Raw genomic sequence first — 55,802 nt, forward strand, 5'->3', positions numbered from 1 at the left:
CGCAGCGTTTTAACCCGGCGGTGGAGATTATCCACCGTAAACCGCTGAATCTATCCAACGGATGTTTGAGAGCGCCGGTGTGCTGCCGGCGGTCTTTTGCGTTCGGGAGGCGGGCGTGCCTGCGGTTGGAGCCGCAGCGTTTTAACCCGGCGGTGGAGATTACCCGCCGTAAACCGAATATCGTGACTGGAGACCGCCGGTGTGCTGCCGGCGGTCTTTTGCGTTCGGGAGGCGGGCGTGCCTGCGGTTGGAGCCGCAGCGTTTTAACCCGGCGGCGGAGATTATCCACCGTAAACCGCTGATGTGGTGTTCTTAGCCGTGAGCGCAATGCTCCTCCGCGGTGCTGTAGCGTACGCCTTCTGCTTGTCCAGAGCTTAAAGACACGTCCAGAAAGCGCCGCGGGTTCGGCGGTGCTGGCTCGGAACTGATAATCTATATTCTGTGTTTGGTATTAGTGGCACCGAGTTGATTATTTTGGCCATCATCACGTTTGTGGTGATTGGCCCCGAACGCATGCCCGAATACGCCCGCCAGATTCGTGAATTCGTCAAGACTGTGCGCCGCATGGCGTTCGACGCGAAGGACGACTTCAAGGAAGCCCTGGGCGAGACGGGTCTGGAAGATATTAACTGGCGCCAGTACGACCCCCGCCAGTACGATCCGCGCGTGATTGTGAAGCAGGCATTCGCTGAGGATGACGCCGAGCGTGAGCGTGAGGCGAAGGAACGTGAAGAGGCGCTGCTGAAGGAGAAGGAAAAGTCGGAGAGCCGTGCTCTTCCGCGAGGCGCATACGCCCCCTTCGACGTGGACGCAACCTAAGATTTTGAATAGATAAGAACCCCGCACCGTGATGGTGCGGGGTTCTTTCTATTCTCAGCTGTTTGGCCGTCAGCTTCTAGACGCTCAATCTCTAAACGAAGAGCGGCAGGTTCTGACCCGCCCTCGACTCGCCCGACTGCAGCAGCTGCGAGGCGATGGACTGGATTTCTTCTGCGGTGGCGGAGTCGGGGTAACCCCACACGACAGGCATGCCATCGTCACCGCCGGTACGCAGGTTCACATCCAGCGGGACGGAACCGAGCAGCGGTACCGGGTAGGAGAGCGCCTCCGAAAGACGCTCAGCGAGCACCTGACCGCCGCCAGAACCGAACATGTCGAGCACGGTACCGTCCGGCAGGGTCATGGCAGCCATGTTCTCCACCACGCCCACGACCTTCTGACCGGTCTGCAAGCTCAGGGTACCGGCACGCTCCGCCACATCCACCGCGGCGTGCTGCGGGGTGGAAATGAGCACCAGCTCCGCATTCGGCAGCAGCTGAGCCATGGAGATGGCAATATCGCCGGTGCCGGGCGGCAAATCGAGTAGCAACACATCCAGGGCGCCGAAGTGCACGTCCATGATGAACTGCTCCAGGGCACGGTGCAGCATGGGGCCGCGCCACGCCACCGGCTCGTTGCCCTTGAGGAACATGCCGATAGAAATCACTCGAATAAAGCCGCCGCTGACCTTCTGCTCACCCCAACGCTGGGCGGGGGCGGGAACGTCCACGGTCGGCGGAAGAATCAGGTCATCCAGGCGGGTCGGGGCGTCGGTAATACCCAGCAGACCCGGGATGGAGAAGCCGTGCACATCCGCGTCAATAATGCCCACCGCAAGCCCGCGCGAGGCGAACGCGGCGGCAAGGTTCGCGGTCATGGAGGACTTACCCACGCCACCCTTACCGGAGACCACGCCGAACACGCGGGTCAGCGAACCGGGCGCGGTAAACGGGTTAGAACGCTCCGGCTTGAGCATCGAACGCAGGGCGGAACGCTGCTGCGGGTTCATCGCACCCACCTGCAGTTGCACACGGTCGATACCCTCAACGGTGGCGGCGGCGTCACGAACCTGCTGCTCGATGGTGTTCTTCAGCGGGCAACCCTCAATGGTGAGTAGCACCGTGACCTCCGCCCAGTGGCGGCCGGGAATCGGCTCACCGTGCTCATCCAGTTCAGGATGCACGAGTGCAGTCTCCACCATGCCCAGCTCCGTAATGGGGCGGCGCAGTTCGGGGTCCTCGACGCGGGCGAGTGCCGCGTAGAGCGCATCCTGCAGGGGTGAATTAGTGGTCACGGGCGCCTCCCTCACGGGTGCGCTCTGCCTGCTGCTGTGCCTGCTGGGATTCGCGGCTCTGAGGTTGGCTCAAATCGCCTCGGTGGGGATCCTGTTCGGAGTCCTTCGCAGGGCGTTCGGCCTTGTCAGAAGCCTGCTCGGTACCGTTCTCGCTGCCCTCAGAGCTCTTTCCCTCAGCCTCCTGCTCCTCAGCGTCCTTCTCCTCACCCTCGGAAGTGTCGATATCGTCGATAGCCTCCTCCAGGTCCTCAATGTCCTCACTGATGTCCTGCAGTTGCTCGGCGTGACGCTCCTGCTCCTGCGCAATGTTCTGCAGTTCCTCAAGAATGTCACGCAGCTCGCTACGGACGAAGTCACGGGTCGCAACCTCACGCAGAGCAATACGCAGCGAAGCAATCTCGCGAGTCAGGTACTGGGTCTCCTCCAGGTTCTGCTGGTCACGCTTACGGTCCTCAGAGGCCACCACGCGGTCGCGGTCATCCTGACGGTTCTGCGCCAACAGCAGCAGGGGAGCAGCGTAAGAAGCCTGCAGGGACAGCATCAGGGTCAGCAGGGTGAAGTTCAGGCTACGCGGGTCGAACTGCATCTCCTCCGGCGCCAGGGAGTTCCACGCCAGCCACACGCCACAGAAAATGGTCATCCACATCAGGAACTGCGGGGTACCCATGTAGCGTGCGAACGCCTCAGTCATGCGGCCGAAAGCGTCCGGGTTGGGGCTAGCGAACAGCTTCGGCTTGCGGGTGCCGGGGGTGCTCAGCTGCGAGTCGCTACGCTGCGTGCGGGAGTCGCCGCGCTCGCGGTTGCGTTCAGCGTACTTCTTCTCCAGGCGGTCTTTGAGAATGCGCGCCTTATCGATGCGGGGGTTCTCTTCGGTACGGTTTGCGTCGCGGCGGTTCGATTCAGGCAAAGCGTCGTCCTACCTTTCGTACGGGAGTTCCATCATCGTAAGTGCGCCAGTCTTCGGGCAGGAGCGCATCGAGCACGTCGTCGATGGTCACTGCGCCTACCAGGCGGTGCGATTCGTTCACAATGGGAACGATGGTCAGGTCGTAGGTTGCCAGCACGCGTGCCAGCTCTTCCAAACTGGCCTGGTCAGAGACAGGCTCAGTGTCGGTATCGAGGATGTGGCCAATCGGCTCGCTCGGCGGCACACGCAGCAGTTTCTGCATGTGCACCAGACCCAGGTACTTGCCGGTCGGGGTTTCCAGGGGCGGGCGGGTCACCATGACGGCAGCCGCCATCGCCGGGGGAATCTCCTCGGCGCGGATGTGCGCGAGCGCCTCCGCGACGGTCGCCTCGGGGGAGAGGATGATCGGCACCGGGTTCATGAGCGAACCGGCGGTACCTTCGTCGTATTCGAGCAGTCGACGCACGTCGTCTGCTTCGTCGGGTTCCATGAGTTCGAGCAGCTTTTCACGCTGGGCGTCGTCCAGCTCGATGAGCAGGTCGGCGGCGTCGTCCGGTTCCATCTCTTCGAGGACCTGCGCGGCACGCTCATCGTCCAGGTGCGAAAGAATCTGCACCTGGTCCTCGGCGGGCAGCTCCTGCAGAACGTCCGCGAGGCGTTCATCCTGCAGTTCGGCGGCGATCTCGACCATGCGTTTATCGCTCATCTCGTGGATAGCGTCCGCAAGGTCGGCGGGCTTGGAGTTCTCATGGTTCGCAACGAACGCGGTTGCCGCCTGCGGTTCCACGTCGGTGGAGAGCAGAGCCTCGTCCCAGTCGACGATGAGGGTCTCCTTGGAGCGGCGGCGCCACGTGCTGGAGGAGGAGCTGACGCGGGAAACGAACAGCTCGGTCACGCCCCAGTCGCCGTTGCGGCGCTGCTCAATGGCGACGTCCTCAATGACGGCGTCGCCGCTGCCGTCGAGCAGACGCACGCGGCGGTCAAAGAGCTCACCCACGATGAGAGTCTCAGAGTTGCGCTGTTCGAAGCGGCGCAGGTTCACCAGGCCGGTCGAAATGATCTGTGAAGCGTCGATACTTCGCACACGGGTCATGGGCATGAACACGCGTTTCTTGCCGAGCACCTCAACGATGATGCCGACAACAATGGGTTCGCTGCCCTTGGCGGGGCGGGCGCCCGCAATGGATGCGCCCAGGCCACGTTTGAGCACGACGACGTCTCGGAGACGGCCGAGGCGGTCACCGAAGGGGTCAAAAACGTCGAGGCCCAGAAGGCGGGCAATATAAATCTTGCTGGGGGTGCTGAACTTCGAATTGCTCACCTCTCTAGGGTACGCCCCGCCGCGGGGATTCGCACTTTGAGAAGCCTAATTGAACAGGTGTTCGCTACGCCTGTAGAGGAGCTGACTGCCCACCGGGTCCAGGGTTAGGGTGGGCGGTAGAATAGGAGCCATGACTTCTAACCTGCCGAATATTCCCTCGACCCCGCCTTCTTCATATCTGGCCTCGCGCCTGGCGCAGGCTCAGGGCAAGCCCCTGCCCGCCGGTGAGGCGATCGCCTCCTTCGTTCGTCACGATGATGCGCTCGCCGCTTTTGACGTGCTTAGCGAGCAGGATTATCCGGTCACGGCGCTGTACCTGGTCAATGACGGTATCCGCCAGGTGGAGTACCCGGTGCCGTTGCCGTATGGTCGTATCTTGACTTTTGCAGCGCTTCGAGGTGCAGGATTCGGCGCGTTTTTTTCATTGCTGGTTATGACCTCGACTAATGATTCCTCTGCTATTGAGGCAATAAAGTATGTGCTGCTGTCGGTGGCTATGTTTGTGCTGTGGCAAATGTACGTTCTGCGTCGCTCCCACGGCAGTCGCCACCCGATACGTACTGAATCAATCCCCTCGCGTACCGTGATGTACGCTCTGCCGGAGTACGCTCAGGATGCGCGCCGCGTGCTGGGTGCGCACCCTCGCTTCTCGGCGGCGGTTGCGGCTGCGCGTGCGGCGGCTGCCCCGGAAGCTTCGCAGGCTCGTGCCGCTCAGAGCACCGTTTCGATGAATGGTGCACCGGTTCCGACCGGCGCCCCGAAGGCACCCTCGTACCGTGCGCAGGCGGGTAGCCAGCCGGCACCGAATCAGAACCTGCCCGAGCGTGATACGACCGCGCAGAACGCGGTGGCTCAGAGCGCGGCGCAGAACATGCCCGCACCGGTTGCCCCCGCACAGTCCGCACAATCCGCACAGTCTGCCGAACAGGAACAGGCAAGTACTGACCGTGCGACCGGTCAGAAGTCAGATGTGCAGAAGCGCCCGGCACAGCGGTACGGTCTGCGCGTGGACGACCCGGAAGAATACGCGAAGCTGATTCAGCCCAAGCCGCAGCGTCCGACCCCGCGCCCGCAGGGCCTGCACGATAAGTCCTCGCACGATAACTCCTCGCAGGACTCCGAATAACCGAACCTGCAATGGCGGTAGCCACCCACAACGGCGGGAAACAGGCATAGAAGATACGCAGCGCAGAAGATACGCGAAAAGCCCCTCACCGAAACGAATCGGTGAGGGGCTTTCGCTATGCACATACAACCGGCACTAACCGGTGCTGGTGGCGTGAAGAGTCAGGCTTACTTCGCCAGCTTCGCCATCCACTCCTCAATGCCCTCAACGGTGCGCGGCAGAGCAGCGGAGAGGTTCACGTTGCCGTCCTCGGTGCAGAGCACGTCGTCCTCCAGACGGATACCGATACCGCGGTACTCCTCGGGAACCGACAGGTCCTCGTCCTTGAAGTACAGGGCCGGCTCAATGGTGAAGACCATGCCCGGCTCCAGCTCAGCCCACATGTACAGCTCAGCCTTTGCCTGCGCGCAGTCGTGCACGTCCAGGCCCAGGTGGTGGCTGGTGCCGTGCGGCATCCAGCGGCGGTGCTGACCGCCCTCAACGGTGAGCGAAACATCAGCGGAAACCGGCAGCAGGCCCCACTCTTCCAGACGGTGCGCCAGAACGTTCATGGCAGCTTCGTGAATCTCGTAGAACTTGGTACCCGGCTTAGCCACAGCGAATGCGGCGTCAGCGGCATCCAGCACAGCGTTGTAGACCTTCGCCTGAACCTCGGTGAACTTACCGTTCACGGGGAAGGTACGGGTCACGTCAGCAGTGTACAGGGTGTCGTCCTCAACACCTGCGTCCAGCAGCAGCAGCTTGCCGTCATCGACGGTGCCGTTGTTACGGATCCAGTGCAGGATAGTTGCGTTGTTACCGCACGCTGCGATGGTGTCGTAGCCCAGGTCGTTACCGTCGGTACGTGCCACGGAGAAGAACGCAGTCTCAACGACGCGCTCACCGCGGTGGTGCTCCTTAGCCTTCGGCAGTGCACGAATGACCTCTTCGAAGCCCTTGACGGTCATGTCAACGGAACGCTGCAGGTTCTCAACCTCGATAGCGTCCTTGATCAGGCGAGCCTCGGAGAGAGCCACGGTCAGCTCGGAGTCCAGCTTGTCAGCCTGCTCCAGCTCCACGCCGGTGTTGTAGCGGGAGGTGTCAACCAGCGCGTCAACAGCCGGGTCAACGTTGCGGACCAGGCGGATGTTCACGCCGCCCAGGCCCTGGTTACCGGCGTTCTTGGTGATAGCAACCTCAAGCTCGGACAGGTCGCGGGTACGCAGACCGAAGCGCTCGGAGAATTCCTTCAGGGTGGGGCGGGGGCCAACCCAGAACTCGCCGTAGCGTGCATCCGCGTAGAACTCTGCGGTGTCACGGCCAGCCAGCGGACGGAAGTACAGGGTCACCTCGTGGTTGGAACCGTTGTCACCGGTGCCCTCTTCGACGGGCTCGAAGATCAGCACGGCGTCGGGCTCGTGGTCGATGCCCAGACCGGTCTGGTGCGCAAACGCCGAGTGGGGGCGGAAGCGGTAGTCGCAGTCGTTGGAGCGGACCTTCAGCGGGCCTGCGGGCAGGACGAGGCGCTCGCCGGGGAATGCCTTGGAGATCTTGGCGCGGCGCTCAGCTGCGTAGTCTGCTACGGGCTCGCGGGTGTAGCCGTCATCTTCGGCCTTGGCCCAGTCCTTAGCAATGAATTCGGTGAACGCAGACGCCTTGGGGGTGCTGCGGTGGTCAGTCTTCTGAGCTTCGGTGCTCTTCTCGTTGTTCTCAGTCATGGGTTAATCATATCTCCTTCACCACAGGTGGGCAGGTGTTTTAGCGCTTTTGACCATAAGAGGGGCGCGGTGGGGCAGAATATATCTTTGACCTGCGACCGGGTGCCTGATATTGCGCCGCCAAATATTGGTAGGGTTGAATCAGAAGAGTAGATGACATACCTTAAACCCCGCTGAGGTGGCGACGAACTAGCAGGGGCGGGGAAGGAGAGAATATGACGCAGACAGAACACCGAAATAGTGCACCTAATGCGCAGCAGGCACTGCAGCCCGCTGAATCGGGTGCGCCTGAAAATCTGAACCGTGCCGGGCGTTACGATCTGCATATTCACTCCGCTATTTCTGACGGCACGCAGAGCCTGACCGAGCTGGTGCCGCTGATTGCTCGCGCCGGGTTGGCTGGGTTTGCGCTGACTGATCACGATACGACGGCTGGTTGGGCGCAGGCGGCTCAGCTGGCGGGTGAGTACGGTCTAGATTTTCTGCCGGGTGCAGAGTTCTCCTGCCGTTACCGGTACACCGATGGTGAGGGCCGTGCACGCACGAAGACTATTCATCTGCTCGCTTATGGTTTTGACCCGGTGGATTCGGAGTTGGCGCGCCGTGTGGAGGCGATTCGCGCCAGCCGTGCGGGCCGTGCGCAGGCTATTGTGGGCCATCTTGCCGCCGACTACCCGCTGACCTGGGATGACGTGTTGGCGCAGGTGGGGGAGGGGAACACGGCGGTGGGCCGCCCCCATATTGCTGATGCGCTGGTTGCTGCCGGGGTGGTTGCTGACCGTTCTGAGGCTTTTGCGAAGCTGCTGTACACGGGCAGCCCCTACTATGTGCCGCAGGATGCGCTGGACCCGCTGGAGGCGGTGCGTCTGGTGCGTGAGGCTGGGGGCGTGCCGGTGATTGCGCACCCGATGAGTACGATGCGTGGGCCCGCATTGAGCCTGGAGTACCTGGGTTTGATGGTGGATGCTGGCCTGGCGGGTGTGGAGGTGTATCACCGCGAGAACTCTCCGGAGGACCGCGCGCGTCTGCTGGAGTTCATTGAGCGTCAGCGTGCGGCGGGCCGTGAGGTGCTGGTGACGGGGTCGAGCGATTATCACGGTGCGGGCAAGCCGAACCTGCTGGGTGAGAACACGACGGATGCGGTGACGGTGGCACGTATCCGCGAGCAGCTGGCTTCTCAGTAGTAAGACGAAAGAGTGTGGGGCGGGTTCCTTATTGGGAATCCGCCCCACACTCTTAACACGTGCTCTCACGAACGCGCAGACAAGACAGCCTAGACGCTCTCACGCGAGGCATGATGCTGCAACACCGCACCCGCAGCCGCCGCATCCATCTGAGCAGCCGCACGAGCCGCACGAGCCTTAGCCCGCGCCTGATGCTGACGCTGACGACGCAACTCATCACGCCCATCAATACGCATCTTCTTATCCACCGCATCCATTGACCGGTGACGCACAAACCGGCAGGACGCACCCTCAACCGGCTGCGTAGTCTCCGTCAACGTATCCAACACGGCCTTCAACGCATGACGGCTCGCCGCCGTCAACGCATCACGACTCGTACCGCCACGAACACCCACCGTACGCTTCGGCGTGAACAGCACACTCGCCCCACGCGGAACACCACGATACTCAGCGAACGACACCGGATCCACACCCAGGCGCTTAGCCATCACCTCAATAGCCGGCGGATTCTGATCCACACACACGAACTTACGACCCAGCTGAGCCGCCGCCGCACCAGTAGAACCAGAACCAGCGAAGAAATCCAACACCCAATCACCCGGGCGGGAACTCGCCGCAATCATACGACGCAACAGGCCCGTAGGCTTCTGCGTGGGATAACCCGTCTTCTCCTTACCCGTAGGCGACACAATCGTATGCCACCACACATCAGTAGGGAGCTTACCGCGAGAAGCCTTCTCCTCAGTCACCAAGCCGGGAGCCATATACGGTTCACGATCAACCTCCGCAGTATTGAAGTAATAGTTGCGGTGATCCTTCGCGTACACCAAAATATTGTCGTGCTTCGTCGGCCAGCGGCGCGTAGACTTCGCACCGTAGTCATACGCCCAAATCAGCTCATTAATGAAGTTCTCACGACCAAAAATCATGTCGCACATAATCTTCACATAATGAACCTCACGCCAATCCAGGTGCAGGTACAGGGTGCCGTCCTGCGCGAGCAGACGATGCGCCTGCTCAATACGCGGCGCTAGGAACGCCCAATAATCCTCGAACGAGTCGTTATAGCTCGCCAGAGTCTGCAGGGTGCTCGAATAGCTCTTGCCCTTAAAACCGGTGCGGTCACCCTTCTCAGAAGCCTCCGCGCTCAACGTGCGGCGCGTCTGCTTCTTACCCGTATTGAACGGCGGGTCAATGTAAATCACGGTGAACGCACCATCGGGTAGCTCACGCAGATACTCCAGGTTATCTGCCTGCACCAGCAGCGACGGGCCCTGCGGATCGAAAACCGTCGAATCCGTGCGGTTCGCCTCAGCGGCAGGGGAGGGCACGGCAGGCGCCGGGGATGCTGAAATACCCAACCCCGGCCCTAGCCTTCAGAACCAGCACGGTCAGCGCCACGGCCCTTACCGCGAGAACCCTCAGAACGAGAACCTTCAGAACGCGAGCCTTCAGAACGCGAGCCTTCAGAGCGGCGGCGGGTACGGCGGCGACCCTCACCCTCCACGGGCTGACCCTCAACACGGCGGGTACGGCGACGCTGACGAGGTGCACGCTCAGAACGCTCAGCAGAACGTTCGGTACGCTCGGCTGCGGCCTGCTCGTTACGCTCGGAAGAACGCTCGGAACGCTCAGAACGCTTGCGGCCCTCGGAGCGGCTACGGCGCTCGCCGCGGCCCTCACCGGAACGACCCTCGCGGCCACCGTCACGACCGCCGCGAGAACGGCGCGAGCCCTTCTCGCCGTCACGACCGCCAGAACGGCCACCATCGCGGCCACCGCGAGAACGAGCCGGACGGCCATCACGAGAATCACGGGCGCTCTCAAAGAACTCATCGCCCATGCCCTCAGCCACACGCTCCTCGCGCGGCAGGCGGCCCTTAGTGCCAGCCGGAATGTTCAGGTCATGGAACAGGTGCTCAGAGGAAGAGTAGGTCTCAACCGGCTCAGGAACGCCCAGCTCCAGGGCATCGTTAATGACCTTCCAGCGCGGCAGGTCATCCCAGTCAACCAGGGTCACAGCGGTACCCTCATTGCCCGCACGGCCGGTACGGCCGGTACGGTGCAGGTAAGTCTTCTCATCCTCGGGCACGCGGTGGTTAATCACGTGGGTCACGTCTTCAACGTCAATACCGCGAGCCGCCACGTCGGTCGCAACCAGAATGTCGACCTTGCCGGTGCGGAACGCCTTCAGCGCCTGCTCACGTGCAACCTGGTTCAGGTCACCGTGCAGGGGAGCGGCAGCGAAGCCACGGCTCACCAGCTCCTCCGCCACGCGGGCAGCGTCACGCTTGGTCTTGGTGAAGATGACGGTGCGGCCGCGGCCGGTAGCGCGCAGAATGCGGCCAATCATCTCGTCCTTGTCCAGGTGGTGCGCACGGTAGACGACCTGGCGGATCGAAGCCTTAGTCTTCGAGGCGTCCTCGGGGTCAGCGGCGCTAATGCGCATGGGCTTGGTCATGTACTGGCGTGCCATCGCAATGACCGGGCCGGGCATGGTTGCGGAGAACAGCATGCTCTGGCGGTCCTCCGGCAGGTAGCTGAGGATCTTCTCAACCGACGGCTGGAAACCCAAATCCAGCATCTCGTCAGCCTCATCGAGGACCACAATCTTGACCTGCTTCAGGTTCAGGAAGCCCTGCTGGTACAGGTCGATAATGCGGCCGGGGGTGCCCACCGCAACCTCCAGGCCGCGGCGCAGCAGCTCAGCCTGAGGCTCAATCGGCACACCACCGTACAGGGTCGCGACGCGGGCGTTGCGCAGCTTCGCAGCAATCGCCAGGTCCTCGCCCACCTGAATGGCAAGCTCACGGGTCGGAACCAGAATCAGCGCCTGAGGTGCGCCGGGGTACTCCAAATCAGCCCAACCCTCATCCTCGCGGCCGACCACACGCTGAATGGTGGGCAGACCGAAGCCGAGGGTCTTACCGGTACCGGTCTTTGCCTGACCAATGATGTCCTGGCCAGACAGAGCCACGGGAAGAGTCAGCTCCTGGATGGGGAAGGGGGAGGTAATGCCAACCGCCGCGAGGGCGTCACTAATATCCTGGCGAACGCCGAAGTCGGCGAAGGACTTTGCAGTCTGAGTGGTTTCCTGCGTGTTCGTTTCAGTCACTGGACCGTATCTTTCTACCCCTGCTCGGGGTGTGTTTCTCCCCGTAACGGGGTGTACCAGCCAGCGCCTCAATGGTGGAGGCGGTGACGGGCGGGCGTCGAAAGCCGGCCGCGGGAAATTCTTACACGGGAAATTCTTACCGAGACGCCGCCTGCACGCATGGTTATTACTCAAGGTTCATTCATGATGAGGTGCAGCCTCGGGGTCTTGAAAGGGGTACGACCGGTCATTCACTTAACCCCTCAATATTAACCTGGATTTGCTTTCGGCGCACCCCCGACCGGTTGTGGTGTGCGCCCGTGATGGGCGATATACCGCCTCAAAACCGGGTACTGCGAGGTTTTTGTGCGGGCGGTTTAAAACGCAAAACCCCGCATTCGGCACGGCGTAACCGTACGGCGCATACAGCGCGGTTACGCATCGTGACGGATGCGGGGGAAAGCTCAAGCTAAAGGGTAAACAGCTACCGAACTAATTAGGCGCCGATACCGAAACCAACGTGACGCTTAGCGTCGGAACCCAGCTCGACGTAGCCAATCTGAGCGCCAGAAATCAGGGTGGTGTTGCCCTTATCATCCATAATCTGCAGCAGCGAGCCGTCCTCAATAGCCTTCGAGACCTTCTCCATGAGGATTTCCTTAGCCTCACTGGTCTCAACAACGATTTCACGAGCAATGTGGCGAATGCCAATCTTGATTTCCATGAGTCTCCTCGCAGAATAGTCCGGCACAGCCAAACGTGCGCCGGGTATGGGAACTGTCTTATCTAGCATCTACTCTAGCGTGAATACGCCCATCGGCACCGTGAACGGGCGGTACTTCGCCGGGGGCTAATAAAATACTCGCCGCAGGATGCGCAGAAACAGGCGCGAAAGTAGCGCCAAACAGTACAGGACACAGTGCAGGACAGGGGAGGGGGAGCGCAGGCTCTTAGGACTCCTCCACCTGAATACCGTAGAGAGTCTCCAGGGCCTGCACGTAATCCTCTGCGCGGCCCTCCGACGCCAGCTTCTTAGCGCGCACCGTCGGGGTGTGCAGAAGAGACTTCACCATGCGGCGCATTGCCAGCTCAAACTGCTCCGTCGCCGCCCCGCAACCAAACTGGTTACGCACCTTCTCCAGCTCGGAATCCAGTACATCCAGCGTGTGCGAGCGCAGGGCAACAATCGCGGAGTCAATCGTGCGGGAACGCTGACGAGACACAAACGCCGCCAGCTCAGACTCCACGATGCGCGTAGCCGTCGCAACAGATTCCTCGGTCTCCTCGGGGGCGGCAAGGCGCACCGACTCGAGCGTAATCAGCTCAACATTCGGCAGGTCAGCGACCGACGGATCAAAGTCACGTGAAAGAGCAAGGTCAAGAATCGTGTGGTGGCCGCCCGGAATCTGCTCGGGAAGCAGCGGGTCGGATCCGCCGGAGCAACCAATAATGACGTCGGCAGAAGCCATTGCCTGCTCCATGCCGTCCACCGGCACCGCAGAAACCTCGCGCTTTGCCGCGAACTCGGCGGCACGACCAGAACGGGAATTGACCCAAATATCGGTGCAACCGCGTTCACGCAGCGCCGCAATGGTCGCGCCCGCGTAAGCACCCGTACCAAAAATTAGGGCGCGTCGGGTCGACCAGTCCTTCTCGGCAACCTCATCCGCAAGATCCAGGGCAACAGACACAATGGAGCGGCCCTGGGCGCCAAGCGCCGTGTGCTGCCCTACCTGACGAGCCGTATGCGCCGCATGCTCAAAGAGCTGCACCAGCTCACCGGGAAGAGCCACGCCCTCCTCCTGAGCCTTCGCCTGCGCGGCAGCCAGGGCGCGGCGTACCTGACCGGCGATTTCGCGCTCGCCAACCACTGCAGACTCCAGGCCGGAGGCGACCGTCAGCAGGTGGCGTGCCGCTTCCTCGTCTGCGTACACGTCGAAACTGGTATTGACCAGTTCCTTGTCCAGGCCGGAGGTTTGCGCAATCGAATCAACAATCAGCTCACGAACCATGTGCACATGCGCAGAGACGTGCAGCTGAACATACATTTCAAGACGGTTACAGGTGGCAAGAACTACTGCACCCTTAACACCGAGTTGACGTGCGATATCCGCCGCCAGAACATCGGGTACGCCAGAGGCACCGGCGCTCAACGCAGCGACGGTGGTCAAATCAACGGTGTGGTGCGATGCCACAAATGCATAAGTACTCACTAGAGACTAATCATAACCACGCCGACTAAGCCCCTGTAAAGCTCATAGAACCTAAGTTCCATCATCGTAGGGGGCAAGAAAATCTGCGCGGTGGGGGATGCGGGCACGAAGAGTAGGCACGAACTAAGGTGTCCCTCACTGCTAAGAAAGCCATCATTAGGTAAGAGTCACCATGACATAGTGTCGCAAAAACGCCCACATAAACCTGTCACACTAGAGACTATGAGCGAAAACCAGCACACCACCCCCGCATCGGAAAAGGGCCCCGCGTCGGCACAGGGCACCGCACAGGCACCCGCCCTGCCCGCACACCCCACTGACGCCCAGCGACCCCTGCTCACCGACGAGCAGCTCGCACACCTACCCGCCAACCACCCCCTGCGCGCAGGCACCACCGCCGACTCGCCCATGCTCCGCGCCCTCACCGGCCGCCCCTCCAGCCACCGACCCGTCTGGTTCATGCGCCAGGCAGGCCGCTCCCTACCCGAATACCGCCAGGTACGTGAAGGCATCCCCATGCTGGACGCATGCCTCACCCCCGAGCTCGCCGCAGAAATCACCGTGCAGCCCGTCCGCCGCCACAAGGTCGACGCCGGCATCTTCTTCTCCGACATCGTCATCCCCATGAAGCTCGCGGGCGTCAACGTCGACATCGTGCCCGGTAAGGGCCCCGTACTCGACCAGCCCGTACGCACCCTCGACGAGGTGCGCGCCCTGCCCGAACTCAAAGACAGCGACCTCGACCCCATCCGCGAAGCCGTCGCCGCCGCCGTAGAAATGCTCGGCGACACCCCGCTCATCGGCTTCGCCGGAGCCCCCTTCACCGTCGCCGCCTACATGGTCGAAGGCGGCCCCTCCCGCGACCACCTGCGCCCGCGCACCATGATGCACGCCGACCCCGCCGCCTGGCACGAACTCGCCGCCTGGGCAGCCCGCACCGCAGGCCAGTTCCTGCGCGCACAGATCGAGGCGGGCGCATCCGCCGTGCAGCTCTTCGACTCCTGGGCAGGCTCCCTCGGCGAAAGCGACTACCGCCGCTACGTGCAGGCACACTCCGCAACCGCCCTCGATATGGTGCGCGAATACGGCGTGCCGCGCATCCACTTCGGCACCGGCACCGCCGCCCTGCTGCCCGCCATGCACGAAGCCGGCGCAGACGTCATCGGCGTGGACTACCGCCTGCCGCTGTCCGCAGCGAACACCCTACTCAACGGCGCCGTACCCCTGCAGGGCAACATCGACCCGGCACTGCTCACCGCAGGCAACGAAAACCTCTACGCACACGTAGACGAAGTGCTCGCAGAAGGCAACGCCGCCCCCTCGCACGTGGTCAACCTCGGCCACGGCGTACCCCCGACCACCGACCCGCAGGTGCTCACCGACCTCGTGGCATATATCCACGAACGCACCGCGCAGGCATAGGATAAATAACGATAAATAGACGGCGCAGATGCCGGACACCCTCCGGCATCTGCACCGAACATCTGCACCCCGAACCAACCACCACACCCGTTACCCCCCCAAGGGCAACTCCACCGCAGACAGACCGAAGGAGAACCACCATGGGCCACACCAACCAGGCACCGCACCGCACCGCACAGGTCAGTTCCTCCGCCGCGCCCCAGAACGCACGAGCTTTCACCCGCAACGAGAAGGCACCCACCGCCATCGTCATCGGCGGCGGCCCCTCCGGCCTGATCTCCGCACGCCGCCTCGCCGCAGCCGGTATGCGCGTCACCCTGCTCGAACAGCGTCACCACCTTGGCGGTGCCGTTGGTGCCCACGAAGTTGGCGGCCTTCTGCTGGACTCCGGCGCAGAATCCTTCGCAACCCGCAGCCCCATTGTCAGCGACCTCGTCAAGGAACTCGGCCTGGGCGACCAGATCGTCACCCCCAACTCCTACGGCTCCTGGCTGTACCTGCCGCAGGGCGCCCGTCGCACCCCCAGCACCGGCATCATGGGCATCCCCGGCAACGTGAACGATAAGTCGCTGATCCCCGTCATCGGTAAGAACGGTCTGCGCCGCGCCCAGGTGGACAAGTTCCTGCCCGTCTCCGCAGGCGAAAACGCGAAGACCCTCGGTGAGCTCGTGCGCATCCGCATGGGCCAGAAAGTGCTCGACAACCTCGTCGCACCCGTAGTCTCCGGCGTGTACTCCACCCACCCCGATAAGCTCGACGTCGATGCGACCATCCCCGGTCTGCGCGAAGCCTTCCGCAAGCACCGCTCCCTCGCCGCCGCAGCGCACGCTTTCCGCTCGGCAGCCCCCGCAGGCTCACAGGTCGCCGGTATTGTGGGCGGCATGAACCAGCTGTCCGAACGTCTCGTCGAAGACCTGTACGCCTCCGGTGTTCGCATCGTCACCGGATTCGATGTCATCGCCGTTGACCGCGACGAATCCACCGGCCAGTGGTTCATCATCCAGCGCCACACCACCGACGGCGAAAACACCCCCCTCTACGCCGACTACCTGGTGCTCGCCACCGACGGCCCGACCGTGGCACGACTCATCGGCCCGCACGTCTCCACCGCCCTACCCGCCATGGAACCCGGCCCCGAAGTCGCCCTCGTCACCCTCGTCGTTGATGCCCCCGCCCTGGACAAGCACCCCCGCGGTACCGGCCTGCTCGTCTCCGAAGAAGCCACCGCCGTACGCGCCAAGGCACTCACCCACGCCACCGCCAAATGGCAGTGGGTCGCCGAGGCCGCAGGCCCCGGACGCCACGTGGTACGCCTGTCCTACGGCCGCGGCGGCGAAGACTCCCGCTTCTCCGAAGTCGCCCTCGCAGACGAGCAGCTCATCACCCTCGCCCTGCGCGACGCAAGCCGCATGATGGACGTAGCCCTCACCCACAACAACCTCGTTGACGCGGACGTCGTACGCTGGCGCGGTGTACTACCCGCCTCCACCCCCGGCCACCGCGACCGAGTCAAGGAATTCCGTGAACGCGCCAGCGAACTCGGAACCCTCAGCACCGTTGGCTCCTGGGCGGCAGGCTCCGGCCTGGTCTTAACCGTCAAAGACACCTACGAGCAGATCGACCGCCTCATCTACCACGCGGCACAGGACTGGGAAGGCGTCACCGCACCCAAGGCCGCAACCGCCAAGTAGACGGCGCAGCGGCGGCAGAAGCTCAGCCAGTAACTAGACCAAAAAATTGAGAAAACGCGCAGCTACGGAAGCCGCGCCTCCAGCACAGCGAACCCTCGCTGAAGAAAGGAACACACAATGTCTCACGATCACGCAGCACACGGCCACGGCGGCGCACACGGCGCAGGTCAGGGCGGCTACACCCACGCAGGCCACGGCTACGGCGGCGCACCCAAGGGCTACGCAGTCCAGCACTCCGCAGCTGACGAGAACCGCCGCGGTCGCGAAGAAGGCGAAACCCTGCACTACGCCCTGTACACTGTGTTCGCACGCTCCGGCGCACGCCCCGCAGAGTCCAACACCGACGAGGCACGCGCCGAGTTCGAGAAGGTCGTAGAACAGCTCGCAGCAGAGGGCGTGACCCTGCGCGGCATCTACGACGTCTCCGCAATGCGCGACAACGCAGACGTCATGATCTGGACCCACGGCGCAACCCCCGAAAAGCTGCAGGCAGCAGTCCGCAAGATCCGCCGCACCGCACTCTTCGCAGGCACCACCATCGTCTGGTCCACCATGGGCGTACACCGCGAAGCAGAGTTCACCCGCAACCACGCACCCGCCTACGCACGCGGCAAGGCACCCGAAGCATGGGTCTGCGTCTACCCCTTCGTACGCTCCTACGACTGGTACTACATGAACCCCGAACGCCGCGCAGAAATGCTCAAGAACCACGGCATGAAGGCAATCGACTTCCCGCAGGTTCTGGCAAACACCGTCGCAGCATTCGGCATGAACGACTACGAGTGGGTCCTCGCCCTCGAAGCACCCCAGCTCGTTGACCTCGTCGACATGATGCGCCACTTCCGCAACACCGAAGCACGCCTGCACGTACGTGAGGAAACCCCCTTCTACACCGGCCGCCGCATCGAAGCAGACGAAGTAGCAGAGGTTCTGGCGTGAGCCATCAGCCGAACAACGGCGTAACCCTCAACGGCACGCTCCTGCCGGACAACGTGGTACCCAACCGCACCGACCCGGCGAACACCGCCTCCAACGGCCCCGCCGCGCTCAACGAGCAGACCCTCGGTGACTACCGAAGCGAACGCAGCATCACCCGTGACCGTGCCGAAGAGGCGCGCCCCTACGACCTGGTGATTCTCTCCTCCTTCGGTGGCCCCGAGGGGCAGGAGGACGTCATCCCGTTCCTGCGCAACGTGACCGCCGGCCGCGGTATTCCGGATGAGCGCCTCGAAGAGGTCGCCACCCACTACCGCGCCAACGGTGGCGTCTCGCCGATTAACGAGCAGAACCGTGCCCTGCTCGCCGCACTGCAACAGGCGCTCGCTGAGCGCGGCCCGCGCATCCCGATCACCTGGGCGAACCGCAACTGGAAGCCCTACGTGAAGGACGTGCTCGCCGAAGCCTACGAGAACGGGCACCGCAACGTGCTCGTGCTGGCGACCAGCGCCTACCCCGGCTACTCGAGCTGCCGCCAGTACCGTGAGGACTACGGCATGGCGATTGAGCAGCTCGGCCTGGAAGGTCGCGTGCACGTGGGTAAGATTCGTCAGTTCTTTGACGTGCCCGGCTTCTCCCGCGCTTTCGCTGACGGGCTGAAGGACGGTCTGGCAACGGTGCGTGAGCAGCTTGCCGCACGCGATAGCGGTTCGCTGAACCCGCGCCTGCGCATCATGTTCTGCACCCACTCGGTGCCGACCTCCGCGGCGAACGAGGCTGGCCCGCGCGGTGTGAACTACGAGGGCGGCTCCGCCTACGTGGAGAAGCACCTGCAGGTCGCTCGCGCCGTGCTTTCGTTGGTTCGCGATGAGGCCCCGCAGCTTCTGCAGAACGTTGAATGGGAGCTGGTGTACCAGTCCCGTTCCGGCCCGCCGTCCATGCCGTGGCTGGAACCGGACGTCAACGACGCCCTGGAGGCGCTACCCACCCCCGCCAACCCTGCGGAGGACGGCGAAGCACCCGTAGAAGGCGTCGTGCTGGTGCCCCTCGGCTTCGTCTCCGACCACATGGAAGTCAAGTGGGACCTGGACACCGAGGCCCTGGACACCTGCGAGCGCCTGGGCGTGGTCGCGGTACGCACCCCCACCCCCGGCACGCATCCGGCGTACGTGGAGTCGCTGCGCCGCCTCATTGAGGAGCGCGTGGAGAACAGCGTTTCAGCCGACCTGCGCCCCGAACGTGAGAGCGTCCTCGCCCCGAGCGCGAGCGGTCAGTACGGCTGGTTCGACGAGTGCGAACCCGGCTGCTGCAAGCCCGGTCGTGGCGCGCCGAAGCCGGTCATCGCCGAATACGCAGCCGGTGCTGACGGCGCTGAGGACAGCGCTTCTGAGAACGCACCCGCCAGCCGCTCCGGTGGATGCGGCTCCGGCGGATGCTGCTCCCACTAACACCACCCCTGTAGCTCCGGCTCGCCCCAACACCCCATCACCGGTGTGCGGGCGGGTCGGAGCGCACGTGCCTACAAGCCCACACACAGCTGCAGGCGTACACAGCTGTAGGCGCAGCTCAACGCACAGACACACGCACCTACGGGCTATCACACACATCACCGAAAAGGAGAGATATGAGCCATCACGAGTACATCTTGGGCACCCGCGGGTCTGCTCTCGCCCTGACCCAAAGCCGTATTGCCGCCGAAACCGTCACCTCCCTCTACACCGAACACCAGGCACACCACGGCGCCGCAGATGCCGAGGTCGTGGACTTCACCCTGCGCACCGTCAAAACCGAAGGTGACGTGCTCACCGGCCCCCTGGCAACCCTCGGCGGCACCGGCGTATTCGCTGCGGCACTGCGCCAGCGTCTGCTCGACGGCGAGAACGCCTCCGAAGAAAACCGCGTGGACATGGCAGTACACTCCCTCAAGGACCTGCCCTCCGCGCCCTGCCCCGGCCTGGTGGTCGCCGCAACCCTCAAGCGTGAAGACCCCCGCGACGCCCTTGTGGCACGCGACGGTTTGACCGTCGACACCCTGCCGGAGGGGGCCCGCGTGGGCACCGGCTCACCCCGCCGTGCCGCCCAGCTGCGTGCACTGCGCCCCGACCTTGAAATCGTGGACATTCGCGGTAACGTGGGCACCCGCATCGGTCGCGTGAAGGGCCTTGAAGAGCACGCCGGTAAGCAGGTCGTACTCCGCCAGAACACCGAAACTTCCGAACGCGCCGACCACGGCGTAGGCACCGAACGCAGCGGCGACTGCGATGCCGTGGTGCTCGCAGTCTCCGGCTTGAAGCGCCTGGGCAAGGAAGAACTCATCACCGAGTACCTAGACCCCACCCGCATGTTGCCCGCCCCCGGCCAGGGCGCGCTCGCCTTGGAAGTGCGCGAAAGCGAGTTCGAGAACCCGGACCCCGCCGTGCTTGCCGACCCCGAGGTGGCGCGCCCGGTGCGTGCCCTCGGCCGTGCCCTGCTCGCCGCAAACCACCACGAAACCCGCCTCGCCGTCAGCGCCGAACGTGCCCTGCTGCGCCGCCTCGAAGCCGGATGCGCCGCGCCCATTGGCGCGTACGCGCACGTGGTTGAAGGCGACCTGGTGCTTAACGTTGTGGTGGCGTCCCCGGACGGCACCGACATGCTGCGCCACACCTCGGCAACCGCCGAACTGGATGTGCCCGGCGCCGAACGCCTGGGCGTGCGCGTGGCGGAAGACCTGCTGCAGATGGGTGCCGCCGCCCTGGCCGGATTGGACCTGAAGTAGGCGTCATGTCTGCCGCTAGTCCGCAAGCTGAGCCCACACAAGCTGAGTCACCGGAAATTGATACCCCGCGCACGGTTCTGCTGACACGCTCCGCCGCCCAGGGCGCCGCCTTCGCACGCGCCCTCGCCGAGGAATGCACACAGAAAGGGTTAGAGGAGCCCCGGGTATTCTTCGCCCCGCTACAGCAGGCACGCACCGTCGAACCGGGCGCAGACCACTCCGCCGCGCTGGAGGCGCTCGCCTCCGGTCACTATGCGTGGGTGAGCTTCACAAGCGCCAACACGGTTCGTGCCTGTGCCGAGCTGTGGGGCGCGGAGTTCGCCCGCGCCTGCGCGAGTGGGGGAGTGCGCATCGCCTGCGTGGGAGCGGCAACCGCCCGCGCCGTGCACACCCAGCTGGGGCTGGGCACGGATTTTCAGCCGCAGGTGCAGAGTGCCGTGGGCATGCTCGCGGAGTTTGAGCAGCCTACAACCGAGCCCACCGCCGTGCTGGTTCTGGAGGGCTCCAACGCCCGCCCGACCCTGCGCGAAGGCCTCAAGGACCTGGGCTGGGACAGCCACCGCTGCGTGCTCTACGACATGGTGCCCGCCGAACAGGTCGCACCCGGCGAGCTGAGCCTCAGCGCCGCCCGCGCGCTCGTGCAGGGGAACGCTCCAGCACAGGGCAACGAGGCAGAAACCCGCGCGCCGGATGTGCTGGTGGTGACCGCCCCCTCCCGCTTGCACGCCCTACTCGACGGCGCACCCGCGCTAGGACCCGAATCCATGCCGCCGGTGGTGGCGATTGGGGCGAGTACCGCCTCCGCATGCCGTGCCCTGAACCTGCGCCACGTGCAGGCAGATTCGCCCTCCCCCCAGGATTTGGCGCGCGCCGCTGCATCCCTCATTTACTAAGACCACATATTTTTATCGAGTTTTCAGGAGAGATCATGAACCTCACCCGCCGCCCTCGCCGTCTGCGCACCACCGCAGCCATGCGCTCCCTCGTCGCTGAGACCACCCTGCGCCCCTCGCAGCTGATTCAGGTGTTCTTCGTGCGCGACGGTATCACCGAGCCGCAGCCGATTCGTTCCATGCCCGGCCAGTACCAGCACACCCTGGAGAGCATCATCCCCGCCGTGCGTGAGGCGTACGAGGCGGGCATCCGCTGCATCGACCTGTTCGGTATTCCCCGCGACGAGGATAAGGACGAGGTCGGTTCGACCGCGTGGGATCCGCAGGGCATCCTGAACCGTGCGATTGCGGTGTGCCGTGAGGAGTTCGGCGACGACCTGGTGGTCATGGCCGATACCTGTCTGGACGAGTTTACGAGCCACGGCCACTGCGGCGTGCTGGTCGATGACGGCCACGGCACGCTCGTGGTGGATAACGATCAGACTGTGGAGCTGTACTGCAAGATGGCGGTTTCGCAGGCTCGCGCGGGTGCGCACACGGTGTCCCCCTCGGGCATGATGGACGGCCAGATCGCGGCGATGCGTGCCGCCCTGGACGAGGCCGGCTTTGAGGATGTGTCGATTCTGGCGTATTCGGCGAAGTACGCTTCTGCGTTCTTCGGGCCGTTCCGTGACGCGGTAGAGTCGACCTTCAAGGGCGACCGTAAGACCTACCAGCAGGATCCGGCGAACCGCCGCGAGTCGCTTCTGGAGGTGCGCGCTGACCTGGAGGAGGGCGCGGATATGGTGATGGTGAAGCCTGCCGGTAGCTACCTGGATATTGTGCGTGAGGTGGCGGAGTTTTCGCCGGTGCCGGTGGCGGCGTATCAGGTGTCGGGTGAGTACGCGATGATTGAGGCTGCTGCGGCGAACGGCTGGATTGACCGTAAGGCTGTGGCGCTGGAGTCGCTGCGCTCGATTCACCGCGCCGGTGCGGATGTCATCTTGACCTACTACGGTACGGAGGCGGCAGGCTGGCTCCGCGAGCTGGACGCCTAACCCCTCCCTGTTAGACGCTGAGAAGCCACATGTGTTTCGAAAAGCCACGTCTTATGTGGCTTCTCGAAACACATGTGGCTTCTCGCCGTTTATGATTGTTCTTCGCTGACTGGCTTGTACCCGAGGGAGGTACACACAACGTTGCCGTTGGTGAAGTATTCCGCGAGCTTTTCGCGGTCGGCGGGGGAGCGCAGGTCCGCCCAGCGTTCCTGCTCCAGGTAGAACGCAACCTGGGAGGTCAGGCAGACGACCCGCTCATCGTGTACCGCCACAATGTGCCTGCGCAGCCACGGCATACGCTTGGCAAGGTTCGGCGGGATTCTGGACGGCACCTTGATTTCTATCTGCCACTGCGAGGGCTCGTAGAAGGTCGGCTTGATCTGTTCGGGGTTCTTCGGGAAGACGCAGAACTCCTCAATATCGGTGTATCTGTACTTCTTCGCGGGTAGGAAAAGCCGCCCGACGTAGAACGAGTCGGGGTTGAACAGCAGGTACCGCCTCATATAAACCCACCGAGTTACTGCAGTTACGGTGGTAACAATTGCCAGCGTTATGGAAGCTCCACCAATGGGCATTGGCTGAACACCTAGAACTGTCCAACCGACAAGCGAATAGAAGAAGACGATGAGAGCCACAACCAACACAAAGTGGGTTTCAACGTAGAAATCATTCTTTGCCCGAACCGGTTTAGCTTGAGGATGAGCCCCATTCGGCACAGCAAAAACGTTGAGACGCATCAACGCTGTGCTATAGATTTGAGGCAACCCGGCTGTCATGTCATCCGTATCGATGCTGCGGGCTTTACGCCAAGTGCGGCGACCTGAACGTGCACCCACGAACACCATGTAGAACGGCAACAACAGAGCCGGTAGCAGAATGCCATTATGGGCAATATCTGTGTACAGACGAAAGATGGACCGTGCGACAAGGCATGCCCACACATACATGAGCACGTGGAACCACGCCTCAATCGAGGAGATACCGTATACGCTATCGATTTCTTTGCGGGCACGGGTGAGGTTAGAGCGCAGTTTATGTTTTGGTAGCGGGTTACCCTCCAGGGAACGACGTTCGGCATACCTCATTGCATTGTTGACGGGGGAGCCGTAACGGGCGATGTAGAGCTCCTTCGCCTTTTCCGTGCTGATTGTTGCGGGGTGAGTGATAGCGGGTACTATGCATAACCCTATGTAAACGATAAAGGCGATGAGCCATATGTAGCGTACCGGCTCTAGGGGTATCCCCAAAGCGCTTAGCTCCATGAGTTGTCCTCTCTACGGGTATCGGTGATGGTGTGTCTGTGATGCTCAGAAGCCACATGTGTTTCGAAAAGCCACGTCTTATGTGGCTTCTCGAAACACATGTGGCTTCTCGCGGTATTAAAGCAACTCGCTTACTTGTACTGCGCCTTCTGGAAGGACGCGCGGCGTGCCGCCTCCTCCGCATGCTTACCGGCAGGCTTGTACCCCATGGTCGTGCAGATGACGCGGCCGTCCACGAAGTACTTCGCCAACATTTCACGGTCCGCCGGCGAATCCAGCTGCGCCCAGCGTCCCTGCTCAATGTTGAACGCAATCTGCGCCACCAAACAATCAATCTGGTGCTCATTCAGCGAATAGTCGTGCTTGCGGCCGCCGGGGAGCAGAATCTCCAGCGTCCACTGGCTCGCGTCCTTTGGGTTCAGCTTGATAGCGTCCGGGTTCTTCGGGTACACACGGAATGCGCGAACCTCAGAGTAGGGGCGGGACTTCGCCGGAAGGAGCAGACGCCCAGCCTGGAACGAATCCGGGTTGTACAGCACGTAATCGCGGTTGTACATCAGCAGCATGATGATCAGCGGAATGTACGCCGCCGCCAAGAACCAGGAGGCGTGACCGATATAGATCGCTTCCCAATCCTCATCGATGCTCCAACCCGCCAGCGACGTCAAAAAGACAGCGGCGAGCAGGAACGCAATACCGTTGAGCCCCCAGTAGACGGTGCGGTCCTCACGAATCGGCTCCACACCCGGCACCGTGCCGCGCACACGGAACGGGGCGCTCAGCTTACCCAGCGTCGCCGAGTAGATGCGCGGCATGCCCAGCACACGGTCGTCCTTGCTGTAACCGCGTGCTTCACGCCAGTGACGGCGACCCCAACGGGCACCGCAATACACCATGAGGAACGGCAGAAGCAGCGCCGGCAGTACAACGCCGTCATACACGACATCCCAGTACAGGGTGAAGATAGAGACCGCCACAATCCAGCCCCACAGGTACATGACCGTGTGGAACCAGCCGCTAAACACGCCCGCGCCCTCAATAGAATCCAGCTTCTTCTTCGCCTTCTTCGTGGCGCTACCCTTACGGGAGGAGCTCAGCGGCGCACCCATCGCGGTGCGTTCCGCGGTGGCGCGGCGCGCCTCATCAACGGGCGAACCGGACACCTCAAGGTACAGTTCCTGAGCTTTTTCCTGCTTAATCGGCACCGGGTAGGCGATATCCACCAGCAGGCACAAGCCCAGGTACACCATGAAGGCGATCAGCCACACGTCGTGTAGCTGCTCCATAGGCAGTCCCAGAGCGCTCAGATCCATGAGCGGCTCACCTCCTTACGTCTCTCAAACCCTTACGCGGATGCGGCAGCAGCTGCGGCAGCCGGAAGAGCCGAGATGATACGGTTCATCGCCTCATCATTGTGGGCGGCAGAAACGAACCACGCTTCGAACGCGCTCGGCGGCAGGTACACGCCGGATTCGAGCATGGAGTGGAAGAAGGCGTTGTAGCGGCTGGTTGCCGAGGCCTTGATGTCGGCGTAGTTGTGCACGCCCTCCTGAGAGGTGCCGAACGCGACCGAGAAGAGGTTACCGGCGCTCTGGATGGAGTGGTCCACACCGGCGGCGTTGAACGCCTCGGTCAGAGCCTGCTGCAGCTGGGCGCTGCGCGAATCCAGATGCGCGTAGACGGCGGCATCAGCCAGGGTCAGGGTCGTAATGCCCGCCGCAACCGACAGCGGGTTACCGGAGAGGGTACCCGCCTGGTAGACGGGGCCGACCGGCGCCAGGTGCTCCATGACCTCACGCTTACCAGCCAGCGCCGCGATGGGCATACCGCCACCAATGACCTTGCCGAACGTGAAAATATCGGGAACCCAGCCGCCATCCTCGGGAGCCGCGTAACCCCAGTAACCAGCCGAAGACACACGGAAACCGGTCAGCACCTCATCAAAAATGACGAGCGCACCATTCGCGTGAGCAATCTCGTGCAGGCCACGGTTGAAACCGGGTTCGGGGGTCACCACACCCATGTTGCAGGGCGCCGCCTCAGTAATAACCGCGGCAATCTGACCCTCGTGGTTTGCGAACGCCTCACGCACAGCGTCCAGGTCGTTATAGGGCAGAACGATGGTCTCCGCGGCGGTTGCGGCAGTCACGCCAGCAGAACCCGGCAACGCCAGGGTAGCCACACCCGAACCAGCCTCGGAAAGCAGCGCATCCACGTGACCGTGGTAGCAGCCCGCGAACTTAATAATCTTGTCGCGACCGGTCACACCGCGCGCCAGACGAATCGCAGTCATGGTCGCCTCAGTACCGGTCGACACCATACGCACCTGATCAATAGCGCCGGGAATCGCCGCGTTAATACGGTTGACCACCAGCTCAGCCAGCTCAGCCTCCGGCGCGCTCGCCGCACCAAAGGACAGGCCGCGCTCAGCCGCCTGCTGAACCGCCTCAACAACCTGAGGATGCGCGTGACCCAGAATCGACGGGCCCCACGAGCAGACCAGGTCAACGTACTCGTTGCCGTCCGCATCGTACAGGTACGCGCCCTTAGCCTTCGCGGCAAACGCGGGGGTGCCGCCCACAGAATTGAAAGCACGCACCGGGGAATTCACGCCGCCGGGAATCACCGCGCGAGAACGCTCAAACAGCTTCTCGCTGGCTTCGTGGTGTAGCGGGTGGGTAGAGGAAGGAGTCATCGTATCGGTGCCTTTCAACAGAGACGGCGAACTAAAGAATTACAAGGGACGATGCGCACCAGGCAACGGAGCCCGCACGCCACTAGCGTCCCGTACCTAACCATCATAGGCGCTACAGATGAACCGCAGGTGACAAGCACCTGAACGTACCGAAAGGTGACGATAAAACACAACAGACAAGTTAGGGAACAGAGAGGACGCGCAACGCGCTAACGCAGGTGCCGGTCGGTATCCAGGCGGTTCAGAACCTGGGTGTCCTGATCGAACAGCCAGTTCTTGTCGAAGATTAGACGCACGAAGGCCAGGCCCATACCCAACGCCATGAAAATCAGCAGGGACTGCACGAAACCGCTTGCCGCCGAGTACATGTCACCGCTAGCAAAATGCGACATCGAACGGTAGAACGGAACACCCGGAACCATCGTCACCACCGCCGGAACCGACAGGGAAATACGGGTGTACTTGCGCTGATGCAGCGGCGCCACAATCTCAGCCAAAATACCCACACCAAACACGGCAATCGTCGCCGCCATATGCGCGGGCATACCAGCCTCAACCATGTGAATACGGATGGGGTTCGCCACCGCAGCAATCACGCCACCCCACACGCACGCCACCGGGGATGCGGCGAAGAGCATCGCGAAGCCGGCCGCCGCAACACCCGAAGAAAGCACCTGCAGAAGCAAATACAGGGTCGGGTCAAGGTTAAGAGGCGCCGGGGCAGCCAGCGGCAAATGGAACAGCGAACCCAAAACCCACACCGCAAACGACGCACTCAGCAACAACAAACCCACATAGGTTAGACGCGAAATACCCGCCAAAAAGTCCATGCGGGAAATATCGAGCATGCCCGTCACCATGGGGAAACCGGGCACCAAGAACAGTACCGACGAAATAAAACCAATCATATGGTTCGGGCTAATCCAACCCGCCGCGACCAGCACATTAACAATCGCAATGTACAGGCCCGCCGCCAGGAAGCCGCACGCCATCCACGTTGCCAAATGGCTCACCCCGCGCTTGAGCAGAGTCGAACGCAAAAACTGGCCGGCACCCGCCGCGAAGAACACCACCGTGCACTCCACCAGACCGCCACGGTTCAAGAACGCGAACCCGGCACACGCCACCGCCGACGCCAGCGCCAACATCCAGCGGGTGTATAGAGGCTTCGCCGAATCGATACGGTCCAGCTCGGCGTTCGCCTCCGCAGGGGTAATCTTTTCAGGAAGCTCAGAAATGAACTTACCCAACTGATCCAGCTTATGAGCGTTAATGCCCATCGTGCGCTGCTCAGCCACCTCAGTACGGAAATTACCCTCCGTGTAAGAAGACGTCGAAATTTCGGTGAAGGTCACCTGCGCGTGATGCTCCTTCAACCCCACAGCCTTCGCCAAACGCGCCATCGACGCCTTAATACGGTATGCGCTCGCACCCGACTTCATCAGGATGCGGCCCAGGCGGAGCACCACCTGCGACTGCGCCACCAAATGCTCATGAGCCAGACGGGTAGACCCCAGATAAATACTGCGCGTATTAGTGTCAGGGTACGGCTCGGTAGTGCGGGGCTGATCATCCATGAGAGGCCTTCCGGGTCGTGCTATTCACGTGCTATTCGTGTAGGTGTGGTTCCTTATCTAGCATAGGGGAGAAGCCCAAACGGGGATAGTGTCAGCCCGTCAGCAAAGGAGAAGTGTTTGGGGATGCTGCCTAGGTTTTTAGCGGCGCAGTTTTATCGGCGCACAGGCCAGCGGCCGTCAATAACCTCAGATTCCTTACCCGGCTGCGTACGCAACCACGCCTGGAAGCTCGCCGCCTGCTCCGCCGCCCACTGAATCTGCTGCTCGTGCAGCTGGCGCGCATCCACGTTGAGGACCTCGGGGAACTGCTCGGTCAGCTTCACCAGCAGACGCTCCGCCGCCAGGGCATCATCAGCGGAGGTGTGGGCGTTCTCCAGGGAGACACCGTACTCGGCGGCAAGAACCTCCAGGGTGCGCTTGCCGCGCTTACGCGGAATCACGTGCTTATGCAGAACGTACGGGTCGAGCACCACACCCGGCGGCAGCTCACCATTGGCAATATTGTGGCGCAGCATCTCGTGGTGCAGCACCGAGAAATCGTAGGCGGCATTGAACGCAATAATCGGCACACCGTCAAGGTTCAGCGCACCAATCGCGCCGGCTAGCTCCCACACGACCTCGCGGGCGGGACGGCCGTGCTCACGCGCGTACTCAGTCGTAATACCGTGCACGGCGGCGGCACCGGCAGGGATCTCAACGCCGGGGTCGGCAAGCCACTCGCCACGGCGCACCACATTACCCTGAGGGTCCAGCAGGATCAGGGAAGCAGTCACGATGCGGGCGGTGGTGACGTCCACACCGGTGGTTTCAAGGTCAAAAGTGGCGCGCAGGCCGTTCATCCAGGTCATGCTATAAGACTAACCCAGCGGAGAAGGAGGCGCGCGCCTGGTCGTCACCCGGCTGTGGATAAGCCCTTGGCGAGGCGGCATATTAAGTCACCGAGGCGGCACATAAGTAGCTGACGAGCCCGAATGACCGTCGACAAGGTACAACCGCGCTACAGCCGATAGACTGAAACCATGACAACCCAACTTCTCACCGGCATCCCCGGAACCGGTAAAACCCACCACCTCACCGAACGCGCCCTGCGCTACCTCGCCGACGGGAACAACCCCGCCCGCCTGCTCATCCTCGCACCCACCCGCACCGCCGCGACCCGCATGCGAGACACCATCGCCGCATCCAGCGACCGCAGCCTCTCCGTAGCACCCACCCGCGCCTGGGCCGCATACGCCTTCGACCTGCTCAAACGAGCCCAAACCCGCGGGCTACTTAGCGGCGTAGAAGGCAACCTCAAACTCCTCTCCGGCCCCGAACAAGACGTCATCATCGGCGAACTACTCGCCAACCACGCCGAAGGCATCGCCCCCGGACCCGCCTGGCCCGACGTACTCCGCGACGCCCTCGCAACCCGCGGCTTCCGCCACGAAATCCGCGACTTCTTCGACCGCATGGCAGAATACGACCTCACCGCCGAAGACGTACACGCCCTCGCCACCGAACACAACCAGCTCGCCTGGCACGCCCTCGCCCAACTGCACACCGAATACCGTGCCGTGCGAGCCCTCCGCGCCAAAAACGCCTACGACCCGGCAGTACTCATCAACGACGCCTGCCGGCTGCTGCTGCGCGCCCCCGAATTCCTCGCCGAAGAACGCCGCCGCTACGACCTGATCCTCATCGACGACGTGCAGGAACTCAGTCCCTCCATCTACCGACTGTTGCGCCTCATCGCCGCAGAAGTCGCCCCCGCAGACGCCGCGCACCTGACCGAAACCCACCCCGACCTCTTCGCTGAAGGCCCCCAGGTTGTCATGACCTACAGCGACGAAGCCGTCGTCCAGGGCTTCCGAGGCGCCCGCCCCGACCTCGTCACCACCCTGCAGGCAAGCTTCCCGAGCATGCGCACCCGCACGCTCACCACCTCGTACCGCCTGCCCGCACTCATGATGCCGCTTGTGGCAGACATTCGCCGCCGCCTGCCGCGCTACACCCGGTTCGTGCCGCTCACCGCTGAACAGGAGGGGGCGAAGAATGGTGCGCAGGGAGGTGTAAAGAACGGCGCGCCCGCGACCTTCGGACGCATCAACACCACCCCCGCCGACGAAGCCCTCACCTGGGGCGCCGCCGACGAACCGCTGCTGCATCTGGGCGCCGATGGCAAAATCCTCGACCCCGCGCACTACCGCACCGCACCCGCCGGCGTGTATAAGTATGCGCTTTCCAGCTCTCAGGACGAGGCGAACCTCATCGCCCAAATGCTGCTCGAAGAACGCATCTACGGCAACCACCCCTACCGCGAGTCCGCCATCATCGTGCGTAACAGCGCGGACGTGGCGCGCATCCGCCGCGTGCTCTCCTCGAACGGTATTCCCTCGCGTACCTCCGCGGCGCTCGTGCCGGTGCGCGACGAGCCCGCCGTACGCCCCTTCCTGGATGCGCTCAGCCTGCTCGTCTACGCCCGCAAGCGCGGCGAGAAGGCACTGAACCCCGCCGTGCACATGCCCGCTGCAGAAGGTGTGGAGTCGGGGGAGCGTGGCGGCTACGAGGCCCTCAGCGCAACCGAAGCTGAAGAACTCATGCGCCGAAGCCTCGATGACGTCATCGCCGAAGAAAGCCGCGCCAACCCCCTCGGCGGCGCGCAGAGCGCCATCACCCTGCTCACCTCCCGACTCGGTGGCGCATCCAGCATGGACGTGCGACGACTCCGCCAGCAGCTGCGATCCATCGAACTGCAAAGCGGCGGCCACCGCCCCAGCGATGACCTGCTCCTCGGCGCACTGCTGCACCCCGAAACCCTCCCCGAAGAGGGCGTAGGACGCGCCGTGCACCGCATCGCAGCCGTGCTCTCCGCCGGACGTAAAGCACTCGCGCGCCCCGAATCTACCAGCACCGAAGTGCTCTGGGCGCTCTGGGAAGCCAGCGGCCTCGAAAAGACCTGGGTCGCCCAGTCGCGCGGCGCAGGCCCCGACGCCGATGCAGCCCACCGCAACCTCGACGCCATGATCGGTCTCTTCGAAGCCGCCGACCGCTTCGACGAGCAGATGCGCGGCGCCGGTGCCGAGCAGTTCCTCGACTTCATCGACGCGCAGGACCTGCCCATGGACACCCTCGCCGCCCGCGGCGTACGCCAAGACGCGGTCGAGATTCTCACCCCCGCGCTCGCCGCCGGTCAGTCCTGGCGCACCGTATATGTATGCGGTCTGCAGGAAGGAACCTGGCCCAACACCACCGTGCGCGGTTCCCTGCTGAGCACCGGCGACCTTGTGGACCTGTGCGATGCGCGCCTCCGCCAGCGCTCCCAGCAGGCAGAACAGCAGCCGGGTGAGGGTGAGCAGCCTGTGCCGCCCGCGCGCATCCGCAGCTACCCCGAACGCGTGCGCGACACCCGCCACGACGAGCTGCGCATGTTCGCCGTCGCCGCCACCCGAGCCAGCACCCGCCTCGTGCTCACCGCCGTGCGCAATGACGATGAGGCACCCGGCGAGTTCTTCGACTTTGTGCTGCCCACCGACGCGGTCGGCGACTCCACGGACGTGCCGATTACTCGCGTGCGCCGCCCCGCCACCCTGCGTTCTCTGGTGGCGGAGCTTCGCCGCACCCTCGTTGAGGAGTCGCTGAACGCGATGCGCGCCGAAGACGCACAGGACGGCGCGCCGGCTGGAAGCATGCCGGAGGAAGAGGCTCTCACCCCGGAGGCTTCCACGTACCGACTCGATGCCGCCTCCCGCACTCTGGCGCGCCTGGCGAATGCGCAGGCGCCCGGTGCCGCACCCGACGAGTGGTGGGGCCTGCTGCCGCTTTCTAGCACGGAGCTACTCTTTGCGCACCGCCCGGCAGACCACGTTGAGCTGGACGAAAACCACGGTGAAGACGGCGAAGAACACGGCGAAGAACAGGCTGAAAACCCTGCCGAAAACCCTGGCCGCCGCACGATTACGCTCTCGCCTTCGCGCCTGGAAACCATCCACAGCTCCCCGCTGGATTGGCTGGTTTCTGCCGCCCGCGCGGAAGCCCAGACCGACCTGTCCCGCTCCCTCGGCACGCTCGTTCACGCCATCGCCGAGGAGTACCCGACCGGCACCCTCGAAGAGCTCCAAACCGCCCTCGACGAGCGCATTAGCTCCCTCGGCGTGCCCGCCCGCAAGGAGGACGAGACCGACGAAGAGTACCGCGAGCGCGTGCCCTGGGAATCCTACGCCCTCTACGAGCGCGCCAAGCGCATGATTCTGCGCCTGAGCTACTACTACCGTCAGCACATGGGTGACGCCGGCTGGCAGAACCTCGGTGTTGAAGGCTCCTTCGCGGTGCGTGTGCCCGTGCCCTTCGACCCCGCCGGTGAGGTCGGCGAGCTGGATGCGCTGCTCACCGGCCGTGTGGACCGCCTCGAGGGTACCGCCCCGGCGGAGGACGGAACCCGCCGCTACGCCATTGTTGACCTGAAAACCGGTAAGTCTAAGCCGACCGGCTCGGAGATGGAGACGCATCCGCAGCTTGCCGCCTACCAGGTTGCGGTGGAAGCTGGCGCGGGCGAGCAGCTGGAGGAGCGCTACCGAGCCGAAGCCGCCGCCCTGGAGGCGGGCGAACCGCTACCGGATGCCCGCCCCCAGGAGCTGGAGTACACCGGCTACACGGGTCATTCCGCAGGCGCGGCGCTCGTGCAGTTGGGCGCCTCGGGCGTGAACGATGAGAGCAAGACTCGCCTGCAGGTTCAGCCGGCTCTGACGGAGCACGATTCGTGGGCGGCTGAGCTGGTGCAGCACGCCGCGGAGCTGATTGCTGGCTCGCAGGTGCAGGCTCGTCACCGTGAGGGCGGCTATGGGTGCCGTCTGCCGGAGATCTGCCCGATTTGTACGCGCGGCCGTCAGGTGACTCAGCCCTAGTAGCCGCGTACCCTACGTTTACTTTCGATATCACTCACACCGAACCTCCCATGAGAATGATCCATGAGGAAGAGGAATCATGACTGACTCTGGCGCATATGGCGCTGATATGCAGGGCGCTACTACCCCCGGCGCTCACCCCGGTTCTGGCACCGGCATGCTCACCCCCGCCCAGTGGTGCGAGCACAATAGCTGGCAGCTGCCCAACGGCGTGCTCTTTTCTGCTGAAGCCGCCGCAAATGACCCCGCGCTGAAGCCTGCCGACTACCGCAGCGCCCTCGACATTGCCGAGATGCTCAACGGCGCCGACGGTAAGAAGCCGACCCCCGAGCAGGTCCGCATGATTGAGGCGGGCCCCGCCCCGACCCTCGTCATTGCCGGTGCCGGTTCGGGTAAGACCGCGACCATGGTTGACCGCGTGATTTGGCTGGTCGATAACGGTTTTGTGCGCCCTGAAGAGGTGCTTGGCGTGACCTTTACCCGCAAGGCGGCAACCGAGCTGCGCAGCCGTATGCGTGCCGGTCTGAACACGCTGCGCCGTAGCCGCCGCGTCGCCCCGAGCGATGAGGAGCTACGTGAGGGCATCGCTGACCCGACCGTGCTCACCTACCACTCCTACGCGAATAACCTTGTCAAGGAGTACGGTCTGCGCCTGGGCGTGGAGCAGGACGCGCAGATGCTTGGCGATGCGCAGAAGTGGCAGCTTGCCGCGCAGATTGCGCAGTACTGGGAGGGGGAGCTTCCCCTCGATAGGGACGGCGTGCCGGTGTCTGCGGCGACCATGATTAACCAGATGCTGCAGCTCTCTGACGAGTGCGCGGAGCACCTGGTGGAGCCGCAACAGGTTATTGACTTCTGTACCGAGCAGTTGGCGGCGTATGCGGCGGTGCCCGAGCCTCGCCGTGCGACGAAGACTGAGAGGGACGTTCAGAAGGTTCAGCGTCTGCTGCGTAACCGCCGAGTGTACGCGCGCATGGCGATGAGCTACGCCCGCGTGAAGGCGCGCATGCAGGTGCTGGATTTTGGTGACCTGATGCGTTTTGCCGCCCGCATTGCGGAGGCTGACCCGGCGATTCGCGAGGGTGAGCGTGCCCGCTTCAAGGTGGTTCTGCTGGACGAGTTCCAGGACACCTCGCACGCGCAGATGAGCTTGTTCTCCTCGATTTACGGTGCCGATGAGGCGGCGGGTATTCCGGCGCATCCGGTGATGGCTGTGGGTGACCCGAAGCAGTCGATTTACGGTTTCCGTGGCGCTTCGGACGGTCAGATGTTCAGCTTCTACCGTCATTTCCCGACCGAGCATGTGCAGCCGCTGTTCCTGTCCATCGCGTGGCGTAACGACATTTCGGTGCTGAACGCGGCGAACCACGTGGCGGAGAAGCTGAAGGAAGTTCCCGAGTGGGTGCGTGCCGCCGACGGCGATATTACCGCCGCTCAGGTTCCTGACCTGCGCCCGCGCTGCGCCCTGGTGGGGGATCCCGGTTCGCTCGCTTTTGAGCAGGCGGCAGCGGGCATGGTGGGGCGCGTGGATTTGACGTACCACGACTCTGACCGCGAGGAGGCTGTGGCTATTGCCGAGCGTATTGCGGCGATGCGCGCGCAGGCGGTGCGCGAGTATGAGCGCGCCTACGCGGCGCATCGTTCCGGGGATGGTTCGGTGCGTCCGCATCTGAAGATGCCCGAGATTGCGGTGTTGGCGCGTGTGCACGGTCAGCTGGACCCGATTCGTGTGGAGTGCGAGCGTCTGGGTATTCCGGTGCAACAGGTGGGTTTGGGCGGTTTGCTTTCCCAGCCGGAGGTTGTGGATTTGGTGTCGGCGCTACGTGTGCTGGCTGATCCGAACCGTTCGGATGCCCTGGCGCGCCTGCTGACGGGTGCGCGTTGGCGTTTGGGTGCGGCGGATATGTTGGCGCTGGGCGATTGGGCGCAGTCGCTGGTGCGTGAGCGTGAGCGTGCCCTGCGCGAGCAGATGGCGTTGCGTATGCTCGCCGAGGCTGAAGACGCCGACGACGCAGCCGCTATCCACCTGCAGGCGGAGCACCTGCGCGCCGCCCAGGAACGCCTGGACGAAACCCTCAAGGGCGCGGTGGAGGACTCCTCCGGCTACGCCTCCCTGATCGAGGCGGTGGAGAACCTGCCGCAGGACGGCGCGGACGGCGAACCCCTCTACGGTGAGCAGTATCGCGGCCGCCGTTTCTCCCCGGCGGCGCTGGAGCGTCTGCGTGCTTTCGCCGAGCAGATGCGCGTGCTGCGTGCCGGTTTGAGCGAGGATTTGGGCACGCTTCTGTACGAGATTGAGCGGACCATGCTGCTGGACATTGAGCTGGCGGTCCGCCCGGGTACCGACCCGCTGGGTTCACGCGCGAACCTGGACGCTTTCCACGAGGTTGCCGCCGCCTACGGCATGTCAGCGCCTCGTATTAACGCGATGATTTACGCCGGCTCTGACGGCGTGAGCGCGGAGGAAGGCGACCCGGGTGCGCGCCGCTTCCTGCTGTCTTCGGGCGGCGTGAGCTACGTGATGGGCTTCCTCGCGTGGCTTGAACGTGCCGATGACGAGGAGAAGGGCCTGGCGCTGGGCGCTGTGGAACCTGACCCGAATGCGGTGCAGCTGATGACCATGCACGCCGCGAAGGGCCTGGAGTGGGATCATGTGCTTCTGCCGGGTCTGTGCGGTAGTGCGACCGGCGGGCAGACCCCGAACCTGTGGCAGATGTCGGCTAATGCGGCTCTGCCCTGGCCGCTGCGTGGCGACCGCGAGTACCTTCCCTCGATCCTTGAGACCCCGGAGGAGATTACCGCTTTCGAGAAGGCGAAGGACCTGGAGGACTACCTGGCCGAGCATAAGGATGATGCCGCCGAGCATGCCGGCATGGAGGACCGCCGGCTCATGTACGTGGCGATGACCCGTGCCCGTAACCTGCTGGCGTTGAGCGCCTACCGCTGGAAGAGCGCCGCTATGCTCCCCCTGCCGGTGCAGCCCTTCTGGGAGGAGCTGATGGAGATGCTTTTCAAATCGCTCTTCGGCATGGGCACCCCCACGGTAGACGCGCCCTCTATGCGTTTCGAAGAGACGATGGATACCCCCTGGGCAGCGCCGCAGCTGGTGGGCATGGGCCTGTCGTACACGATGCCGAACCCCGCCGATAAGCGCAAAAAGGTGCACCTGAACCATGTGCGCCGCTGGGTTGAGCAGCTGGCTGAGTCGAAGTACCGCCTGACCGAGCCGGTGACCCTGGTGCACGGTACGGTCGTGGATCCCTCGAACCTGCCGCCCGCCCCCGAAGAGGCGGCACTGCTGGAAGAGCTGGAACTCTACCCCGTAGACGCTGACGAGCTCACCCCCGTACAGGCGGAGGCGCGCGCGAACGCCCGGGCAACCTACGCCGAGCAGGTGCAACGCTACGCGTGGGCGCTGGTTGAGGCCATGGCTCCCGCCCTCGCGCAGGATTGGCAGCTAGCGGCTCCTTCCGTACGAGCACGCACGGTGGCGGAGAACTGTACCCGCCTGAACCTGCCGGTGCCCGAATGGATTATCGAAGCCACCGAGCGGGAGAAATGGCGTGAGGCGCAACCGCCTCAGCCCGGTTTCTCGCCCACGGTGGCGGCGGCGTTGCCGATTGAGGTGCGCGGCCAGTTCGCCCAGAAGAACTACGAGGACAGGAACCCGAACCTGGGTGCGGTGCTGACCGCTATGTGGCCTTTCGACCCGCTGGAGCGCCCCGTGATTTGGCGTTGGGCTTCTGACGATGCCCTCAACCGGGGCACGGAGGCGGTGCTTCGCCGCGGCCAGCATGAGCAGCTGGAACGTGAGATTGCGATTAACTCCTCGAGCCGCCGCGAGGCGGTGGAGCGTGCCGCCCTGGCGGTGGAGCTCGCTGTCGGCGCGGGGGAGGATGACCTGCACCAGAGCGGGGATGTAGCGGGGGAGAGCGCAACCCCCCCTGCACCCGCCGTACTCGCTGTACACGGCGAGTCCGCCATTCCTGAATCCCTGCGCCAGCAGGCGGTGGACTGGGAACGCGAAGCCGACCTGCTACTGCTCATGATGGGCCAGACCGACCCGGTGCTGAGCGAGCAGCTGCCAGGGCACCTGTCCGCATCCACGTTCATTCGCCTAAGCGAGGACCCGCAGGGCACGGTGCATCAGCTGATGCGCCCGGTGCCGCAGCGTCCCTCGCGCGCGGCAACGATTGGTACGGCGGTGCACGCGCTAATTGAGGAGCACTTCGGGGTGGCGCCGAGCGCCGACCCGCTGGAGGCACCCGACGCGGAGGACACGGTGGGCGTTGACCTGCCTGCTTCTGCTGCTGCCTCCGCCTCCGCCGCGCCCGCTGAGCCTGCAGATCCTGCTGACCAGCAGGAACAGGACGAGTTCACCTTCGAGGACGACTTCGAGGAATCCGAGAGCGAACTGGACGCCTCCGTTCAGCGCCTCTGGGAGCGCTTCGCCAACAGTGAGTGGGGCAGCGACGAGTGGAAGGACCGCATCTGGGCGGTCGAATACCCGGTCGAAACCCACATCGAGGGCGTAAGCCTGCGCGGCCGTATCGACGCGGTATTCCGCACCGAGGACGAGGACGGCGAACGCTGGGTTCTGGTGGATTGGAAGAGCGGTTCCCGCCCGAAGATGGCGACCATGCAGTCTCGACGTTTCCAGCTGGGCCTGTACCGCATCGCATTCTCCCGCATTATGGGCGTGGACCCGGAGCGTATCAGCACCGTGTTCGTGTACCTGGGCGGCAAGGGTGTTGCGGAGGTGTGGGATCACCAGATCCGCGGCGGCCTGCCCTCGGAGGCGCAGCTGGCGAAGGTGATCCGCGAGGCGCGCAAGGGCTAGGTAGCGGATCTCAACAGCGAATCTCCCAGCGCCGGGCGGGCGGCGCTCGCGCGTTAGCTTGAGCCAATAACCGAATACAGAAAAGCAGCTCACGGAGGCATTGCGCCTCGTGAGCTGCTTTTCTGCGTGGACTTCTGCGGTTAATGGCAGAGAACGCCTCTTCACCCCACTGCATTAGGGTGATGAGGCGTCCTCAGCCGCTGAAGAACTATAGAGGTACTTCGTGCCCTCGCACGCTCCGGGAAAGAATTGCGCCGAACGACTGCCGCTCTCGCGGCCTCACTCGCGCCGCCGGCGCCCCGTGGGGTTTGCGTGCGTCTTTACTCTCAAACACAACCTCGAAAGTAACTCTATAGATTTCTGCCATCGGTGATTGGTTGCGCGGTGCATGAATCCGGCTCGGGTCTGACATGACCGGTCAGGGTCCCGTCCAATCTGTCTCCCCAATTTATCGCTGCCACGATATCAGCGCTGGTCAGTGCGCTATGGGGAGTGTGTCCGCTGGTATTCTCGCGGCACAGCAAAAGTATTCCAGGAGTTTTTGAAAAAATCTACAGGGTAAGTTTTTACCCTAAAATGCACTATTTTGAGCATAGTTCAAGGTGAAGTTGAGACTCTGTGGACTCCCGAGGTCAAAAGTTGGTTCATGTGGGTTTGTGGCGTATTAGCACCCGGGAAATATTGTGAATGGCGCCTTTAGCGCACCTTCAAGTCTCAGCCTTAATCTGAGTCATTCATGCACAAAAATGCAAAACTGGTGCTCAAAAGGTGAGGGGAAACACTTAAAGAAATTTCGGCAAAAAGCCCACTAAAGCCCCTCCACTAGCCCTTATAGGCATCATCCCGTCGGTTTGACAGACAGTCAGGAGAGCAGGTTTCACCGGGCGCGAGTCAGCGGATATACAACCCAGTAGGTACAGTTCAGCCCCGCAGCGCAGTACTGCGGGGCTGAACTGAAAATCTAGCTGAACCGAAAACCTATGCGGTAAGTAGCAACCTAACAGCTACCCGACCCAATACCTACTCGGTGGGGCCGACTAGCGGGCCGACCTCCTCCTGTCCGAGCAGTTCGCCGGAGGCGCGCAGGTCGTCCTGAATGTCCAGGAGCATGGACACCGCGTGGGTTGCGCCGTCGCGGTCGCCAACCTCCACGGTGTGGGTGAGCCACTGGGCGATCGCGAACTCCGCGTAGAAGTTCGCGCGCTGCGCCAGGTAGGCGTCGGGCAGCTGAGGCATCTGCTGGCGGTACACCTCGATTGCCTCGTCGGTGAAGTCGATGTCCTGGCAGGAGTACAGCCAGGCGAAGTCCTGCGCGGGGTCGCCCACGTGCACATCGGACCAGCCGGTGACCTCCACGATGCGCGCCGTCGAGGGCGTGACGTGCAGTACGAGGTTCTCGGCCCCCATGTCACCGTGGACCACGCGCGGGCGGAACTGCCACATGGGTCCGGGGGAGAGCACGGTACGCCAGTGTGCGAGCAGGTCGGCGGGCACCTTGCCGGTTGCGGCGGCACGCTCGAGCTCGGCGTTCTTGCGCAGGCGAATCTGCTCCGAAGAGTAGGAGGGCAGATCGGCTTCGTAAATAATGTCTTCGGGCATCACGTGCAGGGTCGCAATGTCCTTGGCGATGATGGACGCCAGGGAGGGGCGGTTTGCCGCAACTTCGCGGCGGCTCAGCTCGGCGAGCTGGTCCACGTCGTAGATGGTGCCGGGGATGTGCGTGTACACGAACACGTTGCCGCCCGCGTAGGGTACGGTGCCGGCGACGGTGGGTACGGCGAAGGGCAGTCGTGCGCGCAGACCGGGGCTGAACGACTGCAGGATGAGGTGTTCAGCTTCCAGACGCATGCTGGCGTCGGGGCGGCGCGGGGCGCGCACTCGCCAGCGGCGACCGGTGGAGTCGGCGATGATTGCCGAGTCGAAGTCGTCGCTGTCTTCGCGGACCGGTTCGGCGCCGACGGGGTAAATCCCGGGCACTCCGGCGGAGACAATGGCTGCTAGCTGAAGGGGAGATAAAGTCACGGGTTAAGGTTACCAAACCAATGTGTGCCGTTTAGTAGTTTTTGGGATCTTTATGCCAAGTGGTGAAGATACTCGTGGACAAGCCTAAACGTGCTCGCTTGCGCAGCCCGTTGAGCTTCTACTTACCCACTCCAAAAGAGGCGGGTTCCTCACGCCCTGAATGAAAGCAACAGCTAAGAAGCCGCGGCGGGTCTGGGGAACACAGTCTGGGAGAATACAATGGAAGACCGGCTATCACCGCCTCGCGCACCCGCATACACACATGTCCGTATGCCCGCGCGAGCGCACGCCGCCTGCCCGCACCGCCCGCCTTACTGATGGAGCATTATGACCGCCACACCTCAGCAGCCTCAGCATATGATCTCCGCAGACGATATTCTTGCCGGGCTTGACCCTGATCAGCGTGCGGTCGCCACCGAGCTGGACGGCCCCATGCGCGTGCTGGCTGGTGCTGGTACCGGTAAGACCCGCGCGATTACGCACCGCATCGCCTACGGTATTGCGATCGGTCGCTACCAGGGCCCGCGCGTACTCGCCCTGACCTTCACCCTGCGCGCGGCGGAGGAGATGCGTACCCGCCTGCATCAGCTGGGTGCGCACGGCGTGCAGGCGCGTACTTTCCACTCGGCGGCGCTGCGTCAGTTGGCGTATTTCTGGCCGCAGGTGGTGGGCGGTACCTTCCCGTCCATTGTGCAGAACAAAGCCTCGCTCATTACGGAGGCGGCGAACCGTCTGCGCATCAGCACGGACCGTTCCCTGCTGCGTGATTTGGCGTCGCTGATTGAGTGGGCGAAGGTTCAGCTGCTCACCCCGGACACCATCATGCAGCGTCTGAGCGAGAAGCAGCTGCCCTCAGCGATTACCCCGCAGAACATGCAGCGTATTTTCCAGGCGTACGAAGACCTCAAGGATGAGCGTAACCTCATTGACTTCGAGGACGTACTGCTGCTGACCATCGCCATGCTGGAGGAGGACGAGAAGCTCGCCGCGACCGTCCGCAACCAGTACCGTCACTTTGTGGTGGATGAGTACCAGGACGTCTCCCCGCTACAGCAGCGTCTGCTGGATGTGTGGCTGGGTGGCCGCGACGATATTTGCGTGGTGGGCGACGCCTCCCAGACGATTTACTCTTTTACCGGTGCGACCAGCCGTTACCTGCTGGATTTTGCGCGCCGGTACCGTGGCGCGCACACGGTGAAGCTGACCCGCGACTACCGCTCGCATTCGCAGGTGGTGGAGTTGGCGAACCGTCTGTTGGCGGCGCGTCGTCCGCATCCGGATTCGAGCCCGCATTCGTGGGCGCCGCCGCTGGAGCTGATGTCTCAGCGCGGCCCCGGCGTGGATGTGGAGTGGTTCGGCTATGCCGACGATGAGCAGGAGGCGGCAGGCATTGCCGAGGATATCCGCGACCTGATTGAGAAGGACGGCGTGCCGCCTTCGGAGATTGCGGTGCTGTTCCGCACGAACGCGCAGTCGGCGGCGATTGAGTCTGCGCTGGCTGCCGCCCACATTCCGTACCAGCTGCGCGGCGCGGAGCGCTTCTTCGAACGCCCCGAGGTCAAGCAGGCCATGCTCGCCCTGCGCGGCTCAGCCAAGTCCACCGATGGCACCGAAGACGTCACCCGCTACACCCGTGACGTGCTCGGCGGCCTCGGCTATAAGGAGGAGGGCCCCCTTTCGGGAGGCGCCACCCGCCAGAAGTGGGAGTCCCTCGCCGCCCTGGTGCACATGGTGGACATGATGGCGCAGCACCGCCAAGAGCAGCTTCAGGAGCACCGCGCGAACCCGCGCCCGGGCGTGCCCGAGCCGCTACCTTTGACCATGCACGAGGTCGTGGCGACCCTGAACCACCGCAGCGAATTTAACGATGCACCGCAGGTCAACGGCGTAACCCTCGCCTCCCTGCACGCGGCTAAGGGCCTGGAGTGGGAGGCTGTGTTCCTGTGCGGCCTGAACGAGGGCCTCATGCCCATTACTTTTGCGACCACCCCGGATGAGGTGGATGAGGAGCGCCGCCTGCTGTACGTGGGTATTACGCGCGCCCGCAAGTACCTGTGGCTGACCTGGACGATGACCCGCACCGTGGGCGGTCGCGGTCAGCGTAAGCGTTCGCGTTTCCTGGACGATATTGATCCGGCGAAGCGCCGCCGCAGGGCTGAGAGTGCCGGCTCGTCGTATAGCCAGCGTTCAACACAGCCTCGCTCAACACAGCCCCGCCGTTCGTCGAAGGGAAGAGGAGATTATGGCTCAGCGTTTTAAGCGTGAAATTCTGCCCGCCACCGAGGACCGCCCGCAGATTGAGCTGGTCCGCTCGGCGCGCCGCACCCGCACCATCAGCATGCAGCGCGACGGCGTGGATGAGCACGGCAACCCCGCCTACCGCCTGCTCATTCCCGCCGCGAGCACGAGCGAAGAGATTGACGAGCATATCGCCCGCCTGCTGCCGCGCATTCAGCGTCGTGCCGCCCGCCGTGAGCGTGCCACGCAACTGACGGTCACGGACGAGTACCTGCGCTCCCGTGCCCTGCACCTGGCGCAGAAGAACCTGCCGGAGCTGGTTGCCTCGGGCAGGCTCGAGAAGCTGTCGATTCGCTGGGTGAGCAACCAGCGTCAGCGCTGGGGCTCGGCAACCTACGCGAACACGCAGATCCGCATCTCATCGGAGCTGCAGGGCGTGCCCGAGTACGTGCTGGATTCGGTGATTCACCACGAGCTCTGCCACCTGCTGCAGCCGAATCATTCGGCGGCGTTCCGTTCTCTGGAAGCGCGCTACCCGCAGCTGCTGCGGGCGCAGGCCTACCTGGAGGGGTACGCGCTGGGGCGCTCGCGGGCTGAGGGCGAACGTGCTGAGGGCGAACGTGCTGAGGGTGAACGCGGCGAAAACAGCGCCGGCTAAAATCCCGCCGACTAAAATCCAGCCAGCTAACGCGCTTCCCGAAAATCAAAGAATCAAAAACCAAACGAAACACTCGAGCGGGGGTGGCTTGTATATTCACAAGCCACCCCCGCTCGAGGTGTCAGCTATTTACTTGTTAACGCTTAGCTTTACTTCGCTCAGCGTTACTTCGCTCAGCTTTACTTTTCTTCGGGTGCGTCGCCGAAGCCGCCGTCCAGCAGCTTCTGCAGCTCCGAGTCGAAGTCCACGTCGTCCAGGCTGATTTCGTTCATGCGCGCATCGTATGCGGTGAAGTCTTCCAGCTCGGCGGGGGTGGGCAGGGTCTCCGGGGTATCCCAGAGGCCGTCGCGCGCCTCAATGCCGTGGGATTCTTCGTACCAGCGCCAGAACTGCTGTGCTTCACGCACCAGGCGCGGGCGCAGTTCCAGGCCGACCAGGTTCTCGAAGACCTGCTCGCTGGGGCCGCCGTCGATGCGGCGGCGCGCCATGATTTCGGTCAGCTGCGGTGCCTTGGGCAGGTTGCGGGTCGCGTCCTCGGTTACGACGGATACCCAACCCTCGATGAGCGCAAGCAGACCCTCCAGGCGCTGCACCGCCAGTTCCTGGTCTTCGGTGCGCTGGGGGCTGAACATGCCGCCTTCGAATGCTTCCTGTACGGCGTCGGGGTTGCTCATGTCCACCTGGGATGCGGCGTCCTGCATGCGGTTCATGTCCACGCGGATGCCGCGGGCGTAGCGCGCCACGAGCTGGACCAGGTCTTCACGCAGCCAGGGGTTTGCCTTGTGCAGGCGGATCAGCGCGGATTCACGCACAGCAAGGTAGAGCAGAACCTCCTGCGGGGGCACCTCGATGCTGTCGGCGAGCTGCTGGTAGCCGTTGGGCAGCAGCGCGGAGGAGCCGGGCGCGAGGGGGAAGCCCACGTCGGTGGAGGAGTACACCTCACCGGCGAGCTGCGCGAGTGCCTGCGCCATCTGCGCACCAAAAATCACGGAACCAATGTTGTTCAAGAAGCCGCTGTTGAGAATCTGCGAGATCTCTTCGGGCACGTCTTCGGGAGCGCCGGGCATGACCATGGACTGGGTGACTTCGGCTGCGACCGGCTCGACCATTTCGCGCCAGGAGTCGAAGGAATGCTCCACCCATTCCGCCTTGGACCACGCCTGCACCGGGTAGTTGTGGCGCTCAATGATAGTCACCGCGTCCAGCCAGAGGTCGGCGAGGTTCGCCGCGTCTTCTACGGCGCGCTTGAGGTTTTCGGGTACGGAGGGGTCTTCGCCCATGGAGGCGAGCATCTGGCGGGTCTGGTTCTTCACGCTATCCCAGTTCACGCCGCTGGGGCTGTCGGATGCGCCCGCGCCGGAGAACATCGCCTGCACCTGCGCGAACATGCTCTGCATCATGGCGGGGTCAAAGCTCATGCCCATGTTCTTCAGGTCTTCGGGGTCGATGCTGATGCCGAAGGGGTTCTGGCCGCCTTCGCCGAAGAGCGCGCTGAAGGGGTTCTGTGCGTTGGAGGAGGCGCCCTTGCCGCCCTGGCCGGTTGCCCCAGCGGAGGGGTCGAAGCCCTGCTCCTGCATCTTCTTAATGAATTCTTCGAGGGGGTCGCGCTCGTTGGAGGCGCCGCCGGTGGGGTTCTCAGACATGTAGAAGCCTTTCGTAATCCGGGGGTGGGCGCAGCTGGCCCGCTCGCTGTCCAGCCTACCGATTTTTGCTGAGAATTTCCCGTGCCATTGCTGTGGAAGCGGGTTAATCAGCTAAGGGCTCACAAGCTTGTCTTTGGGGCCGGGGTTTGGGAGTTTTTTCGTGCCGCTGTCACCGTGCGGTGCTGATAAAGCGCGGTGCGGGTCGGAACGTAAACGCCTCCTGGGGCTCTATTTTTAGCGGGGTAACGGTGCCCGCCCGCGTGTTGAAAAGCAGGTTTATCCGGTACTGTAGAAACCATGACTAAGTCCACCCCTGATGCTGAGCAACAGTCGAACGCCGCCTCCGCGAGCGTGAAGAGTAATGAGAAGGCGGCTAAGCGCCGTTCGCGTTTTGCGCCGCGCCGCGTGAACCTGCGTTCGGTGAGCGCTGTGGCGACGTGCGCCCTGCTGGCTGGTGCTTTTGTTCTGCCCAGTTCCTATGTGAAGGAGGGCCCCGGCCCGCTCTTTGATGTGCTCGGAACGTACCAGGAGAAGGACGTCATTGAGGTTTCTGGTGCGCCCAGCTATAAGACGTTCGGCAAGATGAACATGACCACGGTGTCGGTTTCGGGTGGCCCGTACACGGAGCTGTCCGGTGCGGAGGCGTTCTACGGCTGGTTGGCGTTTGACGGTAACCGCAGCCTCGTGGTGCCGACCGATGCCCTGTACCCGCATGTGAGCCATGAGCAGGCGACGGCGGCGACCGGCGCGCAGATGGCTGATTCGCAGACTCAGGCGAAGGTCGCGGCGATGCGCCAGCTGAAGATGGCAGTGACCGAGAAGGTTCAGGTGCTTTCCACGGTGGAGGGTTCCCCGGCGGCGAGCGCTCTGAAGGCTGATGACCGCATCGTGAAGGTGGGGGAGAAGCAGATTGAGACCCTCACCGATGTTCCGAAGGCTGTGAACGCCTCGAACGGTTCGCCGCTTGACGTGACCGTGGAACGTGACGGCACGCAGCAGACGTTTAAGCTGACCCCGGTTCGTTCCAGTGACGATAGCCGCTGGATTCTGGGCGCTGGCCTGAAGCAGAGCTATGACCTGCCGGCGCACGTGCAGTACAACCTGGACGGTGTGGGCGGCCCGAGCGCGGGTCTGATGCTGGCGCTGGGTACGGTCGATAAGCTGAGCGAGGGTACTTTGCTCGCCGATGAGGACGCCGGAGGCGACCCGTACCGCAGCTACATTTCGGGTACCGGCACGATTGATGCTGACGGTAAGGTCGGCGCAATTGGCGGTATCAAGTACAAGATTCTTGCGACGGGTCGTTACGGCGCGCGCTACTTCTTGGCGCCTAAGGAGAACTGCGATTCGATTGTGAAGATGCAGGCGCAGGACCCCGACCTGTTCAACTACTATCACGCCGGTCAGGTGCGCGGCACGATGGTGGTTGTTCCGGTGTCGACCCTGGATGAGGCGGTGAAGACGGTGGAGGCGATTAAGTCCGGTACCCCGGATGATTCCCTGCCCCGCTGCGGTTCCTAACGTAACGTTTCTCTCCGCGAGGATCTAACCCATATAACGTAGAAGTCAGCCCCGGTACTTTACGGTACCGGGGCTGTTCTGCGTCCTTTTCTCTGTCCTCACCAGCGCCCCTCACCTCATCATTTCGCGCCCAAAACCTCTCAACCCGGTCATATTTCGCCCCGAGCTTCTACGAGGTTCTGCCCTTCTGCTTGACCTCTGAGATACTTAAAGGCAGTTATTTTCTCTGAACGTATGATGAGCGAGGAATTGTGTCTGAGTCGACCAATAACACCGCGCATCCCAAGCCGACGAAGCCTGCCCCCAAGCGCCGTAGCCCCCTGAAGGCAACGATTGCTGTGGTGGCGGTGCTTATTGCTGCTTTTGTGGGTGCGTCCCAGGTGTACACGGACTGGCTGTGGTTTGATCAGCTGGGTTATAGCACCGTGTTCACTACCCAGATTTTGTTGAAGGCCGCCGTGTTTGTGGTGGCTGCCGTGGTGATTGCTGTGCCGCTGTGGGCTTCGATGTCCTACGCGGTCCGTCATGCTGATGTGGCGCCGGCGTCCGAGAAGAAGCCGCAGGAGGCGCCGAACCCGAATCAGAGCGTGCCGACGAGCGGCACGGATGCTGCCGAGCAGATGCTGCGTGACGTGTTTGGTCAGCAGCGTGCTGAGGAGAGCATGCGTCGCTACCACGAGAGCGTGGATAAGGCGCGTAAGGTTCTGCTGATTGTGGTTCCGCTGCTGTTGGGTCTGTTCATTGCTTCAGCGACGATGACTCAGTGGAGCACCGTCGCGCTGTTCTTCAACCAGCAGTCCTTCGGTAAGACTGACCCCGAGTTCGGTCTGGATTACGGGTTCTTCCTGTTTGCGTTGCCGTTCTTCCGCATGGTGGTGACTCTGGTGACCTCCGCTGTGGTGCTGTCGGCGCTCGCGGGTCTGTTCATGCACTACTTCTACGGCGGTATTAAGGTGCAGCCCGGTGGTGTGAGTACCACGTCGGCATTCCGCCGTCACGCTGCGATTGTGGCGGCTGCGTTCTTGCTGACTCGTGCGGTGAGCTTCTGGTTGGACCGCTATTCGTCAACTCAGCAGCAGGTGGGTCGCTGGGCTGGCGCAATGTACACGGACGTGAACTCGTCGATCCCGGTGAACGCTATTTTGGCGATTTCTGCTCTGCTGGTGGCGATCATGTTTATGGTGGCTGCTTCGATGAATCGTTGGCGTCTGCCGCTGATTAGCACCGCGATGCTGGTGATTGTTGCCGTGGTTGCTGGCGGCCTGTACCCGTGGATTGTCCAGCGTTTCCAGGTGGTTCCGAATGAGCAGGGTGCTCAGTCGAAGTTCATTCAGCGCAATATTGATGCGACCCGTTACGCGTACGGTCTGGACAAGATTGAGACCACTCCGTATGACGCGACGATTGATACCCGCGCCGGTGCGTTGAGCTCTTCGAGCGCGACCATTGCGAATATCCGTCTGTTGGATCCGAATGTTGTGTCCTCGGCGTTTGCGCAGATGCAGCAGTTCCGCCCGTACTACCGTTTTGATTCGCAGCTGGCGGTGGACCGCTATGCGGTGGGTAACACCACGCAGGATACGGTGTTGGCGGCTCGTGAGCTGAACCCGGCGCAGACCAGCGGCGATTCTTGGTATAACCGCCACGTGGTGTACACCCACGGTTACGGTGTGATTGCCGCGTACGGTAACCAGGTTGATTCTGCGGGTAACCCGAAGTTCCTGCAGTCCGGTATTAAGGCGACCGGTACCCTGAGCGAGGATTATGAGCCGCGTATTTACTTTGGCATGAGCTCGCCGGAGTATTCGATTGTGGGCGGTAAGGGCGACACCCTGGAGTTGGACCGTCCGCTCTCTGCTGAGGAAACCAACACCTCCGATGCGAAGTACACTTTCGCCGGTTATGGTGGTCCTCGCGTTGATTCGCTGCTGGCTCGTCTGTCCTACGCGATTAAGTTCCAGTCCTCTGACATTCTGCTTTCGGACGCGGTGCGTGAGGGTTCGCAGATTCTGTACGAACGCAACCCGCTCGATCGTGTGCGTAAGGTGGCGCCGTACCTGAGCGTGGATTCTAAGCCGTACCCGGCGATTGTGAATAACCGCGTGCAGTGGATTGTGGATGCTTACACTACGAGCGATCAGTTCCCCTATGCGCAGGGTAGCTCCCAGGATGCGGCAACCGCTGCGGGTGCTCAGCGTTCTAACTCGGTGAACTACATCCGTAACTCGGTGAAGGCTACCGTGGACGCGTATGACGGTTCGGTGACCCTGTACGCGTGGGATGAGGAGGATCCGGTGCTGAAGGCGTGGCAGGGTGTTTTCCCTGGCACGGTGAAGAGCTACCGCGAGATGAACGCTTCGCTGATGAGCCACGTGCGTTACCCGACTGACATGTTCAATATTCAGCGCACCATGCTGAATAAGTACCACGTGACCAACGCGAATAGCTTCTACGCCGGTGACGATGTCTGGTCGATTCCGAACGACCCGACTAATGATCGTAACCAGCCGATTTCGCCGTACTACCTGTCTCTGCAGATGCCCGGCGATTCTCGTGCGCACTTCTCGTTGACGACTACGTTCATTCCTCAGCAGAGCGATTCGAACTCTCGTAACGTGATGTATGGCTTCCTTGCGGCTAATGGTGATGCCGGTACCGGTAAGGACGGCGAGCGTAGCCCCGATTACGGCAAGTTGCGTCTGCTGGAGTTGCCGCGTTCTTCGGTGGTTCCTGGTCCGGGTCAGGCTCAGAACATTTTCAACTCTGATGCTGAGGTGTCGAACCAGCTGAACCTGCTGCGCCGCGGTTCGTCTGAGGTTATTAACGGCAATATGCTGACTCTGCCGGTGGGCGGCGGCATGCTGTACGTTCAGCCGGTGTACGTGCAGTCGAGCGGTGACGCTAAGTACCCGCGTCTGCAGCGTGTGCTGGTGAGCTTCGGCGATAAGGTCGGTTTCGCTCCGACTCTGGAGGAGGCGCTGAACCAGGTGTTTGGTGGCTCTTCGGGCGCGAAGCTGGACGGCTCGGCGGCTAGCCCCTCGGCTTCTGCCTCCGGCTCCTCTGGTTCTTCGGGCGCTGCGACCGGAGGTTCTTCGGCTTCGCAGTCTTCGGAGCTGAAGCAGGCTCTCAACGATGCCTCGAAGGCGATGACCGATGCTGATGCGGCGATGAAGAAGGGCGACTGGGCTGCCTACGGTGAGGCTCAGAAGCGTCTGGAAGCAGCCGTGAAGAAGGCTCTGGAGGCTGAGGAGGCGCAGAGCACGGCGTCCGCTAAGGCTTCTGCATCGGCAGCGCCCAGCGCCTCGGCGGCTCCGAGCGCAGCGGCTAGCGCTAAGCCCAGCGCGAGCCTTTCGACTTCTCACTAGGATGCCTGAGGCGGCGGGGGAGTAGCGCATACCGGATGCTCACGGATCGGATGTCCACGGGTCTAGCGTCCTCGCTCTAGAACCGGGGCCTGCACTGGATACGGCTCCTACTGACTACCTCTAGCGGTCTCTGACGGAACGGGGTGGAAGTGTATCGCTTCCACCCCGTTCCTGTATGTTCTACCCCTGGCACTGCCCCGTAGCCCCTATTCCTACCCAACTGCTTTCTACCCAACTGCTTTCTACCCAACAGCCCCTATTTTTGTGTGCTTGGTTACAAATCGCGTTTTTGGCTTGCATGCCCGGTTTGGGGTCTGTATAGTTGTATGAGTCGCCGCGGGGTGGAGCAGTTCGGTAGCTCGCCGGGCTCATAACCCGGAGGTCGCAGGTTCAAATCCTGTCCCCGCAACCAGAAAAACCCGGTATCTCAACGAAAAGTCGCTGAGATACCGGGTTTTGTTTTGCCCTGACGAGACCGAATCCCTATGTTATTCCCTACCTTTCAGCCAAACTCAGGCCCGTCGTCGAGGTGGGGGGAGGGGGGACTATCACCCAACATCGAGGACTATCATCCAACGCCCCTTCGGGGCGTATGACTATCTTCGCTCGTGCATGATCTCGTGGGAGGGAGGTTGCAGAGGAGGATTTTCACCGCCTAATCGGCGTTGATACCGGCTGTTTACCGCCTGAAAATGCAAAAGCGGTATAGCATTTTCCCTCGTATCTCAACCGAATCCCAACCCTTTACCGCCTTCACCGCCTAAAACCGAAAACTTTTATATATACACACGCATATGTAGGAAGATGAACACTCGCGTGTACACTTTTTAGAAATTAGGCGGTAGAGGCGGCAACACACCATGTTTTGACTGATATACCAACGTTTTCGATATACCGCTTAGCCTCAAACAGGCGGTAACTAAGCGGTGAAAGAGTAGCGTCCCGCATAGTGGTGTAACCGTGTGGTGATCGGCCCGTTGCTTGTGATGGGTGCGGTCACCGTGTGATCCTTCGAGAAAGCTCTTCTACTTCTGACTCGAAATGATTTGGAGGCACAACGATGACCGCTCCTCATATTATCGACCCTGCTGGCATGCTTGGCGAGGCGTTGTCCCAGGCATCCCCAGATTTGATGCGTTCCTTGCTCCAGCACGTCATTAACACGTTGCTCTCAGCGGACGCTGATGCGGTGTGCGGGGCCCAGTGGGGTCAACAAGATCCGCAGCGTCAGGCCCAGCGCAACGGGTATCGCTACCGGCCCTTGGACACCAGGGTCGGCACCATTGACGTGGCGATCCCCAAGCTACGCTCAGGCACCTACTTTCCAGAGTGGTTGCTTCAACGCCGCAAACGCTCCGAAAACGCCTTGATCACAGTGGTCGCTGACTGCTACCTAGCAGGAGTATCCACGCGCCGTATGGACAAGCTCGTCAAAACCCTGGGGATCACAGGACTGTCCAAGTCCCAGGTCTCACGCATGGCAGCCGACCTGGACGAGCACGTGGATCAGTTCCGCAACCGGCCCCTCCACGATGCCGGGCCTTTCACGTTCGTCGCCGCTGACGCACTGACCATGAAGGTGCGCGAAGGAGGACGCGTCGTCTCGTGTGCGGTTCTGGTTGCCACCGGAGTCAACAATGACGGACACCGCGAAGTGCTGGGGGTGCGCGTGTCCACCAGCGAGACCGCTCCAGCCTGGAAGGAGTTCTTCGCCGACCTGGTCGCCCGAGGCCTCACCGGCGTGCGCCTGGTCACCAGTGATGCCCATCTGGGCCTGGTTGAGGCCATCGCCGCCAACCTACCCGGAGCCACCTGGCAACGATGCCGTACCCACTACGCCGCTAATCTCATGTCCGTCACCCCCAAAGCACTATGGCCCGCCGTCAAAGCGATGCTGCACTCGGTGTATGACCAGCCCGACGCCGCCTCAGTCAACGCTCAATACGACCGGCTCTTGGACTACGTGAACGACAAGCTCCCCGCCGTGTGTGATCACCTCGATCAAGCCAGGGCAGACGTCCTCGCGTTCGCCTCCTTCCCCACCGGGGTGTGGACCCAGATCTGGTCCAACAACCCCAACGAACGCCTCAACCGCGAAATCCGCCGCCGCACCGACACCGTGGGAATCTTCCCCAACCGACAAGCAATCATCCGCCTAGTCGGAGCCGTCCTCGCCGAACAAAACGACGAATGGGCCGAAGGCCGACGCTACCTCAGCCTCGACATCCTCACCAAATCACGACTCACACCCCAACCCACCGGGCAGGAGGAACCCCCACTCCAACTCAGCGCATAACCCACCCCGAAGGACACAAAACGATTACACCACTCCACAGGACTTGAGCTGAGCAAGAGCACGTTCTACAATTGACGCATAAGTTCAAGGAGGTTCGCATGACCGCTTACGACCACTCGTCGGGGTACACCTACGGCACCGATGCCGTCCCCACGTCTCCGCTCACACTCGAGGATCTACGCCAGATTGAGGCCGCCGCGCACGTCCAGCCCGGTGACGCAGAGCTGCTCGCGCGAGCAGAACCCATCCTGGCGCCGCATGCCATGGAAATGGTCGACACGTGGCGCGGGATTTTGGCTCAAAAGACCTACCTGGCAGCACATTCCGCGCATCCGGATGGACAGCCGAACCCCGAGTACGCGCAGGCGTCAAAGCCCCGATTCGCCCAGTGGATCATCGACATGTGCACGCGCGAGCGGGATCAGGCGTGGTTGGACTACCAGTACCTGATTGGAGCTCGACACATGACCGCGGCGAAGAACGCGGCGGATGGGGCGGACTCGACGCCATTCGTGCCTCTGCGCTACGTGCTCGCCTTCATCGCGCCGACTGTGGAGGTCGGGCACCGTCTCCTGGCGGAGGGCTTCGAGGGCGCAGAACTGGACGCTGTCCGTGACGCGTGGACTCGCGCTGTGACTGTCGCCGTGACAGTGTGGGCGTATGCCTACCGCGATCACCCCGAGCAATTCTGATCCGGCGCTCGCCACCTACGACTCCCCCATCGGCCGCCTCACGCTTGATAGCGGTGTATTCGTCTTTCGCACTCTCTGACTGCTCTCCCTGGAAGCCTCAGTGGCTTCCAGGGAGAGCTTTCTTTCTGGGTTATAGGACACTACGTGTTGCTGGTTGGGTGACTTTTCGGCTTTCTGGTGCGGGAAAGTCACTCTTTCAGTTGGTCGTGTTTGCCTCGTTCCTGTGAATACTGCATCGTGCTCTGTGTGTGGCTGCCCCATGATCCGTCACGGTAAGAAGTCAACAGGAGGTCCTTTGAAGATCGCGGTGGTAGAAGTCCGCTCATCATCAAGGACCTCGACCTCTACCCACAACCCCCGACCAATACCTGGTCACCCACACTCAACTCGGAAGAGCCGGAAATAGCCTTCGTGATAGCGGAATAAAACGAAGGTGTGGAACTTGCAAGGACCGATCTCAAACTGGGATTCGATAGAACAGTTTAGCAAACGCTGACTTCGCTTTGCCGTCACTTGGAAACCTATCCGTTGGAAGTGCAGCTATCCTCACATACGCTTTTCCAAGTGAAGTATAGCTATGCACGTTTCACCGACGTTAGTAAAAACCCCGAACTTATCGCAGCCAACAGAAACCCGGTAGAAAATATATAGGAGCCAAAGGTGGCGCCTTTTAAAATCCAAGTCGTGGGAACGACAGCAAACAAGATCGGTGAGGTCGCAGGTTCAAATCCTGTCCCCGCAACGGATAACTCCCGATAGCTTAGCTATCGGGAGTTTTTTTATTCCCTAAAACCCGTACTCCCGCCGACCTGTCTCCTTCTGCTGTCCTCCCGTCACCTTCCGACCGCCGGTCTGCCTTCTTTCGCCACCTTCCTGCACCTTTCCTGTCGGCGACCTGTCTTCATTTGCCGCCTACTTTTCTTCTTCTTGTGCTACCTTTCTGCCGCCTGCTGGGCGGCTTTCTTTATATCTCCTGCCTCTCCGTATCTCCTGCCTTCTGTAATCTGCGGAGGGGGTCTTCTGAACCTTGTCGGGGCGGTGCTTCGGGGAGACTGATGGGGGGGGGGCAGCCTGCTGCCCCTTCCGGGGTGCTTGAGGTGGATCTTTCGGCCTCTCGAAACCCCTCTTGAAACCTCCTCACGGAATTTCATAGAACCGTCGTGAAAGTACCCTGGACTGGTTTCGGAACGTCTCCCGATGCGTCTTTCGAGGTATTCCTCAGTCCGTCTATCGGGGCTTCAAGCGGGTGTGCCCATGGGGGTGGTGGAGTCACTTCCGAGCGGTTGCTGGAGGGTGGTTACGCCTTCTTGAGACGCTGCTTTTGAGCTCCTTGAAAGGGGATCTGAAAGGGGTCCTGAAGGGGGCTCTGGGGCGGGTCTCAAGAGCGTGATGAGGGGTCCGATAGGATGCCTGGGTGGGGGAGTGGCGAGGGGGCTGTTTTTGCCTCAAAGTGCATTCTCAAAGTGGAATATGCGAAAGGTGCCTATATTCCGGGCTTGGAAATCACCCGTTTTGCCCCGGAATTCCGCGGTTTTTGGCAAAAATTGGGCTTCGAGTGCAACAATTCACTCTGAAAGTGATTGTAATCACATACGAAACATTCAAGTTAATTGTAGAGTTTTTTGAAACTCTTTCAAAAAACGCTCAAAAACCCCGGAAAATCAAGGAAAAATAGCCCATTCAACCTCTACTTGAGGGTGATTCAAGTTAAACTAGAAGCTTAGAAAAAGCTCTTGTTAAGATTGAATCTTGTTCGATACCCAAAAATAGCCCCAAAAAACCGCTGGAAAAGGCTTTTTGACCTGGTAGCTTTGAGTACGTGGTCACCGCGGTCCGCCGCGTAGCTCTCCGAAATGAATACTGCACCCCTCCATCACACGAGGAAACCCCCGCAACACACACGGGACGGTTACTGGACTTGCTCCATGCGGCATCACATTCGCAGGCCGACCGCCTATAGGCTTCTCACCTATAGACCACCTATCACTCAACCACTCTCGGGCGTCCGCGCCCCACGAAACACCAACAACGAGGACAACCCATGGCACTTCGCCCCCGCACCGTTAAGGCTGGCTCTCTCGCAGCCATCGCCGTACCCTCCGTGCTCGGTAGCACCCTGGTAGCACCCGCTTCCGCATTCGCACCCGTCGTTCAGGACATCCCCGGCGCAGCTACCCAGGCTCCGAAGTCCCTGTTCACCTCCACCGTGCAGCCCACCCTCTCGCAGGTTGCTGTGCAGATCCGCCAGCAGGCAGAACAGGCAAAGCAGACTCAGCAGGCTCCCGCAACGACCGCGGTTCAGCCCATCCAGAAGACCTACACTGCCCAGGCAACTCAGCAGACAACCCCCTCGGCTACCTTCCAGTCCGCACAGGCGGCTCAGCCTTCCGCTCAGCCCACCCTGGCACAGGTTGCACAGACCCCCGCAGCTACCCAGGCTCCCGCAGCTACCCAGGCTCCCGCAGCTACCCAGAGCGCTGCAACCCCTGCCGCGCAGCCCGCGCAGACCGCACAGGCTACTCAGGCGGCATCCGGTGTGGCAGCAACCCGCACCAACCAGACTTTCCTGTCCTACACCTCCCCGGCTGGTACCACCTCGCAGTACCACGTCTACGCTGAGGGCGTGGACTTCTCCAAGCCCGTTGGCGTGGTCTTCTACTTCGACGGCGACTACTGGCGCAACGACCAGTCCAAGGTCTACGACCCCTCCGGTGAGCTGGCTCAGATGGCTGCATCCGCAGCGGCACAGAACATGCTGTTCGTGCCCGTCATCTCCCCGGACGCCAACCGTTACGACGCTGGCGTGACCTGGTGGGAAGACATGGAGCGTAACGGCGAGTTCTTCCGCTCCTTCGCTTCCTCCTTCATCGCGGCTAACGGTGTGGACTCCTCCAACGTGTGGACCATGGGCTACTCCGGTGGCGCTGAGTTCATCACCTACGAGCTGAACACCAAGCCCCAGACCTGGCGTAACGGCGGCGGATCCATCATGATTGCTGGCGGCGGCCTCGACGAGGGCACCCCCTCGGATGCGCTGAAGTCCCAGCCCATGTTCTGGTACGCAAACTCGAACGATGGCTCCGGCGAGACCTACCCGCAGACCTGGAGCGCACGAGGGGCCGTTGAGGGCGGCTACAACGCCTACCGCAACGCCGGCTACACCAACGCTTCCGCGACCGTTCTGAACGGCTCGGGCCACTTCGACTACAACTTCTCGCAGATTCTGAGCAACTCGCTGACCAAGGGCAAGGCAACCGCCGCTCCCAAGGTCGAGCAGAAGACCGAACAGAAGAAGTCTGAGCAGAAGCAGCAGAACACTCAGCGTGCCCGCACCATGAGCTCCGCAACCTACCAGAGCTACACCTCCCCGGCGGGCACCACCTCCCAGTACCACGTGTACGCGAACAACCTGGACTACTCCAAGCCCGTTGGCGTGGTCTTCTACTTCGACGGTGACTACTGGCAGCGTGACGAGTCCAAAGTCTACACCCCCGACGAGGGCATGCTCGCGGCGATGGGCAAGATCGCTAACGCCCGCAACATGGTCTTCGTACCGGTTATCTCCCCGGACACCAACGCATCCGGTGACGGCATCACCTGGTGGGAAGACATGAACACCAACGGTGAGTTCTTCCGCTCCTTCGCGAAGTCCTTCGTGAGCGAGAACAACCTGGACGCATCCCAGGTATGGACCATGGGCTACTCCGGTGGCGCTGAG

General features: G+C 62.4%; 34 protein-coding genes and 1 tRNA gene. 20 read left to right on the forward strand and 15 right to left on the reverse strand.

From position 1 onward, the window contains the following. Nucleotides 1-441: 441 nt before the first annotated feature. Nucleotides 442-819: a twin-arginine translocase TatA/TatE family subunit gene (locus HMPREF2971_RS01155; RefSeq protein ID WP_005505243.1), complete on the forward strand. Its 378-nt coding sequence runs from the start codon at nt 442-444 to the stop codon at nt 817-819. 91 nt (nt 820-910) lie between these two features. Here the strand turns inward: HMPREF2971_RS01155 and HMPREF2971_RS01160 are convergent, their stop codons facing one another. The 3 genes from HMPREF2971_RS01160 to HMPREF2971_RS01170 are packed head-to-tail and all read right to left on the reverse strand — an operon-like array spanning nt 911 to nt 4,341. Next, complete coding sequence (locus tag HMPREF2971_RS01160) at nt 911-2,113, reverse strand: P-loop NTPase (protein ID WP_070690709.1); 1,203 nt, start codon at nt 2,111-2,113, stop codon at nt 911-913. Next, entirely contained in the window at nt 2,103-3,020 is a 918-nt protein-coding gene (locus tag HMPREF2971_RS01165) for a DUF1003 domain-containing protein (RefSeq protein WP_070690712.1), read from the reverse strand. Before HMPREF2971_RS01165 ends, HMPREF2971_RS01160 begins: the two co-directional genes overlap by 11 nt. Further along, a complete protein-coding gene (locus HMPREF2971_RS01170) occupies nt 3,013-4,341 on the reverse strand; it encodes a magnesium transporter MgtE N-terminal domain-containing protein (RefSeq protein ID WP_070541581.1) in 1,329 nt (442 codons plus the stop codon). The genes HMPREF2971_RS01165 and HMPREF2971_RS01170 overlap by 8 nt, the downstream gene beginning before the upstream one ends. A gap of 130 nt (nt 4,342-4,471) precedes the next feature. Between HMPREF2971_RS01170 and HMPREF2971_RS01175 the strand changes: the two genes are divergently transcribed. Then, nucleotides 4,472-5,467, forward strand: a complete 996-nt coding sequence (locus HMPREF2971_RS01175) for a hypothetical protein (RefSeq protein ID WP_070690715.1) — start codon at nt 4,472-4,474, stop codon at nt 5,465-5,467. Nucleotides 5,468-5,634: 167 nt separating this feature from the next. Here the strand turns inward: HMPREF2971_RS01175 and HMPREF2971_RS01180 are convergent, their stop codons facing one another. Next, the gene (locus HMPREF2971_RS01180; protein WP_070690719.1) at nt 5,635-7,164 is read right to left on the reverse strand and encodes an aminopeptidase P family protein; all 1,530 of its coding nucleotides are present in this window, start codon (nt 7,162-7,164) and stop codon (nt 5,635-5,637) included. A 215-nt stretch (nt 7,165-7,379) separates the two neighbouring features. Here HMPREF2971_RS01180 and HMPREF2971_RS01185 point away from each other — a divergent pair, with 215 nt between their 5' ends. Continuing rightward, on the forward strand, nt 7,380-8,348 hold the full coding sequence (locus HMPREF2971_RS01185) for a PHP domain-containing protein (RefSeq protein ID WP_083314065.1): 969 nt from the start codon (nt 7,380-7,382) through the stop codon (nt 8,346-8,348). An 89-nt stretch (nt 8,349-8,437) separates the two neighbouring features. On the opposite strand, the gene HMPREF2971_RS01190 is transcribed toward HMPREF2971_RS01185, so the two are convergent. The 4 genes from HMPREF2971_RS01190 to HMPREF2971_RS01205 all read right to left on the reverse strand — a co-directional run bounded on the left by HMPREF2971_RS01190 (nt 8,438) and on the right by HMPREF2971_RS01205 (nt 13,655). After that, nucleotides 8,438-9,709: a DNA-methyltransferase gene (locus HMPREF2971_RS01190; protein WP_070690722.1), complete on the reverse strand. Its 1,272-nt coding sequence runs from the start codon at nt 9,707-9,709 to the stop codon at nt 8,438-8,440. Between the two features lie 8 nt (nt 9,710-9,717). Beyond that, nucleotides 9,718-11,463: a DEAD/DEAH box helicase gene (locus HMPREF2971_RS01195; RefSeq protein ID WP_070690725.1), complete on the reverse strand. Its 1,746-nt coding sequence runs from the start codon at nt 11,461-11,463 to the stop codon at nt 9,718-9,720. A 475-nt stretch (nt 11,464-11,938) separates the two neighbouring features. Continuing rightward, the gene (locus tag HMPREF2971_RS01200) at nt 11,939-12,166 is read right to left on the reverse strand and encodes a DUF3107 domain-containing protein (RefSeq protein ID WP_005505268.1); all 228 of its coding nucleotides are present in this window, start codon (nt 12,164-12,166) and stop codon (nt 11,939-11,941) included. A gap of 226 nt (nt 12,167-12,392) precedes the next feature. Next, complete coding sequence (locus HMPREF2971_RS01205) at nt 12,393-13,655, reverse strand: glutamyl-tRNA reductase (protein WP_070690727.1); 1,263 nt, start codon at nt 13,653-13,655, stop codon at nt 12,393-12,395. A gap of 222 nt (nt 13,656-13,877) precedes the next feature. On the opposite strand from HMPREF2971_RS01205, the gene hemE reads away from it, so the two are divergent. The 7 genes from hemE (at nt 13,878) to hemB (ending at nt 22,392) form a co-directional block, all read left to right on the forward strand. Then, nucleotides 13,878-15,077: a uroporphyrinogen decarboxylase gene (gene hemE / locus HMPREF2971_RS01210; RefSeq protein ID WP_070690730.1), complete on the forward strand. Its 1,200-nt coding sequence runs from the start codon at nt 13,878-13,880 to the stop codon at nt 15,075-15,077. Between the two features lie 140 nt (nt 15,078-15,217). Continuing rightward, nucleotides 15,218-16,768: a protoporphyrinogen oxidase gene (gene hemG, locus HMPREF2971_RS01215; RefSeq protein ID WP_070690733.1), complete on the forward strand. Its 1,551-nt coding sequence runs from the start codon at nt 15,218-15,220 to the stop codon at nt 16,766-16,768. A 117-nt stretch (nt 16,769-16,885) separates the two neighbouring features. After that, nucleotides 16,886-17,707, forward strand: a complete 822-nt coding sequence (gene hemQ, locus HMPREF2971_RS01220; protein WP_070690735.1) for a hydrogen peroxide-dependent heme synthase — start codon at nt 16,886-16,888, stop codon at nt 17,705-17,707. Continuing rightward, nucleotides 17,704-19,152, forward strand: coding sequence for a ferrochelatase (locus HMPREF2971_RS01225; protein ID WP_070690738.1), 1,449 nt, complete (start codon nt 17,704-17,706; stop codon nt 19,150-19,152). The genes hemQ and HMPREF2971_RS01225 overlap by 4 nt, the downstream gene beginning before the upstream one ends. A gap of 176 nt (nt 19,153-19,328) precedes the next feature. Continuing rightward, on the forward strand, nt 19,329-20,462 hold the full coding sequence (locus HMPREF2971_RS01230; RefSeq protein ID WP_070690741.1) for a hydroxymethylbilane synthase: 1,134 nt from the start codon (nt 19,329-19,331) through the stop codon (nt 20,460-20,462). 5 nt (nt 20,463-20,467) lie between these two features. After that, a complete protein-coding gene (locus HMPREF2971_RS01235) occupies nt 20,468-21,355 on the forward strand; it encodes a uroporphyrinogen-III synthase (RefSeq protein ID WP_083314067.1) in 888 nt (295 codons plus the stop codon). Between the two features lie 35 nt (nt 21,356-21,390). Further along, nucleotides 21,391-22,392, forward strand: coding sequence for a porphobilinogen synthase (hemB, locus tag HMPREF2971_RS01240; RefSeq protein ID WP_070690744.1), 1,002 nt, complete (start codon nt 21,391-21,393; stop codon nt 22,390-22,392). Nucleotides 22,393-22,481: 89 nt separating this feature from the next. Here hemB and HMPREF2971_RS01245 read toward each other — a convergent pair whose 3' ends face one another. From HMPREF2971_RS01245 to HMPREF2971_RS01265, 5 genes are all read right to left on the reverse strand, one after another. Next, nucleotides 22,482-23,654: a transcriptional regulator gene (locus tag HMPREF2971_RS01245; RefSeq protein ID WP_070690747.1), complete on the reverse strand. Its 1,173-nt coding sequence runs from the start codon at nt 23,652-23,654 to the stop codon at nt 22,482-22,484. 131 nt (nt 23,655-23,785) lie between these two features. Beyond that, nucleotides 23,786-24,967: a sugar dehydrogenase gene (locus HMPREF2971_RS01250; RefSeq protein WP_070690750.1), complete on the reverse strand. Its 1,182-nt coding sequence runs from the start codon at nt 24,965-24,967 to the stop codon at nt 23,786-23,788. Between the two features lie 32 nt (nt 24,968-24,999). After that, nucleotides 25,000-26,349, reverse strand: a complete 1,350-nt coding sequence (hemL, locus tag HMPREF2971_RS01255; RefSeq protein ID WP_070690752.1) for a glutamate-1-semialdehyde 2,1-aminomutase — start codon at nt 26,347-26,349, stop codon at nt 25,000-25,002. A 209-nt stretch (nt 26,350-26,558) separates the two neighbouring features. Further along, on the reverse strand, nt 26,559-27,926 hold the full coding sequence (locus tag HMPREF2971_RS01260; protein WP_070690755.1) for a threonine/serine exporter family protein: 1,368 nt from the start codon (nt 27,924-27,926) through the stop codon (nt 26,559-26,561). A 152-nt stretch (nt 27,927-28,078) separates the two neighbouring features. Beyond that, the gene (locus HMPREF2971_RS01265) at nt 28,079-28,774 is read right to left on the reverse strand and encodes a 3'-5' exonuclease (RefSeq protein WP_012903182.1); all 696 of its coding nucleotides are present in this window, start codon (nt 28,772-28,774) and stop codon (nt 28,079-28,081) included. Nucleotides 28,775-28,945: 171 nt separating this feature from the next. Between HMPREF2971_RS01265 and HMPREF2971_RS01270 the strand changes: the two genes are divergently transcribed. Together HMPREF2971_RS01270 and HMPREF2971_RS01275 are read left to right on the forward strand one after the other, a co-directional pair. After that, nucleotides 28,946-32,809, forward strand: a complete 3,864-nt coding sequence (locus tag HMPREF2971_RS01270; protein WP_070690758.1) for a UrvD/REP family ATP-dependent DNA helicase — start codon at nt 28,946-28,948, stop codon at nt 32,807-32,809. Between the two features lie 79 nt (nt 32,810-32,888). Next, nucleotides 32,889-37,649 (forward strand): ATP-dependent DNA helicase, encoded by a 4,761-nt coding sequence (locus HMPREF2971_RS01275; protein WP_070690763.1) that lies wholly within the window; start codon nt 32,889-32,891, stop codon nt 37,647-37,649. A gap of 1,020 nt (nt 37,650-38,669) precedes the next feature. Here HMPREF2971_RS01275 and HMPREF2971_RS01280 read toward each other — a convergent pair. Next, nucleotides 38,670-39,671, reverse strand: a complete 1,002-nt coding sequence (locus HMPREF2971_RS01280; RefSeq protein ID WP_070541642.1) for a phosphotransferase — start codon at nt 39,669-39,671, stop codon at nt 38,670-38,672. Nucleotides 39,672-39,998: 327 nt separating this feature from the next. On the opposite strand from HMPREF2971_RS01280, the gene HMPREF2971_RS01285 reads away from it, so the two are divergent. Together HMPREF2971_RS01285 and HMPREF2971_RS01290 are read left to right on the forward strand one after the other, a co-directional pair. Continuing rightward, a complete protein-coding gene (locus tag HMPREF2971_RS01285) occupies nt 39,999-41,930 on the forward strand; it encodes an ATP-dependent helicase (RefSeq protein WP_070690766.1) in 1,932 nt (643 codons plus the stop codon). Then, on the forward strand, nt 41,914-42,567 hold the full coding sequence (locus HMPREF2971_RS01290) for a M48 metallopeptidase family protein (RefSeq protein WP_070690769.1): 654 nt from the start codon (nt 41,914-41,916) through the stop codon (nt 42,565-42,567). Before HMPREF2971_RS01285 ends, HMPREF2971_RS01290 begins: the two co-directional genes overlap by 17 nt. A gap of 179 nt (nt 42,568-42,746) precedes the next feature. Here HMPREF2971_RS01290 and HMPREF2971_RS01295 read toward each other — a convergent pair whose 3' ends face one another. Continuing rightward, nucleotides 42,747-44,210: a zinc-dependent metalloprotease gene (locus HMPREF2971_RS01295; RefSeq protein ID WP_070541652.1), complete on the reverse strand. Its 1,464-nt coding sequence runs from the start codon at nt 44,208-44,210 to the stop codon at nt 42,747-42,749. Between the two features lie 297 nt (nt 44,211-44,507). Here HMPREF2971_RS01295 and HMPREF2971_RS01300 point away from each other — a divergent pair, with 297 nt between their 5' ends. The 6 genes from HMPREF2971_RS01300 to HMPREF2971_RS01325 form a co-directional block, all read left to right on the forward strand. Continuing rightward, nucleotides 44,508-45,731 carry a YlbL family protein gene (locus HMPREF2971_RS01300; protein ID WP_070690771.1) on the forward strand — a complete coding sequence of 408 codons (1,224 nt, stop codon included), beginning with the start codon at nt 44,508-44,510 and terminating at the stop codon, nt 45,729-45,731. A gap of 251 nt (nt 45,732-45,982) precedes the next feature. Further along, nucleotides 45,983-49,096 carry a UPF0182 family membrane protein gene (locus HMPREF2971_RS01305; RefSeq protein WP_070690774.1) on the forward strand — a complete coding sequence of 1,038 codons (3,114 nt, stop codon included), beginning with the start codon at nt 45,983-45,985 and terminating at the stop codon, nt 49,094-49,096. A gap of 335 nt (nt 49,097-49,431) precedes the next feature. Next, nucleotides 49,432-49,508 (forward strand) — tRNA-Met (locus HMPREF2971_RS01310). 648 nt (nt 49,509-50,156) lie between these two features. Continuing rightward, nucleotides 50,157-51,392 carry an IS256 family transposase gene (locus tag HMPREF2971_RS01315; protein WP_070690777.1) on the forward strand — a complete coding sequence of 412 codons (1,236 nt, stop codon included), beginning with the start codon at nt 50,157-50,159 and terminating at the stop codon, nt 51,390-51,392. 98 nt (nt 51,393-51,490) lie between these two features. Beyond that, a complete protein-coding gene (locus tag HMPREF2971_RS01320; protein ID WP_005505324.1) occupies nt 51,491-52,084 on the forward strand; it encodes a protoglobin domain-containing protein in 594 nt (197 codons plus the stop codon). A gap of 2,041 nt (nt 52,085-54,125) precedes the next feature. Further along, the coding region (locus HMPREF2971_RS01325) for a polysaccharide deacetylase (RefSeq protein WP_070690780.1) at nt 54,126-55,802 on the forward strand (1,677 nt) is incomplete at its 3' end.

The organism is Rothia sp. HMSC066G07 (assembly GCF_001814485.1).
Lineage (GTDB): Bacteria > Actinomycetota > Actinomycetes > Actinomycetales > Micrococcaceae > Rothia.

Excerpts from the sequence above, each read along its gene's own strand:
- HMPREF2971_RS01320 (WP_005505324.1), top strand. The coding sequence starts at position 51,491 with ATGACCGCTTACGACCACTCGTCGGGGTACACCTACGGCACCGATGCC.
- HMPREF2971_RS01230 (WP_070690741.1), top strand. The coding sequence starts at position 19,329 with ATGAGCCATCACGAGTACATCTTGGGCACCCGCGGGTCTGCTCTCGCC.
- hemQ (WP_070690735.1), top strand. The coding sequence starts at position 16,886 with ATGTCTCACGATCACGCAGCACACGGCCACGGCGGCGCACACGGCGCA.
- hemE (WP_070690730.1), top strand. The coding sequence starts at position 13,878 with ATGAGCGAAAACCAGCACACCACCCCCGCATCGGAAAAGGGCCCCGCG.
- HMPREF2971_RS01245 (WP_070690747.1), bottom strand. The coding sequence starts at position 23,654 with ATGGAGCTAAGCGCTTTGGGGATACCCCTAGAGCCGGTACGCTACATA.
- hemG (WP_070690733.1), top strand. The coding sequence starts at position 15,218 with ATGGGCCACACCAACCAGGCACCGCACCGCACCGCACAGGTCAGTTCC.
- HMPREF2971_RS01300 (WP_070690771.1), top strand. The coding sequence starts at position 44,508 with ATGACTAAGTCCACCCCTGATGCTGAGCAACAGTCGAACGCCGCCTCC.
- hemB (WP_070690744.1), top strand. The coding sequence starts at position 21,391 with ATGAACCTCACCCGCCGCCCTCGCCGTCTGCGCACCACCGCAGCCATG.
- HMPREF2971_RS01270 (WP_070690758.1), top strand. The coding sequence starts at position 28,946 with ATGACAACCCAACTTCTCACCGGCATCCCCGGAACCGGTAAAACCCAC.
- hemL (WP_070690752.1), bottom strand. The coding sequence starts at position 26,349 with ATGACTCCTTCCTCTACCCACCCGCTACACCACGAAGCCAGCGAGAAG.
- HMPREF2971_RS01260 (WP_070690755.1), bottom strand. The coding sequence starts at position 27,926 with ATGGATGATCAGCCCCGCACTACCGAGCCGTACCCTGACACTAATACG.
- HMPREF2971_RS01295 (WP_070541652.1), bottom strand. The coding sequence starts at position 44,210 with ATGTCTGAGAACCCCACCGGCGGCGCCTCCAACGAGCGCGACCCCCTC.
- HMPREF2971_RS01200 (WP_005505268.1), bottom strand. The coding sequence starts at position 12,166 with ATGGAAATCAAGATTGGCATTCGCCACATTGCTCGTGAAATCGTTGTT.
- HMPREF2971_RS01275 (WP_070690763.1), top strand. The coding sequence starts at position 32,889 with ATGACTGACTCTGGCGCATATGGCGCTGATATGCAGGGCGCTACTACC.
- HMPREF2971_RS01185 (WP_083314065.1), top strand. The coding sequence starts at position 7,380 with ATGACGCAGACAGAACACCGAAATAGTGCACCTAATGCGCAGCAGGCA.
- HMPREF2971_RS01265 (WP_012903182.1), bottom strand. The coding sequence starts at position 28,774 with ATGACCTGGATGAACGGCCTGCGCGCCACTTTTGACCTTGAAACCACC.
- HMPREF2971_RS01250 (WP_070690750.1), bottom strand. The coding sequence starts at position 24,967 with ATGGATCTGAGCGCTCTGGGACTGCCTATGGAGCAGCTACACGACGTG.
- HMPREF2971_RS01315 (WP_070690777.1), top strand. The coding sequence starts at position 50,157 with ATGACCGCTCCTCATATTATCGACCCTGCTGGCATGCTTGGCGAGGCG.
- HMPREF2971_RS01290 (WP_070690769.1), top strand. The coding sequence starts at position 41,914 with ATGGCTCAGCGTTTTAAGCGTGAAATTCTGCCCGCCACCGAGGACCGC.
- HMPREF2971_RS01285 (WP_070690766.1), top strand. The coding sequence starts at position 39,999 with ATGACCGCCACACCTCAGCAGCCTCAGCATATGATCTCCGCAGACGAT.
- HMPREF2971_RS01235 (WP_083314067.1), top strand. The coding sequence starts at position 20,468 with ATGTCTGCCGCTAGTCCGCAAGCTGAGCCCACACAAGCTGAGTCACCG.
- HMPREF2971_RS01175 (WP_070690715.1), top strand. The coding sequence starts at position 4,472 with ATGACTTCTAACCTGCCGAATATTCCCTCGACCCCGCCTTCTTCATAT.
- HMPREF2971_RS01180 (WP_070690719.1), bottom strand. The coding sequence starts at position 7,164 with ATGACTGAGAACAACGAGAAGAGCACCGAAGCTCAGAAGACTGACCAC.